Source organism: Streptomyces sp. NPDC049915 (assembly GCF_040656475.1).
In the GTDB taxonomy this organism is placed as follows: domain Bacteria; phylum Actinomycetota; class Actinomycetes; order Streptomycetales; family Streptomycetaceae; genus Streptomyces.
In genome coordinates, this window is the sequence record NZ_JBFAMH010000012.1 from 167211 (window position 1) to 223075 (window position 55865).

Genomic DNA, 55865 nt, shown 5'->3' on the forward strand with positions numbered 1-55865 from the left:
ACGCGTGTGCGGCGCGTCGGCGGCGCCTACGACGGCGGGGCCGACGTCATGGGACGCCTGCCGGACGGCCGCACCATGGTCGTCCAGTGCAAGCGGTACGCGCCCAGCCGCACCGTGGCCAGCCGCGAACTGCGCGATCTGCTCGGCGCCAAGGTGCATTTCGGCGCCAGGGTCGCCGTGTTCGTCACCACCACCCGGTTCAGCCGCCCCGCCGAGGAGTTCGCCCGGCACAACGGCATCCTCGCCGTCCACCGCGACCTGCTCGGCCTGTGGCACAACGGCACCGCCCTGCCGGCCCTCGGCGCGATGAGCGGCCACGGCCAGGGCGACGCTCGCCACCGGGCGCGCTGGAAGCAGGCGTACGGCAAGTGACGGACCACGGGCCGAACCACCCGGGTCCCAGACCCTCCACAAGGGCCGCGCGCCGCGTCAGCGCGGTGCGGGCCCCAGGCCAGGCACACTCTGCGAACGTCGGAGCGCGGTCGTGCGCGGGCCCGGACGCTGGTCCGGGCGGGGAATGCCCGGCGGTGGCACGCGGGTGAGGTGGGCCGTGCCCGAGGTGCGGCGCGGAGTCAGGCGGGCGACCTCGTCCGGCGGCAGGCCCAGCAGCCGGCCCACGTCTCCCGGACCGACGCCCAGCGTCTCGACCAGGATGCGCACGGCTGTCGTGACCGCCTCCCGTTCGGCGGCCACCGCGGCCTCCCGGCGCCTGCGCGCCCCCGCCACGGAGTCCAGCTCGGGCGCCAGCTCCGGGACCACCAGGTGCACGGCGACCTGTTCCGGTCCGGTGCCCAGCGCCCGGGCGAGCAGCTCGCGCGCCAGGTCCTCCGCCTCGTCGAGCGTGCGGCACTGGGTGTGCGCGTCCAGGCCCGGAATGTCGACGGCCCACCAGCGGCCCATACGGTGCAGACGCACCTCGTGACGGCTCGGCATGGACGCTGAGCCTGTCAGCCGAGACACACCACGAGCAGGCAGAGCTGCTGCTGTGACGGCGTCGTGTTCGACGGCGAGGTCGCCGACGGCGCCGGAGCGGGCGCGGTGTCGTTCCCGGAGCCCGCGGGCGTCGACGGCTGCTGCGCCGACGTGGACGTACCGCCGGGGTCGGTGACCGGGGCGCCGGACGGCTGCGGGGCCGAGGTGTGGCCCAGCGGCGCGGTGCGGATCACCGGCCGCACCGGGACCGCGGTCTGCGGCCGGGGGTGGGTCGTCGGTACGGCGGCGGGTGTCGCGACGCTGTCCGTGTGCTGCCGGACCGGGGGCGCGGGCTGTGTCACGTGGCTCGGCGCCGAGTGGCCGGCCGGGCGGCGCGGCTCGGGAGCCACCGGAGGCGCGTAGGTCTGCGCCGGCTCCTCGGCGACGTTCATGGTGTGGTCGTCCGGGGTCGTCGCGGCCTGCGCACGGCCCCCGGAGCCGCGGTCCATCGCGGCCACCGTCAGCCCACCGCCGACCAGCGCGACAGCGGTCGCGACCGCCGCCCGGCGCCGGTTCTTCTGCCAGCGGGCCCGCTGCCGACGCCGCGCGGCCCGCCCCGACGGCGCGGGACCACCCTCGTACGCGATGTCCTGCGCTCCCGCCTCGTCGGCGACGGAACCGGCGGCCGACGGCTCCCAGACCCCGGCGGCGCCCGACGGCTGGTCGATCGGCGCGGTGTTCACCGGCTCCCGGGCCGGGGCCGCTCCCCACGGCTCCCGGGCCGGAGCGATGCTCACCGGCTCTCCGGAAGGCGCCGAGGCGGTGGGACCGGCGTCGAGGCCCGGGTCTATGTCCGGCGCGTAGGCGCCACACCCCGGGCACACCAGGGCGCCGTTGAGGTGGCGGCGGCACGAGGAGCAGTAATCCATCGGTGTCTTCCTGACGGTGGTACGGACGGCCAGTCACGCTAACGAGACTGTTGAAAGGCTGTGTGCAGTCCGTGTGAGACTCCTGCGCGGATTCTCCGGCGACCCTGCGCGGCCCGGACACAGGGGACGTCAGCCGCCGGTCGACTCCCGCACCACGAGCGTGAACGGACCGACGAACTCCTGCGCCCCGTCCGGGGAGCCGCCCCGCTCCATCCGCCGCACCAGCAGCGCCACCGCCCGCTCGGCCATCACCTCGTGGTCCGGGTCGACGGTGGACAAGGAGGGCACGAGATACGCGCTCTCCGCCACGTTGTCGAACCCGATCACCCTGACCTGCTCCGGCACCCGCAGTCCCGCGTCGGCCAGACCGCGCAGCGCGCCCATGGCGACCGTGTCCGCGACGCAGAACAGCCCGTCGAAGTCGACCCCTGCCTCCACCAGCGCCTGCACCGCCCGCGCGCCCCCGGCCATGGTGAGCTGCGTACCGTCGCGCACCAGCGCCGGATCGACGGGCAGCCCGGCCTCGTCGAGGGCCTGCCGGTAACCGGCGTAGCGCAGGCTGGAGACGTCGGCCTCCTCGGTCACCGGCCCGCACAGCACGGCGACGCGCCGGCAGCCCCGCTGAAGAAGATGCGCGGTCGCGGCCCGCGCCGCCGCCGCGTTGGGCATGGCCACGTGGTCCACGGGACCGCCGAAGATGCGCTCGCCGAGGATGACCACCGGGTGGTCGGTGCGCAGCCGTTCGGCGTCGGCCGGGCCCATGCCGGCGGTGGCGAGGATCAGCCCGTCGTACAGCCGGTTGCGGGACAGCGCCAGCGCCTCCAGCTCGCCCTCCCGGGAGGCGCCGGTCTGCTCGATGCTCACGCGCAGGCCGTGCCGGGCGGCCGCGCCGATCAGGGAACCGGCCAGGATGCCGTAGTAGGGCTGGTTGATTCCCTGCACGGCCAGGCCGATCGTGCCGGTGCGGCCCTTGCGCAGATTGCGGGCGGCGACGTTGACGCGGTAGTCGAGCCGGTCCATCGCCGCCGGCACCTTCTCCCGCGTCGCGGGGCGCACGTGGGGACGCCCGTTGATCACGTTGGGGGCGGCACGGCAAAGGGACGGCCCCCTCGGAGACTCTCCGAGGGGGCCGTCGCTGCTGGGTTCACTTACCGCCGTGGCAGCCGAGTTGCGCGTCGATCTGCTCGGCGGTCCGGGTGCCGTCGCTGGTCCAGTACTCGCCGGTTCTCAGCGTGGCCTTCCTGATCGCGGGCAGGTCGAGGTAATCGCCGCGGCCGTCACCCGAGGGATCCGTGTAGCCGAGATCCAGGTGCTCGGGGATCGCGGCCGGCGTGCCGGCGTGATGCGCGAACCCCTCTCCCGACCACAGCGTGACGACTCCCCACTTCGCCGAGGGCGTCACCGGATCGGAGGCCCACCACACCGTCCGCGGCGTCTCGCGCTTGTCGTCGAAGTCGAAGACATCGATCCGCCGCACGGTGTCCGTGGCACAGAGGGGGATCCTGACGACGATCGTCTCCCCTTCGGGCCGGGCACCGAACACGGGTGGGTTCGGGTCCGACGGGAAGAGCCCGCACGCGGACCCGAGCAGGGCGAGCGCCCCGGTCAGGGCCGCGCGGGAGGCTGCCCGGCGGATCAGCACTTGTATCCACCCCACCTCAGGTTGGCCTGGCGCTCGTACCGGTTGTGGCAGGGGTTCCGCCCCGCGCGCATGTACCGGAACATGAACCCGAGCCCGTAGCGCCGCCACTGCCGGACGTGCCGCTTCTCGTGGCGGATCCGGTTGCGCGTGATGTACTTCCGGTTGTTCGAGGTGAAGTACGTGTTGCCGAGGGTCGTTCCGCCGCGCGCGTGCAGCAGGTAACCGCCCCGGCACACCCGCAGGCCGTACCGGTAGGAGCAGCGGTAGCCGAGGTAGTGGCTGCCGACCTTGGACAGGCCCCAGCCCAGCGCGTTGGCGGACCAGCGGTTGAACTTGCGCTTCAGCTTCTTGAACCAGCCCCACCTGCCGTCGAGGTCGTAGCGGTTGAGCGGGTCGCCGTTGCAGTACTCGTACGCGTTGGCGTTGCCGCCCTGCTCCGGGTCCACGCTGAGGAAGCGTCCGGTGGTCGGGTCGTAGAGGCGCACTCCCATGAGGGTGGCGCCGGTGACCGTCTCGCTGGAGCGCTGCTTGCCGCCGAGCCAGCCGTAGCGGGCCGCGGTGGCGTCGCCCTCGGGGTTGCCGTACTCGTCGTAGGCGAACGCCGTGGGCGCCTGGATGGTGTCCAGCGGAAGCTGGACCGTCACATCGCCGTGGATGTCGGTCAGTTCCAGCACCGTGTCACCGGTGGCGCTGGTGACGGCACCGAGGTCGCCGCCGATGCCCTGGACGTTGCGCGAGACGGCTCCGGCGCTCTCCTGGATCCAGTCGGGGCTGTCGCCGTCGGCGCCGTAGTGGTCGGTCTTGGCCCCGGTCTGGGTCCATGTGCCGTCGGTGCCCTGGGTCTCGGTGGTCCAGGTGGCGAGGCGGCCGGCCGCGTCCAGGTTCCAGGTCTGCCGGCTGGTGCCGGAGGTCTGCCGCCGGACGAGGTCGTCGGCGTAGTAGTCGATCACTGCGCCGGTGGCCTGGGTGGTGGTGCGACCGAAGGCGTCGTAGACCGTGCCGGCGGTCACCAGTCGGTCCGCGCTGTCGTAGGCGTACGACGTCGTGGCCGCGCCGGTGGAGGTGCAGGCCGCGCCGACGTCGGCGCGGGCGACGGCGAGTGCGGTGCGGTTGGTGTTGTCGTCGAAGGTGTAGTCGCGGCGGGTGCAGGCTCCGTCCGGGTCGGTGTCGTCGGCGCGGGTGAGGCGTCCGGTCGCGTCGTAGACGTAGCCGCGGCTGCGGCTGCGGCCCGCGGTGTTCGCGTCGGCCACGACCTGGCCGTGGATCGTCTCGTCGACGGTGTCGGAGGCGACGGTGGTGCCGTCGCTGTCCTTGGTGTAGGTGCGCGAGGTGGTCGCGCCGGTCTCGTCCTGGCCGATGGTCAGGGTGTATCCGCCGGGCAGGGACTGGGTGGCCAGGTCGCCGTCAGCGTCGTAGGCCGCGGCGAAGGTGCCGGCGACCGAGTCGGTGCGGGAGGTCTCCAGGCCACGCGGGTCCTTGGCGGTGTCGTAGGTGTAGGTGGTGGTGGACGGGGCGGAGTCGGTGGTCTTCACCGGTCGCCCGAGGGCGTCGTAGCCGGTGGTGGCGGTGTTGCCGGAGCCGTCGGCGTAGGAGATTTCCCGGCCGAGGGCGTCGTGGGTGTGGGTGATGGTCTGGCCGTTCGAGGTGACCGTGGCGACGTCACCGCTGGCGGGGTCGTAGGTGGTGGTGGAGTCCGGCACCGCCGTGCCCACGCCGCCGGTCACGGACGTGGTGGTGAGACGGCCGGCCGCGTCGTAGGTGTTGCTCGACGTCCGGGTGACGGAGTTCGCCGTCTCGGTGATCTTGGCGGTGTTGCCCCAGCGGTCGTACTCGACGGTCCTCGTGGGCAGCTGGGCGGGGTTGGATCCGCCATTGGCGATGGTGCCGGCGGGGCCGGTGGAGCACACCAGGTCGGCCCATTCGGGGCGGCCGTTGCAGGCGCCGGAGCCGGTGGCCGACCAGTAGGTGGTGACGGTGGCGCCCGCGTCCGTGCCGGACGACTTCGGCAGGGTCGTCTTGATGACCCGGCCCTGGGAGTCGTACGACGTCGTCGTCCTCAGCGCCAGACCCGACGGATCCGTGACGGTGGCCGTCTGCAGGCCCTTCACCCAGTCGTACTCGTTCTTGGTCGTGCGCACGTCCGCGTCCGAGGCGTAGCCGTCGACATGGGCGCCCACACTGGTGGTGGTGGCCTGGTTGGCGATGGTGGCCGTGCCGTCGGTGGGACGGCCCTCGTCGTAGGCGCTCACCGTGTGCTGGCGCGCGGCGACCTGGGTGCCGGCGGGCAGGTCGGTGCCCCCGGTGGGGGCCTTGAGCGTGCCGGCGAGGGTCACCAGATGCAGCGGCGCGAACTCCTCCGTCTGGCGCAGGCCGTCGGCGGAGTACACCGAGCGGGTGGAGAGGAGCTCGGCGCGGTCGGCAGGGGTGAGCTGGTCGATGCTCAGCGCCACCTGCTCGGCCTGGCCGGCGCCGCTGGTGGCCAGGGCCAGCTCCCGGTTGGCGGCGGTCAGTTCACGGATCGTGTTGCCGAAGCGGTCGTATTCGGTGGTGGTGAGGTGACCGCCCGGCTCGGCGGAGTCGACCTCACGGCCGGAGGCGTCGGTGTAGGTGACCGTGGCCCGCCTGTAGTCGGTCGCTGCCAGGTTGGAGCCGGTGTTGGACAGCGGGACGGAGTCGGCCGGGAACACCGCGGTGGCGTCCGAGGGGACATCGCTCTGACCCCAGGCGGCGACGTCCGACGTACCCATCGCATACGGCGCCCTGGTGCCGGTCAGCGGGACGTCGTAGACGACGCTGGTGACGGCGTTGGTGCCGTCCGTGGTGTTCTTGGTGCCCTGCGTCAGGTTCGGGCGGGATGCCTTGAGCAGCATGCCGTCACCGGCGGTGGCGGCGTTGCCGGCCTTGCCGTAGGTGAACGTCCAGGCCAGCTCGCCCGGCGGGGTCAGGGTGGCGACACGGCCGGCGGAGTCGTAGGTGTAGGCGGTCTTCAGCGCGGGGCTGATCCGAGGGTCCCACTCCTCGCGCAGACGCCCGGAGGAGTCGTAGGCGTACTGCGCCACCACGGTGGCCGTCGCGGCCGCGGCGCCGGGGTCGGTCGCCCACTGCTTGATCTGCTTGACCTGGCCGGTGTAGTCGCCGAGCGCGGTGGACGTGGCGGTGGTGGAGGCCGCGTAGACGAACTCCAGCATCCGGCAGCCCTTGGTCGCCGGTGTGGTCTGGCAGCCGGCCGCGGTCACGGCCGTGGTGGGCGCGATGACGTACTTGGGCCGGGCCAGGGTGTTCGTGCCGACGGTGACCTTCTCCGAGACCACCTTGGTGGTGGAGTTGTCGGTGGGCAGGTAGGTGCTGGAGACCTGCCAGGTCGTGGCGGCCGGGTCCACCTTGGCGAAGGTGGTCGTGGTGCCCTCGTCGTCCTTCAGGGTGAAGCTGCCGGTCAGCGACCCGGTCAGGGTCAGGTCCTCCGAGCCCGGCTCGGGCTTCCAGCCGCCGGACGAGGTCGCGGTGAACCCGGTTCCGTCGCCGTCGACGTCGACCAGCGCCACCGAGGTGGCCGAGGTCTTGCGGACGTAGGCCCAGTCGGAGTCGGTGATCTCGGCGGTGGTGCCGGAGGTCCACTGCGGACCGAAGATCGCGGCCTGGCCCTCCGCGTCCGCACCGGCGGTGGGGCGGCGTGAGGAGGCCGTGCGGGTCACGGACAGGTCGAAGCCGGAGGCGTCCGTGGCCGACAGCGTGTAGTCGCCCGTGAGGCTGTTGACCGACCCGGGACCGACCTCCTCGCTGGGTGCGGTGCCGGCGTTGCGGTCGACGGTGATGGTGTGCGGCTGCGCGTAGGCGGTGGTGGCACCGTCGGTGAACGCCGCCCGGATGTCGACCGGGCCGTCCTCCGCGAGGGACGTGGTGACGTCCCAGGTCAGCGCGGCGGGGGAGCCGTTGGTCACGGCGAGCGGCCACGCGGAGACGGCGGAGCCGTCGGCGGACCTGGTGACATGGGCGACCGGTACGTCGTGCCAGGTGTCGGTCTCGCCGCGCCGGTACTGGTAGGTGACGCCGGTGTAGGTGGGCTTGCCGGTGGCGGTCAGGCTGACGCGGCGGGCCGCGCTGTCGCCGTCGCCCGGGGTGAGCAGCCCGGCCCCGTCCCCGACGCCGAAGGCGTAGGCGGTGGCGGAGGTGGAGAGGTTGCCGCCGGAGTCGACGGTCTTGGCGTAGAGCTTGTGCCAGTCCTCGCCCGGCTTGATCGTGATCGTCAGCGGGTCGCCGCCGGTGCCGTCGGTGGTGTCGTACACCCGGTTGGGCACCGAGGAGTCGTCCAGGCCCCAGTAGTAACCCATGCCGTCCGTGGCCGAGGTGTCCAGGGTGCAGGTCGCCCCGCTGTCACTGGTCGCCGTCCACGTGTTCTCGCTGTACGGCGTGCAGGAGAGGGTCGGTGCGGCCGGCAGGGCCGTGTTCAGCACGAACGTGCTGTAGCCCGACCAGGATCCGAAGTCGGTCCCGTCGTACGCCCGGACACGGAAGCGCAGGTGCTTGCCCGCGGGGAACGCGTTCGCCGACGGGATCGTCAGCTTCGCAGTCGCCCCCGAGGCCACCGCGGGCGAGGTGCCCGTGTAGGTGTAGGTGGTGTCCGCGTACGCCGGGTCCGCGGTGATCTCGAACTGCGCCGAGGCCGTGGAACCGTCGGGGTCGGTGACCTTCGCCGCCAGCGTCGGCGTCAGCGAGGTCACGTATGTCTTGCCGTTGTAGGGGTTGGGGAAGTTCGGCGAGATCGCCGCCGAGGTGGCGGTGGCGTAGGAGTTGTAGGTCACCGACAGCTTCGGCGCGTACCCGGCGGTGGAGTAGTTCGCCGAGCGGAAGCGGCGCCAGGTGGTGGAGTCCGCCTCGTCGGCGCTGCGCAGCTGGATGCCGTAGTTCGTGGTGCCGTTGGCCCACGACTGCACCATCGCCTGGAGGTTCCAGTTCGACCACGCCGCCGGGCAGGACGACGAATAGCCCCAGTGCCCGGTGTTGGTCGCCATGTCCGTCGTGGTGGTCGGCGGCTGCGCGCCCCAGGTGACCGACGACGAGGACCAGGTGGAGGTGATCCGTCTGGCCTGGGTGGCGGCGCCGGAGGTGGAACAGGTCGCCGAGTAGTAGTTGTACAGCGACATCGTTGCCGCCGTGACCTGTTTGCCCGCCAGCTTCGACACATCGAACTTCAGATACGAGCGGGCGGTGTCGGTGCCGCCGTCGTACGTACCGGACTTCAGCTCCTCGGAGGAGACCTGTGAGTCCGGGTAGTCCGGGTTCTGCACCCAGGTGTCGGTCGTGACCGCGAGCGTCGTGGTCGGGTCGACCGTCACTGGGTAGGTGGCCTTGGCGAGGAAGCCCTTGTCCGGGGTGAGGACGAGGGTCTGCCTGCCGTCGGCGCCGGTCTCGATCCGCGTCGTCACCTGCTGCCGGTGCGCGGACTCACCCGAGGCCGGGTCCTTGGACGCGTCCCACATCATGGGCGCCGGCGCCTCGGCGACCAGCTTGCCCGAGCCGTCCTTCAGCAGCAGGTGCCCGGAAGCGGCCTGGGACAGCTTCAGCCCGGCCAGATCCAGCGGAATCCGGTAGGAGACGGTGTCACCGCTCGGCCGCTGGGTGAGCTGGATGTCCTCCGAGAAGCCCTGCGCGAGCGCGGTGACGGACAGGGTCTGCCCGCCGCCGAGCCGGTAGGCGGCCGTGTTGCCCTTCACCACCGGCGCGGGCAGGCTGCTCTGCCAGCCGAGTCCGAAGGACGCCTTGCCCCGCCGCACCGACGCCAGCCGCTGATCCCCGCCGTCGGAGACCGCGACATCCGCCGCGGCGGCCCTCGGCGTCAGATCGGCCCCGGTGTCGGCGAGGGCGGTGTCGATGGTCTTCCACACCGCACCCTGCTTCACCCGCACCGGACCGGCGTATATCTCGCTCCGCACGTGCCCGTCGGGCAGGGCGTACGTCGACGAATCCGCCGTGCGCGCCGACAGCACCTCGATCTTCCGGTGTTGCAGGCGCGCCATCAGCATCGCCGACGCCTCGTCCTGCGCCTCGGCGGGACCGAACGCCGCGGTGTGCGGCTGCTGTTCACTGGTGGCCACCGCGGTGGCCGTGTCCCGGCCGAAGGCGAGTCCCGTGTTCTGCGACAGCAGGGCCGTCTCCGCGGCGAGCAGCATGACCACGCTGATCGCTGTCCGGCGCAGCTGAGACGTCCGGAGTCTGTTTCCTCCAGGTCTGCCGTAGCCCCTGGATCTGTGACGCTTCATCAGCTTCCTCTCTGACACTCCGTTTGTGACGGAGCCAACAGAAACGGGCTGATTCTCACAGGGTGATCACCGCGTCGGCGGGCCGGTGATCATGAACATTCCAGGAACACCCAACAAAGGTTCAAGGGAGCGGAAAGTCCCGGCCCCGTCCGGCTCCTGCACACGGTCCTCTTGCGCGCATTGCACCCTTGCGTCTGGCGTGCGCGAGGCCATGGCACGGTGTGCGGGTTCCCTGCGGAGCGCCAAGACTTTCCCAAGAAATGACGGAACAACCGGACCAAGGGGAGAGATCGCGTGGACGGCCGCACGAAGGCCCCGGCGCCGGCCGGACACACCGTCAGATCTCAACCCACCGGCGCAGTTTCTCCGGATTGCGGACCACCCAGATCTGGGTGACGCGTCCGTCGGCGACGTCGAAGGCGGCCACGGTCGCGACGACGCCCGCGCGTCGGGCCACCAGTCCCGGCATGCCGTTGACCGACCGCTCCAGGAGTTCCAGATCCGGAGCCCTGTCGGCGATGGCGGCCATGTACTGGGCGATGCGCGCGCCGCCCTCGATCGGGCGCAGAACGGTACCGACCATGCCGCCGCCGTCGGCGGTCATCACGGCGCCCGGGTCGAGGAGACCGACCAGGGCCGCGATGTCCTTGCTCTGCCATGCCTCTTTGACGTGCCGCACCACGTCGGCCCGACCGGTGGTCGCCGTCACGGGAGCGCGCGCCGTGCTCACCCGCCGCCGGGCGGACGAGGCCAGCTGCTTGCAGGCCGCCGGGCTCCGGTCGAGGACGCCGGCGATCTCGGCGAACGGGTAGCGGAAGACGTCGTGCAGGACGAACGCCACCCGCTCGGCGGGCGTCATCGACTCCAGGACGACGAGGAAGGCCATGGTCACCGACTCGTCCAGGACGATCTGGTCGGCGGGGTCCGCGGGCCCGGCGGTGCCGGTGCCGCCTGCCGGGCGGTCCCGCTCGGCGCGGTCGGGCAGCGGCTCGGGCAGCCATGCGCCGACATAGCGTTCCCGGCGGGCCCGCGCCGAGCCGAGTACGTCCAGGCAGACGCGGCCGGTCACCGTCGTCAGCCAGGCGCCGGGGGACACGATCTCCTCCCGCCGGCTGCGCGGCAGCCCGTACCAGCGTGCGTAGGCCTCCTGTACGGCGTCCTCGGCCTCGGCCAGTGAACCGAGCAACCGGTAGGCGACGTTGATCAGTTGCCCTCGCTCGCCGGCTGTCTCCTCGGTGCCGGTCCCGACAGTCCCCATACGTGCGGCCGCCCCCTCGCCTTACCTTCCGCAGGCCCGCGTCGTCGGGCTGATGAGACCTTATCGATCCACCGCCCGAGGGCGGAGAAGAAGGGGGACCCCGCCATGGCCACCGAGGTGACGGCGAACGCCCGACGCACCTCCTCGTTCCTGAGGGCCGCGATCGCCGTGCAGACCCTGACGATCTTCCTTCAGGCCGTCTCCGCCGGACTGCTGCTGACCGCCTCCTACGGAGAGACGCTGCACAGTGTCGGAGCCCGGGTGATGTACGCGGCGTCGATGCTGTACGTGCTCGCCGCGGTGCTGGCGTGGAAGCCGGGCGGCAACTCGCCCCGGCCCATCTGGCACGCGTCGGGGTTCCTCGTGCTGGCCTCCGTCCAGGTCGTGCTCGGCATCGCGCACGTGCCCTCGGTCCACCTTCCGCTGGGCGTGCTGATGTTCGGCCTGAGCGTGCTGGCGCTCTCCCGCCGCTGACCGGATCATCGAGGCGGCCCGGGGTGTGAACGCGATGCACGAGGTGCGGGCACTCCCGACCACCGCCGGCTGGGGGAGTTGCGGGGAAACGACGAAGGGGCGGCAGCCCGTGAGCTGCCGCCCCTCCACCGTGAGGACCGGGAGGTGCGAGGGTGCGAAGCGCCCCGGTGTCAGGCGGCGACGGCCTCGCCCGCGTGGCCGTGCAGACGGGCGACGACCTCGGTCAGCTGCGCGGCGACCTCGGCGTCGTCCACCGGGTGGGTCTCGGCGAAGCGGGTCACCGAGCCGGGGATGGACAGCTTGATGTCCTCGATCACCTTGCCGCCCGCGATGCCGACGGCCTTACGGGTGTCGTCCTGCGCCCACACGCCGCCGTACTGGCCGAAGGCGGTGCCGATGACGGCCACCGGCTTGCCGCCGAAGGCACCGGCGCCGTACGGACGCGACAGCCAGTCGATGGCGTTCTTCAGGACGGCCGGGATGGTGCCGTTGTACTCCGGCGAGAACAGCAGGAAGGCGTCGGCGGCCTGGGCGGCCGCGCGCAGCTCGGCAGCGGGGGCGGGGACGTTGCCCTCGACGTCGATGTCCTCGTTGTAGAACGGGATCTCGGCCAGGCCCTCGAACACCACGACCTCGGCGCCCTCGGGGGCGAGCTTGACGGCGGCCTCGGCGAGCTGACGGTTGTGCGAACCGGCGCGCAGGCTGCCGACGAGAGCGAGGATACGAACGGACATGAGAACTCCAAGGGCTGCTGAAACACTGCTGTGAAGAATACGGACCGGGGTCCGTTTAGTTTTATCACCCTAACCGGACCGGGGTCCAGTTTCATTCCCATGCTTTACGCTGAGTTCATGTCCGTGCCCCTGCCACCCGTTCCGCACCCGCAGGAGACCGACGGTGCGCCCGAACTGCTCACTCTCGGTGCCGCCGACGACGAGCCGTGCCTGCGCGCCGACGCCGCCCGCAACCGAGCCAAGCTCCTCGACGCCGCCGCCCGGCTGATCGCCGAGCACGGCGTGGCCGGGGTCACGATGGAGGCCGTGGCCGCGGCGGCCAACGTCGGCAAGGGCACCGTCTTCCGGCGCTTCGGCGACCGCACCGGACTGCTGACCGCGCTCCTGGACCACTCCGAGCGCAAGTTCCAGGCCGCGTTCCTCAGTGGCCCTCCGCCGCTCGGTCCCGGCGCCCCGCCGGTGGAGCGGCTGCGCGCCTTCGGATGCGCGCTGCTGCGCAGGACCGTCGCCGAGCTGGAACTGGAGCTGGCCGCCGAGCCGAGCCCGGACCGCCGCTATGTCGTGCCGCCGCGCCGGGTGCTGCACAGCCACGTCGCCCTGCTGCTGCGCCAGGCGGCCCCGGACGCCGACACCGAGCTGCTGGCGCACGCGCTGATGGGCCAGCTCAGCCCGTCCCTGGTCCACCACCTGACCCGCCAGTGCCGGATGCCCGTCGAACGGCTGGAGGCGAGCTGGGTGGACCTCGTCGACCGCGTCACCCGCACCGAGCCGCGCGGCTGAGCCGGGTTCGGCCGGACGCCGGGCGCTGATCGGGGGTCCGGATTCGGCGTCTCGCGTGCCGTGCCGCCGGGGTCCGGGCGCCTCGCGTGCCCTGCTGCCGGAGCCCCGGCGCTTCGCGTGCCGCGCTGCAGGGGTGGTCCTGGCTCCTCGCATACCGCGCCGCCTGGGTCCCGGCTCCCCGTGCGGGGCCGAGCCCCCGGCTCCTTCGTTCGGTGCCGAGCCTCCGGCTCAGTCGTGTGCCGCGAACATCTCCACCAGCCCGCGCGGCGCGTCCGGCCGGAAGAGCAGCCGGCCGCTGCGCGCGGAGTCGGCCGCCGCGGCCTCGCTGCGCGGGAACAGCCGCTCCTCGTACGCCGCGAGCGCTGCCTCGACGTCCCCGGGGTGTGCGGCGAGCGCCAGGCCGAGTTCCGCGCCGTCGAGCAGGGCCAGGTTGGCGCCCTCGCCCGCGAACGGCGACATCAGATGCGCCGCGTCGCCGAGCAGCGTCACCCCCGCCACCCGCGGCCAGCGGTGGCCGACCGGCAGTGCGTGGATCCGGCGCGGCACCAGCGGTCCCTCCGCGTCGGCGATCAGCGCGCGCAGCGAGGGATCCCAGTCGGCGAACTCCGCCATGACGTACGCCTTGGCCGCCGCGGCGTCGGTGAAGTCCACCCCGGCCGGCCACTCCTCGCCGGCCTCGACGGCGACGTACATGTGCAGGCTGCCGTCGCTCTCGCGGTGGGCGAGGAAGCCGCGCCCGGCGCCGAGCGCGAACAGCATGCCGTCGCCGACGACCTTGGCGCTCGCCGGATGCCGTACGTCCGCCTCCGGCAGGTCGACCTCCACGAAGGACACTCCGGTGTAGGCGGGCCGGGCGTCGGACAGGAGCGACCGTATCCGCGACCAGGCCCCGTCGGCGCCCACCAGGAGGTCGGTGGTGAACGCCGTGCCGTCGGTGAGCGTCACCTCGTGCCGCCCACCGCCCAGGGCCCGCGCACCGGTGACCTTGGCGCCCCAGCGCACCGTGCCCCCGGGAAGGGAGCGCAGCAGCAGGTCGCGCAGCTCGCCGCGGTCGATCTCGGGCCGCCCGCCGGTGCCGTCGTCCGACTCCTCCCGGTGGACCACGGCGTCCTTGTCCAGGATCCGCAGGGCCTGCCCACCGGGGTGGACGAGAGCGGAGAACTCCTCGTGCAGCCCCGCGGCGCGCAGAGCGAGCTGTCCGGACTCCTCGTGGATGTCGAGCATGCCGCCTTGCGTGCGCGCGGCGGGGGAGTCGTCCAGGTCGAACAGGGCGGCCTCGATGCCGTGCACGTGCAGGACGCGGGCGAGCGCGAGCCCGCCGAGCCCCGCGCCGACGACGGCTATGGGGTGGTGGGGGAGGGGCATCTTCGGTCTCCTCTGCTGGTTCAGCCGGTCTCGTCCGGTACGGCGGTCTGCGCGATGCCGCTGATCAGCGCCTGGAACCCCCATGACAGGCGGGCCTCGGGCGCTCCCGACAGCAGGGGCCCGGCGAGGGCGGCGAGGTGCGGGTGCGTCTGCGGGGAGGCGCCGCGCAGGGCCTGGGTGAGGGCGGCCCACGCGGTGGCGGAGCCGTCGTCCCCCGCGTGCTCGGCGGCCGTCGCGGTGGCGTGCTGGAGCAGCAGGTCCACGCCCCAGGCGGCTCGCCCGGGCGGGACACCGCCCTCGTCGAGCAGCGTCAGCAGGGTCTCGATCAGGTTCAGGTAGTGCGGGCCGCTCGGCCGGGCGGTGAGCGCGCTGCGGGCCAGGCTCGGGTGCTCGAACAGCATCGCGGTGTACGCGGTCAGCACCCCCTCCAGCCGCTCCCGCCACGAGCCCTGCGAGGGCGCCGGGCCGATGGTGCCGAGGAGTTCGTCGAGGACGGCCGCGTGCAGTTCCGCGGTGTTGCGCACGTAGACGTACAGCGAGGCCGGGCCGGTGTCGAGTTCCTGGGCGAGCCGCCGCATGGTGACCTTCTGCAGGCCCCCGGCGCGCAGGATCGCCACCGCCGCGGCCACGATGCCCTCGCGGGTGAGGGCGGGCTTGGCCGGGCGCTCGCGGCGGCTCCGGGAGGTGTCGGGACGGTCGGTCATGACTCCACCCTAACGAACATGTTCGTTGCGAACAAGTTCGTTGCGAACAAGTTCGTCACGAACGCGTTCGTGAAGCCGTGTGGCGCGCTGCCCCGCCCAGGAGGGCCCCGTCCGCTTCTGCCAAGATGCGTACCGTCATGGTGCAGATACCGAACACGCCCCCGCCCGCGTCGCCCGCACCCCGCTCCGCCCCCACGAGCGCCGATGTCGCACGGCTGGCCGGCGTCTCACGCGCGACCGTCTCCTACGTGCTGAACAACACCAGCTCCGTACGGATCAGCGACGCCACCCGCCGCCGGGTGCACGAGGCCGCAAAGGAACTCGGCTACGTCCCGCACGCGGCCGCCCGCAGCCTGCGCGCCGGCCACAGCCGCATCGTCCTGATGCCCGCCCCGGCCATCCCGGCCGGCCCCCTCTACAGCCGCTTCCTCAACGAACTCCAGTGGGCGCTCGGCAGCCTCGACTACACGGTCGTGCAGTACGGCACGGTCGGCGCGCAGGGCGACGACGCCGCCCGCGCCTGGGCCGAACTGCGCCCCGTCGCCGTCCTCGTCCCCGGCACCGGCCTCGGCCCCGAGGGCGTCGCCGTCCTCAAGCGGGCCGGCGCACGCGCGGTGCTCACGCTCGGTTCCGAGGCGGTCGAGGGCGCCCACGCCCTGCTGCTCGACCAAGAGGGCGTCGGCCATGCCGCGGCCACCCATCTGTACGCCCGCGGACGGCGCCGGATCGGCGTCGTCGTCCCCGAGGAAGCGGGGCTGGAATCCTTCTCACGCCCCCGCCTGGAAGGCGCCCGCCGCGCTCTGCGGGGCACCGACGCCACGGTCACCGCACTGCCCCTCGCCTACGAGGAGGAACCCGCCGCGCGGCTCGCGGCACGCTGGCGCGGGCTCGGCCTGGACTCCGTGTTCGCCTACAACGACGAGTACGCGATGCTGCTGATGTGCGCCCTGCAGGACGAGGGCGTGCGCGTGCCCGAGGAGACGGCGCTCGTCGGCGCCGACGACCTGATGCTCGGCCGGCTGCTGCGGCCGCGGCTGAGCACCGTCCATATCGAACTGCCGTCCGGCCGCGACCTCGCCGAACTGGTCGACCGCGCGGTCCGCGAGCCGGGCGCCGCACCCGGCATCCACAACGTGGTCGGAGCCACGGTGGTGCACCGCGACTCCAGCTGAGGGGTGCACGGGCGGGGAAGCGAGGCACGGAAAAAGGAGCCTTCGGCCCGGGCGCCCCCGTCCCGGCCGAAGGCTCCTCCCACGTTGTGGACGAGCCCCGAAGCCCTACTGCTGCTCCGCCTGGCCCTGGCCCTCCTGCGCCGCGATCGACTTGCGCACCTCGTCCATGTCGAGCTTGCGGGCCTGACCGATGACGTCCGTGAGCGCGGCCTCCGGCAGGGCACCCGGCTGGGCGAAGATCGCGACCTGGTCGCGCACGATCATCAGCGTCGGAATCGACTGGATCTGGAAGGCCGCCGCCAGCTCGGGCTGCGCCTCCGTGTCCACCTTGCCGAACACCAGGTCCGGGTTCTCCTCCGCGGCCTTCTCGTACACCGGCGCGAACTGACGGCACGGGCCGCACCAGGACGCCCAGAAGTCGATCAGGACGAAATCGTTGTCCGTGACCATCTGGTCGAAGTTCTCCTTGGTGAGCTCCACGGTGCTGCTCATGGCCTGCATCCCTCATTCCTGGTGTCGGGGGGCGAGCATCGGCACAACACAGCCGACGACGTGCGTATTCCGCGCACGTACCCATGTGGCCAGGGCGCACACCTGTGTCCCGACGGCGCACACCCGCGCCCCGATCGAGCGGTTCTGTGGCCCGCACGCCCGCCACCCACCAGACTGACCCCATGACGGAAACGGAAACGATCGCGTACGACGTCGTGGTGCTCGGTGCCGGACCCGTGGGGGAGAACGTCGCGGACCGCACCCGCGCGGCCGGCCTCACCACCGCGGTCGTGGAGAGCGAACTCGTCGGCGGCGAGTGCTCCTACTGGGCGTGCATGCCCAGCAAAGCCCTGCTGCGCCCGGTCATCGCCCACGCCGACGCCCGCCGCACCCCGGGCCTGCGCCGCGCCGTGCAGGGCCCGCTGGACGCGGCGGAGGTGCTCGCCCACCGCACCTACGAGACCTCCGACTGGAACGACGAGGGCCAGGTCAGCTGGCTTGAGGGCATCGGCGCCGCCCTGTACCGCGGACACGGCCGCCTCGCCGGCCCCCGCACCGTCGAGGTGACCGCGCCCGACGGCACGCGCCGCACCCTGACCGCCCGCCACGCGGTCGCCGTGTGCACCGGCAGCAGCGCCCAACTGCCCGACCTGCCCGGCCTCGCCGACGTCAAGCCGTGGACCAGCCGGGAGGCCACCAGTGCCAAGGCGGTGCCGGGCCGGCTGATCGTGGTCGGCGGGGGAGTGGTCGCCGCCGAGATGGCCACCGCGTGGCAGGGACTCGGCACCCAGGTCACGCTCCTGGTGCGCGGCAAGGGTCTGCTCAACCGGATGGAGCCGTTCGCCGGCGAACTTGTCGCCGAGGCCCTCACCGAGGCCGGCGCCGACGTGCGCACCGGCACCTCCGTGGAGTCCGTCAGCAGGCAGAACGGCACCGTCGTGGCCGTCACCGGCTCCAGCGACCGCATCGAGGCCGACGAGATCCTCTTCGCCACCGGCCGCGCCCCCCGCACGGACGACATCGGCCTGGACACCGTCGGCCTGAAGCCCGGCACCTGGCTGGAGACCGACGACAGCCTGCGGGTCCCCGGCACCGACTGGCTGTACGCGGTCGGCGACGTCAACCACCGTGCCCTCCTCACCCACCAGGGCAAGTACCAGGCCCGGATCGCCGGCGCCGCGATCGCCGCCCGCGCCGCCGGTGACGAACTTCCCGAGGACGAGCCCTGGGGCGCGCACGCCGCCACCGCCGATCACCACGCCGTACCGCAGGTCGTCTTCACCGAGCCGGAGGCCGCCGCCGTCGGCCTGTCCCTCGCCGAGGCGGAACAGGCCGGGTACCGGGTGCGGGCCGTCGACGTCGAGATGGCGTCGGTCGCCGGGGCCGGCCTGTACCGCGACGGCTACAAGGGCCGTGCCCGCATGGTCGTCGACCTCGAGGACGAGATCCTGCGCGGGGTGACCTTCGTCGGCCCCGGCGTCGGCGAGCTGATCCACTCGGCGACCGTCGCCGTCGCCGGTCAGGTCCCCATCGGCCGGCTGTGGCACGCGGTGCCGTCCTACCCGACCATCAGCGAGGTGTGGCTGCGGCTGCTGGAGGCCTACCGGGGCTGAACACACCGCGGACGCCGGTCACTTCGGGGAAGGCCGGCGTCCGGGGACAGCACTCAGTGGGGCAGCCGGAAACCGAGCTCCCGGGCAGCGGTGTCCGGTGTCGGCTGGTTCCACCGTCCGGCCATCGCCTCGTTCGACGACAGCGACCGCGGCTCGGCCCGGTCCAGGTACAGCGTGCCGTCGAGATGATCCGTCTCGTGCTGTACGATCCGCGCCGGCCAGCCCGTGAACACCTCGTCCAGGGCCCGGCCGTGCTCGTCCTCACCGGTCAGCCGCACGCGCGCGTGCCGCGCCACGACCGCCTGCCAGCCGGGCACGCTGAGACAGCCCTCGAAGAAGGCGGCGCGTTCGGGTCCGACGGGCTCGTACGAGGGGTTCACCAGCACCCGGAACGGCTGCGGCACGCGCCCTCGCGCCACCCGTACCTCCTCCGTCACCGGCGCCGGGTCCTCGATCACCGCGATCCGCAACTCCACCCCCACCTGCGGCGCGGCCAGCCCGACCCCGGGCGCCGCGCGCATGGTGACGCGCAGCGCCTCGACGAAGCGGGCGAGCAGCGCGGGGGCGAGCTGTCCGTCGTACCGCTCGGTGCCGCGGCGCAGCACGGGATCGCCCGCCGCGACGATGGTCAACGGGCCGCCGGGGGCGAGCAGTTCCTCGATCCGCTCGGCCAGGGGTGCGTGATCACGGGGCGGGGCCATCGCGCCAGCATGCCATGGCCCGGAGAGGCGACGGGCGCCCTCCGGGCCATGGCGACGGACTCACTCCTCCTCGAAGGTTCCGGCGAGGGCGGAGGCGATCCGCAGATGGGTGTCGGCCTCCTCGCCACGGCCTTGGCGTTCGAGGGTGCGGCCCAGCATCAGCCGGGCGTAGCGCTCCACCGGGTCGCGCTCCACGATGAGCCGCAACTCGCTTTCGGCGCGCCGCAGTTGAGCGGAGTGGTAGTAGGCGCGGGCCAGCAGCAGACGCGGACCGGTCTGCTCCGGTACCTCCTCGACCAGCGGACCCAGCACCCGCGCCGCGGCGGCGTAGTCCTTGGCGTCGAAGAACATCCGGGCACGCTCCCAGCGCTCCGCGGGCGTTCCGTGGGTGTAGTACGCGGACTCCTGCGGCTGCTGCGGCTGCTGCGCCTCGTTGAACATCTTCTGCACGGCCGACCTCCTTCGGGGCCGACAACCGACGGGGTTGGTTCAATATTCCACTAGTTATGTCACTGGTTGCGTCCGATGGCGTGCAGCTCGGCGTTCGCCCGCTCGGTCACCAGGGCCAGCACCCGGCCGGCCGCGACCAGGTCCGCCTCGGGGATGCCCGCCCAGACGCGCGCCGAGGCCTGCGCGGTCTCGGCGGCCCCGGCGTCGTACAGCTCCCGCCCGTCCTCCGTCATCCGGACGGTGTCGCTCTCGTCGATGGTGAGGAGCCCCCGCCCGATCAGCTCGTCGATGGCCCGGTCCGCCTCTACGGCAGTGATCTTGACGGCGTCGACGACGCTCTGGACGAGCCGTCCCCGCGAGAGCGGCTCCTCGGCCGCGGCGACCGGCCGCAACACGGTGGTCTGCAGGAAGCTCAGGCCGTGCCGGCCCATCACCTGCTCCAGGACCGCGCGTGCGGCGTAGTGGGCCAGCCCGATGGCGCGGCTGTCGGCGAGCGGTGCGGTGGTGGTCATGACTGCTCCTTGTCGCTGTCGCCGTGGACGTTCGACGGGTCGAGCGGTGTGTCGAGCAGGGCTGTCAGCTCGCTCGTGAACTGCTGGGTGCGGGGACTGCCGAGGCCGTCGAGCGGCTGCAGCAACTGGTCGAGCAGGCGCTGGACGACCTCGATCGCCCGCTCCGTGGTCGCCCGCCCCTGCTCGGTCAGCGTGAGTTGCACCGCACGCGGGTCGCGTGGGTCGCGGGCGCGCTCCAGCAGCCCGGCGGCTTCGAGGGAGCGGGCCAGCTTCGACACGTACAGCGGTTCCAGCCCCGTGTGGTCGGCGAGTCGCCGCTGGCTGGGGCGCTCACCCGTGCGCTGCATGCCGTGCAAGGAGGCCACGAGCGAGTACTGCGCGTGGGTCAGCTCCAGCGGGGCGACGGCGCGATCGACGGCGACCCGCCACTTGGTCGACAGACGCCACACCAGATAACCGGGGGTCGGGCCGCCGGCCGCGTTGCTGCTCATGGGCGAATACAGTACATGGCGACTATGTCCATGGCTACTATATCCGGCCGACTGACGGGACAAGTCCGGCAGGACTACGTTGTTCCGTATGAGCAATCTCGATCGCCGTGCGGTGCCCGCCGTGTGCGGTGGGCGTGGATTCGTCGTGGCCGAGCCGGTCCGCGAACTCCTCAGCCCGCGCCGTGTCCCGCTCGGCGAGTCCACCGAGGTCCGCCGGCTGCTGCCCAATCTCGGTCGCCGCATGGTCGGCGCCTGGTGCTTCGTCGACCACTACGGCCCCGACGACATCGCCGACGACCCCGGCATGCAGGTGCCTCCACACCCGCACATGGGCCTGCAGACGGTGAGCTGGCTGCATGAGGGGGAGGTGCTGCACCGCGACTCCACGGGCAGCCTCCAGTTGATCCGCCCCAGGCAACTGGGACTGATGACCTCCGGCCGGGCGATCAGCCACTCGGAGGAGAGCCCGCGCTCGCACGCCCGTTTCCTGCACGGCGCGCAACTGTGGGTGGCCCTCCCCGGCCACCACCGGCACACCGACCCGCGCTTCGAGTACCACGCCGACCTGCCGACGGTCACGGCACCGGGCCTCACGGCGACCCTGATCCTCGGCGACCTGGACGGTGCGACGTCCCCCGGAACGACGTACACACCCCTCGTCGGCGCCGACCTCGCCCTCACCCGTGGCGCGGACGTCCGCCTGCCTCTGGAAGCGGACTTCGAGTACGCGGTGCTGTCCATGTCGGGCGAGGCCCATGTGGACGGCGTACCGCTCCTCCCCGGCTCGATGCTCTACCTGGGCTGCGGCCGCACGGAACTCCCCCTGCGGGCCGAGTCGGACGCGGGCCTGATGCTCCTGGGCGGCGAGCCGTTCGAGGAGGAACTGATCATGTTCTGGAACTGGATCGGGCGCTCCCAGGAGGAGATCGAGCAGGCGCGCCGGGACTGGACGGAAGGGTCACGGTTCGGGGAGGTGAAGGGGTACGACGGTGCTCCGCTGCCCGCTCCGGAGCTGCCGCCCGTGCCGTTGAAACCGCGGGGAAGGATGCGTTGACCTGCGAGAACGCGTCATTATCGATGGGCGCTGAGCGGTGGCCAGTACGGGCTCGTGCACCACGCGGCGGCCTTCCGCTTCCTGTCCGCGGTTGCGCGGCTTCGGTTGGTCAGGCGGGTGCTGGGACGTCTTGCGGTGATGTCTGGCCGGAGATCGTCCTCTCCGGTTCACCGCCATGTGCCCGCTCAGATCGCCAGCAGACGGGTCACGTCCGCCTCTCCCCGCGTCAGGAGGCAGAGTCGCCCTGCTCGGTGCCTTCCGGAAAACCCCGCTCGAGTCGGCAGGCCACCCTCTCCTCTCCGAGGGGTTCAGTGGGCGGCGCCGTTGCGGCGCGGTCTTCACGGACTGCGACCTGGTGAGCCGCTCAGATCGGCCGGGGTGAGCCCTGCGCGTCGCCGCATCCCTGAGGAGCCCACCCGAAGGGCGGAGCCCAGAGACCGGAGAAGGGGGAATGCCGAGGGCATGACTTTGCCTGAGGACATGAACGGAAGCGGTGTCACGAGGGTGGGCGCGCGGCCGTTCGTCGAGGTTGAACGTGCACTTGACGAACTGGTGGTCAACGGCGCGGAGCGCTCGTCGCAGTTCTTCATCGGGGCGACTGCGGCGTACGAGTGGGCGCTCGGGCGTATCGAGAATCCCCCGGTGACCGGCCGAGGCGGTCGTGGGGCCCTTGATCTGCCTCGGCTGATGTCTGAGTTGGACGCGGCTGCTGTCCTGCTCGAAATCCCTGATGATCAGCCCGGCAGCCTTGACTTCGTGCGCGGGGTTCGCACGGCTCTTGCTTGGGTGTGTGGTGATGACCAGGTCTCTGTGGCCGGCAGGGCCCAAAGCCGTGATCTCACGTGACCTCGCTGATTGCGGATCAAGCGGCCGAAGGTCTGGGTGTCCAGCCGGGAGAGCCAGGCGATAGGCGGTGCTGGTCTGCCGGCTGTCAGTGCAGGGCGGCGGCAGGCGTCCTGATGGTGGCGGCTCCCTGTCACGGCGTTTGAACGTGATGCAGAGCTCGAAACAACGCCCCCGACCTGCACATCTGCAACCGGCGCGGCGCTCCGCGTGGGTAGACGTTTGTGTGGTTCTCCCATGGCCTCCCCATCCCATGTGGCGGTCAGGACGCGACGGTGTCAAGGTGCCGAGAGGCCGTCTCGCCGAGTGTTTGCACTGACTATGAGGAGGGTCCACAGTCGGGAGTGGAGACAGGAGAACGCCGTGATCGTCCTCGCTACCCTTCTTCTCGTCCTCGGGACGATCTTGCTTATCCTCGGGACGATTTTGATCGCTCTCGGAGCTTTTTTGATTGCTGCCGGGATGCTCTTGATCCTCATGGGGATGGCCTTGATCGCAGCAGGGGCGTATTTGCTCATTCGTAGGGCGCTGGGGCGGCACTGACCCTAGGGGCAGGCGTCGTCGGCTCAGGGCACAGGGAGTCGCGCGGGCGCATGCAGTGACGGCCGACTGTGGAGTGTTCGATGTTGGGCTGTCTCGTCTGGCTGTGACAGCCGTGGCGCAGTAGTAGCGGCCGTGATCGAGTACGCGTACTGACCCGTGAGGTTGGGACGCGGCTGGCGGGTGGTTGCCCTTCCAGTGCGATGTGTCTGCGGTGGTGTTTGTAGGTGTGCAGCCGCTGCGGGAAAGCTGCCCGGTGCTCTGCTTCTCAGCGGTAGGGACGGGCGTAGGCCCACTCCTCCAGGAGGATGCGGTTGAAGCGTCAGACCTTGCCCAACCGGAAGAGCACGTCCAGATCCTCGCAGTTGCTCTGCGGCCAGTAGGGCCGAGTGCGCCTGTACGTGATTTTGCAGGCTCGGTCGCGGCCTCACGATTGCCGGCTTGGCGGGCAAGGGCCACGTGTAAGGGGGACAGCTGGGACGGCCGGCCTCAGCAAGGGCGCTTTGTGCTGCAGGCGTCGAACCCGCAGGCGGTGGGGAAAGCGGCAGCCGGTCGCAGGAGCGGCGCAGGTCGGTCTCTGCGATCGGCGGGCCACAGTCCGGGACGGTCAGCCGGTCTCCGCGTGGGCCTCGACGTCTTCGATACCGGTGGGGCGGCCGGCCCGGTTCCAGCGCAGGTACAGGCCACCGGCAATGAGCAACGTCGCCGCCATCGACAGCACCGGCCAGCCGCGCAGCAGATTGACCACGAGGGTGAAGGCGACGGCCGCGGCGGCGAGGCCGTTGACCCAGGCCAGGGCCGGCTTGCGCTCACGGCCGGCGAAGCGGGCCATGGCGATCAGGCCCACCAGGAAGCTGACGAAGACGGCGACGGCGTAGAACAGGACCAGTTCCTGTTCCTGCCCTGCCGCGGCGACGATGATCACCGCGGCGGCGGCCAGGTACACCACGACCGACCAGTACGGCGTGTGGTGGCCGTTGGTCCGGCCCAGGACGGGCGGGAGCACACCAGGGCGCCCGGTCGTTCCGGACAGGGCCTTCAGCAGACCCGGTCCGGCCTGGAAGGACGAGCTGGCCGCGGCGAGCAGCAGCAGGGAGCTGGTGAGCTGGAAAGCGCCGTAGAGCCGGCCCGGCCCGGCCGCCGCGTGGGCGATGTCGGCGATCTGGGTGGAGTCGGTGCCGGGGATGCCGATGCTCAGGCGTACGGCGAGCGCGGTCAGTGCCAGGGTGAGGCCGCCGACGATGACGACGAGCAGGGCGAGTGTGCCGCGGCCGAAGCGGCGCCGGTGGGTGTCGTCGAGCTGGCCGAGCTGCGCGATCGCGGTCGAGGGGGCCTCGATCCCGGTGGCCAGGGCCATGGCGACTGGGAAGGCCAGGACCACCGCGAGCGTGGCGGAGTGGCCCGGGTCCGCACTCGCCGCCGCGTGACCGGTGGCGTGCGGGGCGGTGAAACCGAGCACCACCACGGCGACGGAGATCACCACGAAGGCCACGGTCATGACGGCGAAGAGCAACCGGCCACCGTGTCCGAACCAGGTCAGACCGGCCACGACGAGCAGGAGCAGCAGGGCCAGCGGGATACGGACCGGTGCCAGGCCGGGGAACAGGGCGATCACCGCGCTGGCCGCGGCGGAGATGGAGATGCCGATGGTCAGGACGAAGTCGACGACCAGCGCGCCGATCGGCAGGAACGTCCATCGGGAGCCGAAGGCCCGTGCCGCGGCGGCAGCCGCGCCGCCGCCCTTGGGAAAGCGGCGCACGAGCTGCCAGTAGTTGGCTGTCACCACGACGACGAGCCCGATGACGAGACTCATGGTGGGCAGCAGAAGTGCCAGGTCCCCGTGCAGGGCGCGCAGCGCCGCCTCGATGGCGTAGGCCACGGAGGAGACCGGGTCGGCGATCACCGCGAAGGCGAAGGCGAAGAACAGGACCGAACGCCGTGGCGTACGGCCTCGGGTGCTGGGTGCGGCAGCCGCGGGGGCGGCCTTTCCGGGGGGAGCCACGCGAAGACCTTTCGAAGCAGTGGATGAAGGACCTTCGCCGACCAGACTTCCCGGCACACCGTCGTCAAGACTACGTCAGGACCGATCAGCGTCCCGTCAAAGAGGTGTCAAGACGGCCGGGAGGGCCGAACCTTGATGCTCTCCGGCATCAAAGGGGCGTCAAGATTGCCGGAACCAGGCAATGTCCGGTGTGGCGTGGCCGTGTCACGATGCGGCCGTCGACGGGGGAGCGGCACGGGGGAAGCGCGGGGAGAGGCGGTGTGGGCGGTGACCTGGTCTCCGGGTCCCGGCACAGCGGGGGCCGCCCTCCTCGCGCTCGCGGTCGTCTTCGACGGGTTGCCGGAAGGGGGTGCCGGTATTCACGCCGCCGGAGAACGGCCCCGCGTCGGTGAACCGGCGAGGCGGGAAACGCATGGGCTGCCTGGGGCGAAGAGGCGCTGATGCGGACGGTGTGCCCTGGTGCGGTTCCGCTGTGGGGGATGGCCGCGGCCGCAAGACAACGTGAGCTGCGCTGGTCGGGAAGCGACCCGAGCGAATCGCGGATCAGTGACGCGCGCTGCCCATTTCCGAACTGAAGGTCCCCGGGTCGCTGTCGAAGCCCTGAATCATCCGGCGAAACTGCCACGCTCCGCCGGCGTCCCTGCAGAACTCCGCGACGGTAGCCGCCGTCGCGTCGGCGACCTCCGCGAAGTCGTCCGTCATCAGTTGCCGGTATTTCTCGACCACGAGGACGCCGACGTTAGAGATGTCGCCGAACGTCCGCGGCCCGCCGGTCTGGTGGATGGCCACGCCGACCACCACCCGGCCGTAGGCTTCCGAGAGGCGCTCGAACTCCAGGACCATCACCTCGACGAAGCCGAAACCCATACCGGTCTGGCTGTGCCGGGTCATGTTGATGGTGCCGTCCGGTGAGCGGCTGTCGTAGTGCACCGTGTACGCCGGCCGGCCGTAGGGGGCGTCGGCCGGGTAGACGGCCGCGATGATGTCGAGGTGCCGGGGAGCCTCTCCGAACGGACTCGGGTCCCACTTGAGCCGCACCTCGACCTTGCCCAGTCCTTCGCCCGCACCACTCATCCTGCCGTTCCCCCTCAGGGTCACCGCGAGACCTTCCCGCATGATGAAGTATGCGGTCCTGGCAGCTGGTTGATGCATTCCGTGCAGAGCCCCGGCGCTGCGGCGTCGTTCACGCCGACATCCGGGAGGCGGCGGTCAGGCCGGCGGCAGCGGCAAAACCAGGTCGACGTGGATCAGCGGAGTACCCGATCATGCGTTCATGCCTCTGAGAGAGACCCTTGCCCGAGCCGACGCAGACCTGGCTGCCGGTCGGGTTCCCGTCGCGCGCCAGCGCCTGCGCGGTCTCGTGTCGTCCTTTCCGCACGACCTGACGCTCCGCCGTCGTCTGGCAGAGGTGTACCGGCTCTACGGCGACGCCGCCGAGGCCGGACGCTGGATGTACCTCGAGGAGGACCGGGACGCCGACGAGACGGCAGCCTTCGAGGCGCGGTACGGGTCTCCCGGGTGGCGGATGAAGGCTCTCGCCTGGCGCGGTCCGGAGGCGAAGGCCGCCACCGCCTTCGCGCAGGGGCGGCTGATCGCGGTGCGGACCGCTCGCGCCGAGGAGGTGGGGCACCCCGTCGACTGGGATGACCCCGCCTCCTCCCGGGACGGCCTGGAAGGGGAGCGCGAGGCGCCGACCGAGCCGCGGACGGTCGCCGGTGTGCTGGCGGGCGCCGGCTGTCTGGTGGCGGCCCTTGTGTTCCTCGCGATCTGGGTGAACGGACTCCTTGCCCTCTTCGACTGACACACGTCACCGGGCCGGTGAGGAGCGCCGCTCATGGTGCGACAACTACGCTTCCTGCCGCGCGGCGTACGCCATCTCTTTCGGGGCCCAGGAAACGCCGCCGGCGCGCGAACGGCAGGGCACGGGCACGGGTACAACCGATCGGGACGGCCGGTCGTCTGACGCACGGATCCGCTGTCAAGGGGCAGAAGAGGATGCGGGCTCGTAGAACCGCCCTGGGCGTCGCCGCGGCGCTGCGCCTGACCACCCTCGCCGCCGCGGGCCCGGTGCGGCTGGCGGAGCAGTCGAGCTGCCGCAGCAGCAAACGGGAAGACATCTGCACATCAGGTACGACGACAGCGCTTTCCGGGCCGGCAAGGCGTTCGTGGCGCTCGCCGAGTTCCTCCTCCAGCTCTCGGGCAGCGCCCTGCATCCACTGCCGACGTCGACCCCAGTGCAGGGCCGCCCTCGCGTGGCCTGGCGGAAACGCCGAACTCAACTCGCTTGCGGGGGCGGGCATCCGGCGGCGCTCAAGTGCGCCCGACTACCGTTGCGGTCACCCCCCGTTTCACAAGTCAGTCGACCGGTTTTTCGTTGACAAGTCGTTCGACCGGTTTCTATCCTGTGCCGCAGTCGGGAGAGCCGCTCCCGTCTGTCGAGTACCGCGAGGCCGGGGACGGGCCGGCGGTGCAGGCGGTGGGCCTATGGGGATAGGTCCTGCCGCTTCGATGTATGGGGGGCCAACTGATGGCGAAGCAAGAGCGATCGGAACGCACGCTGGAGAAGCTGACCGTCGCGGCGGCCGAGCAGTTCGCACTCCACGGCTTCGTCAAGTCGACGCTCGGCGGCGTGAGCCGGGCCGCCGGCGTCACCAAGGGGGCGCTGTTCTTCCACTTCCCGACCAAGGACGACCTCGCCGACGCCGTGCAGAAACGGGGCCAGGACATCCTGGAGGCGATGCTCACGGACTTGACCTACGCGGAGAAGTCCTGTCTCCAGGTCCTCGTGGACGCCCTGCACGCGCTGAGTGGAATGCTGCGCTCGGATCCCTTCGTCAAGGCCGGCGTGCGGATCGCGCGGGAGCGGACGGCCGGGAGCCCGGCTCCCATGGACTTCTACCCGCTGTGGCTGGGCCGGCTCGGGCAGTTGCTCGAAACGGCGCGCAAGGATGGCGAGTTGGCCGCCGACGTTCCCGACCTGTCCGCGCGCACCCTCGTCACCGCGGCGGTCTGCGGAGTCGAGACGCTGGCGTGGATGGGCGTGTCCGAGGACGAGAGTCACAAGTGGCTCGGGTGCCTGTGGGAACTGGTGCTTCCCGTCGTCGCCTCCCCGGACGCCCTCGCGCGGGTGAGGACCACGGCGCCCACGGGCGGCGCGCCCTGGGCCCGCGGGCGCGCCGCAAGTCACTGACCGCTGCTACAACCTGCCACGGCTGCGACCCGGGCAGGTCTCAAGGGGGGTTGGACATGCGCGCGTTGGCGGGCAAGACGGCACTGGTGACGGGTGCGAGCAGGGGGATAGGGCGGGGCATCGCGCAGCGGCTGGCGCAGGACGGCGCCTTGGTGGCGGTGCACTTCCGCGAGGACGAGAGCGCGGCCGCCACGACCGTCGGGGCGATCCGGGACGGTGGCGGACGAGCGTTCGCGGTACGGGCGGACCTGGGTGCGCCGGGGGGAGTGGAGAGCCTGTACGCCCAGTTCGACGCCGGAGCCGCACGCCACGGCACGGGTCCCGGACTGGACGTCCTCGTCAACAACGCAGGGGTCAGCGGATCCGCCCGCATCCACGAGGTGACGCCCGAGCTGTTCGACCGCATCTTCGCGGTGAACGCCAAGTCCCTGGTGTTCACGGCCCAGCAGGCGCTCGAGCGGATGCCGGACGGGGGCCGCATCGTCAACATCTCCTCTGCGGCCGCCCGCATCGCCTACCCGGAGTCCCTGGTCTACTCCATGAGCAAGGGGGCGGTCGACACCTTCACCCTGGCGCTGGCCAAGGAGGTGGGGGCGCGCCACATCACGGTCAACTCCGTCCGGCCCGGATTCATCGAGACCGACATGAACGCGCAGAAGCGCCGTACGAGTCGAGCGGCGGCGGAGCTGGCCGCGTGGTCCGTGTTCGAGCGGCTGGGACAGCCGGCCGACGTGGCCGACATCGTCGCCTTCCTGGCATCCGACGCGTCGCGGTGGATCACGGGTCAGTGCATCGACGCCTCGGGCGGTTCCCGGCTCTGACGGCTCCCGCGGGCGTGACACGCGGTGCCGTCACCGGGCCGGCCGGTGCCGGGCAGCCTGGCCGGCGCCTCAGTCCGCCCTCGCGCCCTCGCCGATCGCGGCCCGCAGTTCGCCGGACCCCGCCGGTGCGAACCGGGCCAGGCGGCGGGCCGGGACGACCCCGGGCAGCAGCCACGTCCACATGTCCGTGACCCGGTCGTGCAGGTCCTGCCGGGCGGTGCGCACCTGTGACGTGATCTGCACTCCGGCGAACGCCCCCACGATGTAGGTCGACAGGTCGCCAATGTTCACCTCGGGCTTGACGTCGCCGGCGCCCTGGGCGTTCGCCAACAGGTCGCGGACGGAGTCGATCCACTGGTTGTAGGGCGTCGGGTCGGGCGCCGCGAACGAGCCGAGCTCTATGACGAGCCGGATGCCCGCCCGCAACCGGGTGCTGGAGCGCAGGCCGTGGGCCATGCTGTGCGTCAGGTCGATGGCTCGCTGCAGCGCGCGGAGGTCGGGATCGACGCCCTCGGGGAGCAGTTCGAACTGTTCCGCCACCAGTTCCCTGGCCAGGGCCTCCTTCGACTGGAAGTGGAAGTACATCGCCCCCTTGGTGACACCGGAATGCCTGGCGATGTCGCTGAGGCTGGTGCTGCCGAACCCGGCCGCGTCGAACGCGGCCGCCGCGCCGTCCAGGATCGCCTGCCGTGTCGCCTCCGCACGATCCTGCCGAGTTCTCGTTCCCGTCGCCACAGTCGGTTCTCCTCCCCGCGCGGTGCGGATGACGGCATTCCGCCTCTCCGGTGATCACCGCGATCCCTCACGCGCCCGAACTTCCACTTCGCTATAGCCGAAGAATACCATTCGGCTAGTATTCTCGGCGCGGAGCCTCGGATGCTCGCGGAGCCTTCGAGGCTGTATCGGTACTGGTCAGACGGTGTTTCCACATCAGTTTCCAGAACTGGGGGGCTCAATGAATTCCCTTTTGCAAGCCGACCGTCCGCATTTCGGGGAGAGGCGCGACCCCGAGCTGTTCGAGCAGACGGTCCCGCGGAGTCTCGTCCACCGTGCCGCCGTGTCCGAGGTGCTGCTGACCGGGTGGGAGACCGTTCACGACGATCACCGCCTCGGTGCGCAGTGGTCCCGCACCCACAGCTACTACGGAGCGGTCGACGGCCGCTGGCACGACCCGATGCTGTTTGCGGAAACGATCCGACAGGCCTGCCTGCTGTTAGCCCACGAAGCGCTCGACGTGCCCATGGGCTCGGGCTTCCTCACCGAGTCCACCGGCTTCGAGGTCGACGAGGAGCAGGTGCGCCTCTCCCGTCCGGCCCGTCCCGCCCACGTGGTGCTCGACATGCGCCTGAGCCACATACAGCGGCGCGCCGGTGTGGTCAGCCGCTACGGCTACGACGTCGTCGCCCACCGCGACGGTGAGCGGCTCGGCAGCGGCCGGCTGAAGGGCAAGTGCACCTCGCAGGCCGTCTACCGGCGGCTGCGCGGCGACCGGATCGACGCCCGCCCGCCGCACACCACGACGGCCCCGGTCGACCCGCGGCTCGTGGGCCGCGACTGCGAGTCCGACGTCGTGCTCGGTGCCTGCGCCGACGCCGGCGCCCACCCGCTGCGGATCGTCGCCGAGCATCCGGTGCTCTTCGACCACCCGGTGGACCACGTGCCCGGCATGGTTCTCATGGAGGCGGCCCGGCAGGCGGGCCTGCTCGCCCTGGGCGCGCCCCGTGGTCTCCTGGTCGCGTGCGAGGCGCAGTTCCGGCGCTACGTCGAGTTCGACCTGCCGTGCCTGGTGTCCGCCGACGAGCCGGAGCACGACGGCAGGGGACGCCGCACCCTCACCGTCCGCTTCCTCCAGGACGGCTTCGAGGCCGGCACCTGCCGGGTCGCGATCCTCACCGCGGCCGGGGAGTGAGCGGCACATGGCCGAACCCACGACACACGCCGCGCACGGGACGGGCACCGTCCTGGTGGCCGGAGGCACCGGTTTCATCGGGAGCGCCGTGGTGCGTGCGCTGCTGTCGGGCGCCGATTCCGGCGCCCCTGACCTGAGGGTCCTGTCGTCCCGCGGCGCTTCGGTCGTTCCCCACGCCGACGGGGTGCGGCACCTCGGCGCCGATCTCACGCGTCCGGAGACGCTGCGCGGGGTGTGCGAGGACGTGACGACGCTGGTGCACGCCGCCTCCTACGTGGGGCGCGATCCCGACCGTTGCGAGGCGGTCAACCACCTCGGTGTGCGCGCCCTGCTCGACGAGGCCCGGCGCGCCAGGGTCGCGCGCGTCATCTACCTGAGCACCGCCTCCGTGTACGGGACCGGCCCGCACCGCGGAGCCGGCGAAGAGGAGATCACGCCCCGCCCCCTGTCCCCGGCGAGCGCGTCGCGGCTGCGCGGGGAGTCCGCCGTCCTTGACGCCGGCGGCATAGTGCTGCGGCCGCATCTGATCTACGGGGAGGGCGATCGCTGGGTGGTCCCGGCCCTGGCCCGGATGCTGACGGCCGTGCCGGACTGGCCGGCGCACACCAGGCCGCTCACCTCGGTGATCTCGCTCCGGGACCTGGCGCGCTGCGTCGCGGCGCTCGTCCGTGACCACGAGGCGGCACGGGGCCCCGCGATCTACCACGCGGCCGATCCGCGTCCGCTGCCGTTCGGCAGACTGCTGCTCGCCCTGCACCGGGTCCTCGGGCTGCCGCTGCCGCCCGGCGACATCTCCCCGGCCGAACACCGAGCCGGCATCCAACAGGCGATGCCCGGGTTCTCCGACCATCAGTACGCCCTGGTCACCCAGGACCACTGGTACGACGCGCGCAGGCTGTGGGAGCGGTCCGGGCAGCGGCCCGGGCCCTTGTTCGAAGAGCAGTTCGCCGCGTGCCGGGACTGGTACGCGCGGCAGCCGGCATGACGCCGTGACGCCGTGGCCGGTGCCCCCCGGCACCGGCCACGGCGCCGACGTCACGGCGCGTCGTGGAAGATCACACCAAGGACGTGCCGCCGGCCGTCGTGCACCGCGCTCACCCCGTGGCGCAGCATGTAGCGGCTCCAGCCCCGCGCCGACCGTACGGGACGGTCGTGCACCGTGAAGATCAGTCCCTGCCCCTGGCCCGGCCGTTTCACCACGGGACGGGACTGGGCGCGCGGACGCTGCTCGACGAAGACGCTCTCCCCACCGGTGAAGTCGACATCGGGACGGTCCAGCATCACCGCCACCTGCAGCGGGAACGTCAGCTCGCCGTAGACGTCCTGGTGGAGGCAGTTGTAGTCGCCCGGGCCGTAGCGCAGCAGCAGGGGTGTGGGCCGGAGCTGTCCGGCCGCGGCGCACGCCGCCGTCATTTCGGCGTGGGTCTGCGGGAAGCGGGGCCGGTCCAGGCGTTCCGCCCACTGGTTGGCGATCCGCGCCAGCGGCGGGTACAGCCGCGTGCGCAGCGCGGTCACCACCGGAGGCAGCGGCGCGGCGAAGTAGCGGTAGCGGCCGCTTCCGAAGCGGTGGCGGCCCATGTCGACGGTGCTGCGGAACACGTCGTCCCGGTCGAAGAGCGCGCGGATCTCGCCGCAGGCCTCCGGCGACAGCAGGGGCGGGGTGACGGCGACGCCCTCGGCGTCCAGCTCCGCGCTCAGCGCCGTCCAGTCCAGCGCGTCCACGGCGGGCAGGTCGAGGGTGTCGTCGGCGCCGGCGTCGGGCGCGGTGGGGATGCGGCCGTGTTCCAGGCCGGGCAGGTGAGGGGTGTCGTAGCTGGTCAGGGTGTGCTCCGCGGTCGTCGATGAAGACGGGCGCCGGAGGCGGGGGATGTGCTCCGGCGCCCGCCCGTTCAGAGGGAGGGCGCGGCCGTGCGGCCGGACTCCAGGTCGAGCAGGAACCGCTTGGCCGCGACACCGCCCGCGTAGCCGGTCAACCGGCCGCCCGAACCGACCACCCGGTGACAGGGCAGCACCACGCACAGCGGGTTCGCGCCGAGCGCGGTGCCCACGGCCCGCGCGGCCCGCGGCCGTCCGAGCGCGGCGGCCAACTCGGCGTAGGTGCCCGTCGCCCCGTACGGGAGGATGCCGTCCAGCCGCTCCACGGTGGTCCGGCTGAACGGTGTGGCCAGGCGGAGGTCCATCCGTACGGTGAACGCGCGGCTGCGGCCTTCGAGGTAGGCGTCGAGCTCGCGGCCCGCCTCTTCGAGAATGCGGAGCTGGGCCGGGGTGGCTGCGTCGGCGTCCACGGCGGTGAGGCCACCGCGGGTGATCCGGTTCACCGCCTGCTCACGGTCGTCGAAGGCGCACAGCACCAGTGCGTCGTCGGTGGCCGCGAGGGTCAGCGGACCCAGCGGGGTACGGTGCGAGGCGAGTGCGGCGGTGGGTGGGGTGGGCATGGGGACCTCTCTGTGGTGCTCCGTGGTGCGCCGGGTCAGACGGTGATGGGCCGGCAGCTCTTGCAGGCCCGGTAACCCGCCTCGCGGGCGTCCTGCGCGGTGCGGAAGTGCACCCGGTGCCCGGGGGTGATGCGGCGTGCGTGGGCGCAGGTGGGGTGGCAGTAGATGAAGGTGGTGTCGCTGCCGAGGAACACCGCGCCGGCCCGGGACAGCTCCGCCACCCGGCGCATGTCGATGTGTTCGGCCCGGCGCAGGGCCTCACCCGCCTTCGGCAGGTACGCGGCGTCGCACGGCGATCCGTTGTCGTGCGTGACCCGGTGGCACGGTATGAGCACGGCGACGGGATTGGCCGCCAGCGCGCGCAGGATCTCGGAGACCGAGGGCGGGTCCTCGGCGCCGGCCTCACGGGCGATCCAGCTCAGCGGCCGAAGCTGCCCGGTGGGGATGTTCCGCACCGCCTCCAGGACCGCGCGCTGCTGTGCGGGCAGCCCGGACAGGTCGATCGCCAGCCGGCGGGCCCGGCCGGTGCGCAGCGCGGGGATGAGCCCGGGGAGCGGTCGGCCGCCCGGGATCGCCGAGCGTCCGGTGCGCGCGCGGTGCAGTTCCTCGAAGCCGGTCGAGGTCAGGCCCGCCGAGTCCAGGCAGGCGCCGGTCACGGCTCGTGGACCGGCGGCCACGAACAGACCGCCCGCGGCCGTGTCGAGGCGCACGTACGTGTCGTAGCGCTCCTCGGAGATGCCCGCACGGCGCAGCACGCGCAGCGCGAAGTCCTCCGGTGCCCCGGTTGCGAGATCCGGCAGACGCCGCGTCACCGCGTCGCCGTTGCTTTCGTTCACATCGTCACCTCCTTCAGGGCCGTCGGCTCCGGTTCCAGCAGTCGCCGCAGGCCGGCCAGCCCGCGGGAGACCTGCGCCTTCGCGGTGCCCACCGCGCAGCCCTGTACCTCGGCCACCTCTGCGTAGCTCATCCCGATCACATGGTGAAGCACGACCGGTATGCGATGGTGCTCGGGTAAGGCGGACAGCGCCGTGACCAGGCGGGAGCGGTCCTCCGCAGTCGCCGCGCGTTCCTCCGGACCCGGGCTGTGGTCAGGCCAGACGTCCATGGTCTCCTCCACGGGCAGTCCGGCCGTGGCCGGACGCCGTGTCCGAGTACGGACGTAGTTGCGCCACACGTTCGCTGCGATGGTCATCAGCCACGCACGGGGACGCAGCTCACGGCGCCGTGCGGGGCTGTATTCCTGCAGAGCCGTGTAGGCGCGCAGAAACGTGTCCTGGCCCAGGTCGTCCGCTTCGGCGAACGAGCCGGAGACCCGGTACAGGAACGCGTGCACCGCCCCGGCGTGCACCCGGACCAGCTCGGTGAAGCCGGATTCGAGGTGCGCCGCCAGGAGATCGGTCAGCTGCTCGGCCTTGTCGTCCATCACTGAGAGAAACACCGTCCAGGGCCAGGTGGTTGCAGACGTCGGGAAGCGGTCGTCCGCCGACGTCGGGAACGGGTCATCGGTGGACGACCGGAGCGTCCAGCGCCGAGCTGCCGGCCAGGACCGCCTGGTACAGGCGCCGCATCCGGGGGACGGGCTCGATCCCCAGGGTGTCGCCGAGCGCCCGGCGCAGGCCGTGGAAGACGTCCCCGGCGCGTTTGCGGTCGCCGGAGCGGTACAGCGCCACCATCAGCTGGGCGTGCACGTTCTCGTGGGTGGGGTGGCGCGCGGTCAGATCACTCAGCTCGTCGACCAGCTCACGGTGCTTGCCGAGGGCCAGATCGGCCTCTATGCGCTGTTCCAGCACCCCTTGCCGGGTCTCCGCCAGCTCCGCCAGGTGCGGTGAGCTGAGGGGGCCGGTGCGGACGTCCGACAGGGCGGTCCCGCGCCACTGGGCGAGGGCCAGGGTGAACATCTCCGACGCGGTGCGGTGGTCCCCGGCGGCGGCGGACAGGCGCCCGCGCCGCGTCAGGTCCGTGAACCGGAACCGGTCGAAGTCGGTCGTCTCCAGGGCGAGCTGGTAGCCCTGGTTCCTGGTCAGCAGCAGACGGCTGTGGTCGCCGCGGGGGCCGCGCAGAGCCTGCCGTATGTGGAGCACGTAGGTCTGGAGTGTGGACATCGCGCTCTTCGGGGGAGTCGACCCCCACAGCTCGGTGATGCAGTCGCCGGCGCGCACCATCCGCGGTGCGTTCAGCATCAGGAATGCGAGGAGCTGGCGCGGCTTCGGTGCGCTCGGCACCAGATTCGCGTCGGAACCGGACAGTAAGAGGGGGCCGAGAACGCCCGACTTCATAAGGAATTCCTATCCCCGTGGTGTCGTAACACTTCGAACAGGCATCCTGTTTTGCGACTCGAGGATAGGCATGTAACGTTTTCGACGTCAAACGGAATGATGACTGATAATTAATTCGGTCAGCCAGCCGGTTCTTTTGTTCGGCTGGTATTCAGGACGGTAATCTGGCGGCTATTTGATCCGCGGCGTCCGGGCCGTAGGCGCACCGGAGGCGGGCCGCCAGCCGGTCCCGGACCAGCGGGTAGCCCTGGGCGTCGGGCGACTCGAGAGCGGCCGCCGCCAGGGCGCACCCGAGCTGCGCCGCGCGCTCGGCGCACCAGCCCCAGACGGCACCCGCCAGAAAACCGGCGCGGAACGCCTCGGCGGTCCCCGACGGATCGCCCTCCCGCGCCGCGCGCACCGCCTCGACACCGGCCGTGGGGCGCCCGCGCCGCGCGATGGCCACCCCGCGCAGCCCACGTGTGACGCCCAGGTGCCCACCCGGCCGAGCAGTTCCGCCTCCCCCCACCCGGTGAGTTCACGCAGCAGCGGCACGTCGAACTCGTCCGTGAACGCGTAGCGGGCCCCGTCGACGAGTTGGCGTGCCTGCCGGCCGGTGAGGCGGGACAGCCGGTCGCCGGGGTCGGCAGCGAAGGGGATGCCGAGCCGTCTGCACTCCTCGGTGTGCCGCACCATGGCCTCGACGTCCCCTGCCGTCACCACCACCAGACCCAGCCCGCCGATGCGGCGTGCGGCCGGCAGCAGGGTGATGTGCCGGGACTCCGTCTGCGCGCCGTCGTACGACAGCCTGAGCCGGCCGTCCCCCGCGTCCCTGATCTCCACCGCCCGCGCCGTGTCCAGGGCCTCGCTGACGCGCACGAGTTCGAGATCGACGCCGTACGACAGCAGGGAGCGGCCGTAGTCGGCGAAGTCCTTGCCGACCGCCCCGGCCAGCAGCGGGCGCAGGGCGAGACGGCCCAGTCCCACGGCGATGTGGCGCCTGCCCCGCCCCGGCGCACCCGCAGGGTCTCGGCCCGCACCGCGGCGGCGCCGCGGCCCAGCGCCGTGCCGTCGGTGAGCCGGCCCGCGACGGTCAGTACCTGGTCGGTCGCGATGGCACCGGTCACGGCTATACGCATGGTGATCAACTCCTAGGGAGCCAGGCCCGTCAGGAGGCGACGACGCGGCCCCGGACCACGGGGGTCCGGGGCCGGGTTCGGGCGGACGGTTACCGCCGGGCGGCCCGGCGCAGCGCATCGACGCGGTCGGTGCGCTCCCACGTGAAGTCGGGAAGTTCGCGGCCGAAGTGCCCGTAGGCGGAGGTGCGGGCGTAGATGGGGCGCAGCAGGTCCAGGTCGCGGATGATCGCGGCCGGGCGCAGGTCGAAGACCTCCGTCACGGCCTTCTCGATGGCCGCCTGCGGGACGGTGGCGGTACCGAAGGTCTCGACGAAGAGACCGACGGGTTCGGCCTTGCCGATGGCGTAGGCGACCTGCACCTCGCACCGGGCTGCGAGGCCGGCGGCGACGACGTTCTTGGCGACCCAGCGCATCGCGTAGGCGGCGGAACGGTCCACCTTGGAGGGGTCCTTGCCGGAGAAGGCGCCGCCGCCGTGGCGGGCCATGCCGCCGTAGGTGTCGATGATGATCTTGCGGCCGGTGAGGCCGGCGTCGCCCATCGGGCCGCCGATCTCGAAGCGGCCGGTGGGGTTGACCAGCAGCCGGTAGTCCTCGGTCTCCAGCTTGAGGCCGTCCTGGGCCAGTTCGTTCAGCACGTGCTCGACGACGTGTTCGCGCACGTCGGGGGTGAGCAGGGAGTCCAGGTCGATGTCACTGGCGTGCTGCGAGGAGACGACGACGGTGTCCAGGCGTTTGGGCTTGCTGCCCAGGTACTCGATGGTGACCTGGGTTTTGCCGTCCGGGCGCAGGTAGGGCACGGTCCCGTCGCGCCGCACCTCCGACAGGCGCCGCGACAGGCGGTGAGCCAGGTGGATGGGCAGCGGCATGAGGCTGGGCGTCTCGTCGCAGGCGTAACCGAACATCAGCCCCTGGTCGCCGGCGCCCTGGAGGGCCAGCCGGTCCTCCTCCGGCGAGGAGCCGTCCACCCGCCGCTCGTAGGCGGTGTCGACGCCCTGGGCGATGTCGGGGGACTGGGCCCCGATGGAGACGGACACGCCGCAGGAGGCGCCGTCGAAGCCCTTGGCGGAGGAGTCGTAGCCGATCTCCAGGACGGCTTCGCGCACGAGGGCGGGGATGTCGGCGTACGCGCTGGTGGTGACCTCGCCCGCGACATGGACCTGACCGGTGGTGATCAGGGTCTCCACCGCGACGCGGGCCGTGGGGTCCTGGGCGAGGAGGGCGTCGAGGATCGTGTCGCTGATACGGTCGGCGATCTTGTCGGGATGGCCTTCGGTGACTGATTCCGAGGTGAAGAGCCGGGCAGACATGAGAACTCCTGGGGGTCGGGACGACGGGGCGTGGATCAGGGGTTGCGGTGACGTTCCAGGGCGTGGTCCACCAGGGAGGCGGCCGCGCCCGTGTACGTGGCGGGATCGAGCAGATCCGCCAGTTCCACGGGGCCCAATGCGGGCCCGACAAGCGGGTGTTCGGCAAGGACGTCGGCCAGGGGCCGTCCAGTGCGCGCGGCGGTCTCCGCCGACTCGGACAGCAGCCGCTTCGCCGTGGCCTTGCCGAACTCGGGCGCCAGGACCGCGACGATCCGCTCGGACGCCATCAGGGCGCCGGTCGCGGCCGCGTTGGCCCGCATCCGCTCCCCGTGGACGACGAGCCCCTCGCACAGCTCGACGGCGGTGTGCGAGGCGCCGCCCGCCAGCCGCAGACACTCACGCAGCAGCAGCCATTCGGCGTGCCAGACACCGCCCGAGCGTTCGTCCTCGGTCACCAGGCACTGCGTCAGCGCGCCGGACAGCGCGGGAACCTGGAGCGCGGCCGAGCGGATCAGGGTGGTCAGCACCGGATTGCGTTTGTGCGGCATGGCCGAGGAGGCACCGCGCCCGGCCACCGGCGGCTCGGCGACCTCACCGACCTCGGTACGGCCCATCGACTGCACGTCCACGGCGATCTTTCCCAGCGCTCCGGTCACGAAGGCCAGGGCCGCGGCCGCGTCGGCGACGGGGGAGCGCAACGCGTGCCAGGGCAGCGGGGCGCTGGCCAGCCCGGTCTCGGCCGCGAACGCCTTCGACAGCGCCGCCGCGTCCGCAGCCGGCGCGCCGTCCACCGCCGAGTACTCCAGATAGCCGGCCAGGGTGCCCGCCGCACCGCCGAGCGAGACGGGCAGCCGGCCGTCGAGCAGCCTGGCCACGCGGTCGGCCGCCTCGCGCACCAGCAGCCCCCAGCCGGCCGCCTTCAGCCCGAAGGTGATCGGCACGGCGTGCAGGGTCAGCGTCCGCCCGGCCATCAGGGTGTCCCGATGCCGCGCCGCCAGCCGGTCCAGCGCCGCCGCGGTGCGCAGCAGGTCGGCGTGCACCAGGCGCAGCGCCCGGTCGCAGACCAGCATGGCGCCGGTGTCGAAGATGTCCTGACTGGTCGAACCGCGGTGCACGTAGTCGGCAGCCTCCGGGTTCTCCTCGGCGACGACCGCGGTCAAGGCGCGGACCAGGCCCACCACCGGGTTGGCGCTCTCCCGGGCGGCGACGGCGAGCCGGCGCAGGTCGATCCGCTCGGCGCGGGCGGCCCGGGTGATCGCCGCGGCGGCCCACGCCGGCAGTGTGCCGAGCCCGGCCTGGGCGCGCGCCAGCGCCGCCTCCGCGTCCAGCATCGCCTGCAGCCAGGCCTCGTCACCGACCGCCCGCTCCACCGGGGTGCCCGCCCGCACCGGGGAGAGCAGCCCGGAGTCCAGTCCCGCCGGGTGTGCGCTCACGCGGGTGCCTCCGTCAGCGTCTTGCCCGGACGCCCTGGAGAGGCGTCCGCGGCGGCGGGGGCGAGGGCCAGCACCGCCCGCGCGATGGCGTCGGAGTCGCCCAGGGTCACCGAGTTCACTCCGGGCCTGATGCCGGCCGCGGTCACCCAGTGCACCGCCTCCGTCGGCACCCCGTACGCGAAGCGCCGTGGATGCCTGCGGCCGTACGCGTCGACCAGGTGGTACGGGCGCTCGGTGACCTCGAGCCCGCCCGTCTCGTAACTCGTCCCGCACGCACCGGGAATACGGAACGGACGGCACTGCCCGGTGGTCAGCAGCCCGCGCAGCAGCGGATCGGAGGTCCGGCGCACGTCAGGCTCCGGCAGGCGCGCCTCCACCAGCACCCGGGCGCGCACCGGGGCGCCCCCCACGCCGTCCGACTCGGCGACGAACGCTCCCGCCGTACCGTCGATGCGCACCCGCATGCCCGGACCGATCAGATCCAGGACACCCGCCTCGAGCAGCGCGATCAGCTCCTCGACGCGTGAGGAGGGCGGCCCGATCGACAGGAAGGCGTTGAGCGGGGTGTACCAGCCCTCCACCTCGTCCCGGTAGGAGGTGCCGTCCAGGCCGCCGTGGTCGAGGGCGAGCCGCACCTCGTTGCGCAGGTCGCGCAGCACGTCCAGCGCCGCCTTGAGAGGGCCGCTCACGTTGCCCGCCCGGGCCTCGCGCACGTCCTGGCGCAGATGCTCCAGCATCCAGCGGCGGAACTCCGCCCGGTCGGCGAACTCCCCGTCACCGTGCGGCCGGAAGATCCGGTCCCAGTCCCACCGCTCGTCGCGTGGGATGCGGTACGCGTCGAGCAACTCGTCGATGTGGGCGGAGCCCTCGGGCAGCGAGACGAACCGCTCCACGAACTCCTCGCGTTCGCCCTCCCGGCCCCGGGCGCTCAGCAGCGTCCCGTAGAAGACGCTCTCCACCTCCCGGGCGATCAGCGGCCACAGGTCGGTGCCGAAGTACACCCGCTCACCGTCCACCGCGCGCTCCCGCAGCGCCGCGACCGCCTCCTCGGTCAGCACGCGCGGCTCGTGACGGCCGTGCGCGCCCTTCTCGTTGGCGCCGCGGGCGTGGTAGGGGATGCCGCGCCGGGAGCCCGCGACGATGCGGGGCTCGCGGCCGGAGGGGCGGTAGACGAGACGTTCGCCGACGCGGTCGAAGCGGCCGCCGCGCCCCACGGTGAGCAGGGCCATGTGGTCGAAGAAGTTCAGGCCGAGTCCGCGCAGCAGCACGGTCTCACCGGAGCGCACGTCCGACAGGTCCAGGTCCGCCGGGTTGGCCGGCAGGACGTGCAGCAGCCCGTGGGCCCGCGCGCGCTGCGAGAGCAGGCGCTGGGCGGAGGAGACGGAGCTCGGCACGTGTCCCTGGGAGAGAACGACCGCGTCGAGGCCGTCGAGGACCGCCCCGTCGGACAGCACGACCTGCTGCGCGCCGTCCTTGGGCCGTTCCCGCAGGGCGACGGCGCGGGCCTGGTGCACCCGCACCCGTACGTGCGGCGGGGCGTGGGACACCACCCGGGCGAAGACGTCCTCCAGGTAACGGCCGTAGAAGGCGCGGGTCGGGTAGTCGTCCGGGCCGAGCCGGCGGGCCTCGGCCAGCACGGCCTCGTCGTACAGCGGCGCCTCGCAGGGCCCGTCACGGAGCGTGCGCGCCCACTCGTACAGGCTGGGGCCCGGCTCGACGGGGCCGTCCATCTCCACGCTGGCGTCGGTGAACACGGTCACCTGTGAGGCGACGGTGTTCATCAGCAGCACACGTGCCTGTTCGGTGCGCCACACGCGTCCGGCGCCGGGTCGGTAGGGGTCGACGACGTGCACGGTGACCGCCCGGTGAGCGGGCGCGGAGCGTTCGTTGGCGCACAGCCGCTCCAGGACCGACAGACCGCGCGGTCCCGCACCGACGAGGCACAGGTCGAGGTCACCGCTGGGCATAGGGATACTCCATGGGTGTCAGGGGAGGGCCGGGACGCGGGGACTGCTTCATACCGGTGCGGCGATCAGCAGACTCGTCTCGAGGGCGAGGGAGTGCACGCTCTCCAGTCGCAGGCCCGCGGCGCCCAGGACGGAGCGGTATCCGTCGAGGGTGCGCTCGCGGCCGCCCGCGGCCATCAGCAGGTGCAGGTCCCACAGCAGCGGCAGCACGGGCGCCGTGCCGTCGGTGGCGACGATCCTCTCCAGCACCAGCAGCCGCCCCGTGTCCGCCATGGCCTCGCGGATGTTGGCGAGGAGCGTCACGCATCGTTCGTCGTCCCAGTCCTGGAGCACCCGGGACAACAGGTACACGTCGTGGCCCGCGGGGACCTTGTCGAAGACGTCGCCCGCGACCGTCTCGTAGCGGTGGGCGTCGACGGCGGCGCTCAGGTGCCGCTCGGCAACCGGCAGCATGTGCGGCAGGTCGAAGACGGTCCCCGTCAGGTGCGGGTGGGCCTGGAGCACGGCCGACAGCAGCAGGCCGCTGCCGCCCGCCACGTCGACCACGGTGTGCGCCTGCGTGAAGTCGAAGGCCGCCGCTGCCTCGGGGAAGAACACGTTGCCGGCGTTCATGGCGCGCAGGAACCGCGGCCCCGCGTCGGGCTCGTCGCGCAGATGGGCATGCAGCGAGGTGCCGAAGGCGTGCTGGAAGCCGGAGGTCCCGGTGCGGATCGCGGGTACCACCGCACCCCAGGCGCGGTGGAACTCCTCCCCGTACAGCAGCACCATGTCGCGCATGGACTGTTCGCCGTCGGCGACGAGGAGCGCGCCCACGTCGGTGAGCCCGTAGCCACCCTCCTCGTCGCCGCTGAAGACGCCGAGTGCCGCGAGCAGCCGCAGCAGCCGCGCGAGGCCGTCCTCGCTGGCGCCCGTGCGCTCGGCCAGCGCCGGGACGGTGCGGTGTCCGGCGGCGATGTGGTCGGGCAGGGACAGCGCGGCCGCCGCGTGCAGGGCCTGGGCCCGCCAGGTGCCGGTGATCAGATCGACCACCTGACGTGCCGCCGTCGTCTCGGTACCGGGCATGATCAGACCTTCCGTACGGGGGAGGACACGGCGAGCGCGGGGTCGCCGGTGCGGGACAGGACGGTGCGCAGACGTTCGCGCAGCAGGCGCTTGAGGACCTTGCCCGTCACCCCCACGGGGAGTTCGGAGCGGTCGGCGGCCAGCAGCAGCCCGCCGAGCGGTGCCAGGCCCTCGCGGGCCAGGGCCGCGTTGCACGATGCGAGCAGCCGGCCCGCGTCGCGCTCCTCACCGTCGGCGAACAGGACGACCGCCAGGGGACGGGAATGCCCCGGTGAGTCGGGATCGTCGACCGCCACCACCGCCGTGTCCAGCGCCTGCGTCGCGAGCAGGACGACCTCCTCCGCGGGGAGGCTGTACACCGGACCGCCGGCGGTGTGGATCACGTCGGGGGTGCGGTCGAGGTGGTACCAGGTGCCGTCGCTGTCGCGGCGCATGATGTCACCGGTGAGGAAGTACCCGTTGACCGTCGATTCCTCGGTCAGGTCGGGATCGTCCAGGTAGCCGGCGGTGATGCTGGGTGTCCGCACACCGAGCCGGCCGGCCTGCCCGTCGGGCAGTTCACGGCCCTGCTCGTCGAGTACGGCCGCCTTGCGCACCACCTTGGCGGGCAGGCCGATGTGGCGTGCGTACCGGGTCGTCTCGGGCGTGTAGGCCTGCTTGAACAGCACCATGCCCATCTCCGACGAGCCGAGTCCGTCGAGGTAGCGCGAGCCGTTCAGCACCTTGCCGTTCTCGGTGCGCCGGCCCAGCGCGATCAGCGGTCGGATGTGCCGCTCGTGGGAGGCGTCACCCATGCCGTGCCAGGTGTGGAGGTGCCGGGCGGCCTCGGGGCTGATCTTCTCGGTGGGTATCTCGGCCAGGGTGAGCGGGAAGGCCAGCACGGTGGTCGGGTGGAACAGGTTGACCGCCCGTGCCACGGCCTCGCCGCTCGCGTCGTCCAGGATCAGGGTCGGGATGCCGAGCAGGATCGCCAGACTGAGGTAGCTGATGCCCGCCGAGTGGCTGTGCGGCAGGGCCGTCAGCAGCCGGTCGGAGCGCAGGGAGGGGAAGGACCACAGCCGTTCCCGCTTGCCCGCGAAGAATGAACCGTGGTGGAACACCGGGGCCTTGGGCCGGCCGGTGGTGCCCGACGAGTGCGAGATCATGACCAGGTCTTCGGCGGTGTGCCGGTGCGGGAAACCGGGCATCGGCCGGGGCGGCAGCGGGGCGGTGACGGCGAGCGAGGCGATGTCCGCGACCTCGGGCGTGGCCTTCCCCGGCGCGTCCGCCTCCCAGGCGTCCGCGAGGCCCTTGAGCAGGTCGCCGTCACCCACCAGCACCGTGGTCCGGGTGCGCAGGAAGTACTCGGCGGCCGTCGCCGGGGCCATCCGGGGGTTGCAGTGCACGGCGGCGGCACCGAGCGACGTGATGGCGATGTGGTGGATCAGGCCGAGCAGCCCGTCGCGGGTGTGCAGGCCCACGTGCGCCCCGGGCCGCACCCCGCGCCGCCGGTACCAGTGGGCGTAACGGATCGCGGCGACGCGCACGTCGTCCAGGGACATCGCCCTCGGCGCGCCCGTCGCCCACTGGGGGGAGGACACGTCGGGGTGGAACAGCAGCGGACGGTCCCGGTCGCGGGCGATGCGCCACGCGTGCCAGAAGAAATTCCCCGCCCCCAGATCCCGGTCAGCATGGAGACGCAGGCGTTGCGATACGGACCTGTGGGTGCCGAACAGGAACATAGGAATACCTCACACTCCGCAGTGATGCGCCGAATTCTTCGGTCACCGGTGAGACATCGCGGCCCGTGATACCCCAGCGGTTCGGTAAAGGTTCGTGGCGGAGTCTCCAACCGGCTGCTAAAGGGCCGATGGAAAGCCGTCCCGGCCGCCGATCTTGCTTCGTTCTTCAGAGCGGGTTGCAACGATCGCACCAGTTCGATCGAGAGAAGGCTGGAGGCCGCGTCGGATGGACGACCCGCTGACAACTCCGGTCGCCGTGGTCGGCGGCGGTCCGGTCGGATTGATGCTCGCGCTGTTGCTGGACCGGCAGGGAGTTCCCTGCGTGGTCCTCAACACCCAAGCGGGCGTGCCCGATCAGCCGCGTGGCAGCACCCACAACGCGCGGACGATGGAGCACTACCGCACACTGGGACTGGCCGAGCGGATCCGCGGGCTCGGTCTTCCCGCCGGTCATTCGGCCGGAATTTCCTTCTTCACCCGCTACAACGCGCACGAACTGGCCCTGCTGCCCTGGCCGGGCAGCGGCGAGGTGCTGCGCCGGCGGATGGCCGCCGACCGCGCGGACCCGTCCCCGGAACCGATGCACCGGGCCAACCAGATGTACGTGGAGCGGCTGCTGCTCGACCACGCCCGCACCCGGCCGCGCATCACCCTGTGCTACGGCTGGACGGTCACCGCCCTGCACGAAAGCGCGGAACACGTCGACCTCGTGGCCGAACGCGACGGTGCCCGGCGCCTGTTCCGGGCGGCGTTCGTCGCGGGCTGCGACGGCGGCCACAGCCTGGTCCGACGCCACCTCGGCATCCGCTACGAGGGAGAGGGCACCCTCGACCAGGACATACTCGGACGCCGCTCCACCGCCGCCCACCTGCGGGTGCCCACGCTGTACCGGGACTTCCTGCGGGATCGCGGCGCATGGAGCAACTGGGTCGTCAACGCGGATCTCGCGCTGAACCTGATCGCGCTCAACGGCGTGGACGAGTTCTTCCTGCTCACCAGCTCCGTCGACCCGGACACGGCGACCGACGCCGAGCTGGTGCGGCTGGTGCAGCGGGCGGCGGGCGAGCCCCTGCCGGTCGAGGTGCTCAGCCACCGGCCCTGGACCGCGGGCGCGGCGCTGGTCGCCGAGTCGTTCGGCACGGGCCGCATCCGCCTCGCCGGTGACGCCGCGCACCTGTTCACACCCAACGGTGGCTTCGGCATGAACACCGGTGTCGACGACGCCGCCAACCTCGCCTGGAAACTCGCGGCGGCCGTGCAGGGCTGGGCGGGCCCGGACCTCCTGGACACCTACGGCGTCGAGCGCCGGCCCATCGCCCTGCGCAACACCTCGGCGGCCCGGACCCTCGGCCAGGGACTCGGCGCCGTCGACCGGCCCGCCTGGCTGGAAGCGGACTCCGCGGTCGGCGAGGCGGCCCGGGCCAAGACCGGAGCGGAACTGGCCGAGTACGGGATGCGCACCCTGGACACCCTCGGGGTGCAGCTGGGCGCCCGCTACGACGGCTCCCCGATCGTCGCCGGGGACGGCTCCGGGCCGGTGCCCGACTCCTTCGCCGCGTACACGCCCTCCGCCGTACCGGGCGGCCGTGCACCCCATCTGTGGCTCGACGACCGCCGCACGGACGGCAGTTCGCTGTTCGACCGGTTCGGCCCCGGGTTCACGTTGCTACGGCTCGGCCCGCGTCCGCCGCGGACGGAACGGATCGAGGCCGCGGCGGTTGCCCGAGGCGTGCCGCTGCGGACCCTGACGCTCGACGATCCGCTCGCGCGGGAAGTGTACGGACGTGATCTGGTGCTGATCCGCCCCGACCAGCACGTCGCCTGGCGGGCCGACCGGGAGCCCGGTGACCCCGGGGCGCTCCTGGCGCAGGTCACCGGGTGGCCGTGCGGGACGGCGGCGAGACCCTCACCGGCCACGGCCCCCGGGCGGTGGTGATCGAGCGAACAACAGGTCCCGTGACGGGACCGGAAGAGCCTGAGCGACGATAGAATCCGCGCGGATCGCGACGTTTGACCGGGTATTCCAGCGGAACGATCTTCCGCCGGCCCGCCCGGGCGACGATGGGGGAGTCACATGGAGTTTCGCGTTCTCGGCCCTTTGAATGTGTGCGACGACGAAGGCCGCCACAGAACCCCGACCGCGCCGAAACAACGGCAACTGCTGTCGCTCCTCGCACTCAACGCGAACCACGTCGTGTCGGTGGCACAGATAGTCGAGGAGATATGGGAGTACCGCCCGCCGTCGAGCGCGGTCGCGGCGGTGCACACGTACGTCATGCAGTTGCGCCGCTTCCTGGACGGCGCCCGGCGCGGCCCGGGACGCACCCCCGGCCGGCTGCAGACCCGCGACCAGGGGTACCTGCTGAAGCTGAACGCCGGTGAACTGGATCTGGATCGCTACGAGCAGCAGGTGCGGGCCGCGCGCGCCACACTGGACGCCGGCGAGTACGCCGAGGCCGCCGAGCAGTTACGCGCCGCCGAGATGATGTGGACGGGGCCGATGCTCGTCGACGTGCCCACCGGTCCGCTGCTCAGGGCCGCCATCGAGGTCGTCGAGCGTGACCGGCTCGACGCCGTTCCGCAGCGGCTGGGCGCCGAACTGCGCCTCGGGAGGCACCATGAGATCCTCGGCGAACTGACCGCGCTGGTGCATCAGTACGGCACGCACGAGGACCTCGTCGCGCACCTCATGCTCGCCCTGTACCGGTCGGGCCGGCAGGCCGACGCGTTGATGGCCTACCACCGGCTGCGAGCCCGGCTGCGGGAGGAACACGGCACCAAGCCGTCGGCGCGGCTGCAACGCCTGCACACACGCATGCTCTCCGGGGACCAGGGGCTGGAGCCTCCCTCGAACTCGCGCTCCCGGCAGTCGCTCAACCTGCTGGCCGAGCGCACCGTTTCCGCCCCCCGTGGCCCGGTGGGCGACGACGGGCTGGTCCGGGTCTGACGGCCCTGCGGGGGAACCGGCGGCGCGGGACGCGCTTGCCGGCCCGCCCGTGGCTCCCCGCGGCACGCCCTCCGCACGAGGTGTTCTCGGCAGGGTGATCCCCACGCGGTCCGCGAGCCGGTCAACGGGTGTCAAGGTGACCGGGCCCCCGCCGTGGCCGGATGTTGCACGACACGAGTGCGGGCAGCTGCCGCGCTAGTCCGCCGTCGACGATGTCGAGGGCGTCTCGTGGCCCGCCCACGGGCGCAGGGGGTGAACCGGTCGGCGGGAACCGTGCAGTACGAGGACGTCTACGGCTCTGTCACTTCCGCGGCCCCGAGGGCATCGCCGTCGGACCGGTCGAGGCGGCCTGCTGACGGCTGCCGCGGAACCGTTCAGCCACCGGTTCGCACACGCCAGGGCTGGGGCCGGACGGGTTCGCGCGCCGGCCGCGTCGTCCAAGTGGACGGCGCGAGACCGGCCGGGGCCTGTGCGCGGCGGCCCGGGCCGTGCGGGCGTCGGTCCGGGCGGTGCGGGCGTCGGTCCCGGCTCCGCGCGCGGCGGCCCGGGCCGGTCGGACGGCGGCCGGGCAGGCAGATCAGGGCGCCCACCAGCGCCGGCCCCATCAGCAGGGCTGCCGCCCCGAACGCTTGCCCCGCCCCGGCGGCCACGCCGGTGCCACGGCCGCACACCGCCACCGCGAGCACCGTGCCCAGCGCGGTCCCGAACTGTCCCGCGCACTGCACCAGGCCCGCAGCCAGCCCCGCGCCGCTGCCCCGGAACCGGGCCAGCGCCACGACCTCGCACGACATCCAGATCAACGGAAGTCCCGCACCGGCCAGGACCAGCCCCGGCAGCATGCCCGAGACGTACCCCGGGGCGTGCGAGCGGGCGGCCAGCGTCCACAGGCCCGCCCCCAGGAGCAGACAGCCGAGCGCGCACGGCAGGCGGGCACCGTACCGGGTGAGCAGCGCGCTGCAGGCCCGGCCCACGACGAAGATGCCCCCGACCATCGGGAGCAGGGCGACTCCGGCGGCCAGCGCACCGAACCCGTAGGTGTCACGCAGCCGCATGCCGCCGAGGAAGGCGACGGGCGCGGCGGCCGTCGACACGAGCAGGACGCCGGCCGCACCGCACACCAGGTTCCGGTCGCGGAGCAGGGACGGGGGCAGCAGCGGGTGGGGACATCTGCGCTGCCGGTGCGCGAAGAGGGCTGCCAGCGCGGACGCGGCGAGCGCGGCGTACGCCGTGTACCGGTCCACGCCGTGAGCAGCCGACCGGACCAGGGCGTACACGGCCGCCAGCAGAGCGCCGGTCAGCGCGGCGGCCCCGGCCAGGTCGAGGCGGGCCCCGCGGGTGCGGGGCGGATCGGGCAGCGGGGTGCGGCGGGACACCATGAGCGCGACGACGATCACGGGCACGTTGAGCCAGAAGGCCCAGCGCCAGTCGAGGCCGCTGACCACGAGGCCGCCGCACACCACACCGGCCACCGAGCCGACGCCGCCCGCGCCCGCCCACAGCGCCAGGGCCCGGGCGCGCTGCTGCGGAGCGGCCGCCGTCACCAGGAGCGACATCGCGGCGGGCACGAGCACGGCCGCCGCCAGCGCCTGCCCGGCGCGGGCGGCGACGAGGAGCGGCCCGCTGGGGGCGGCGCCGCACAGGGCCGAGGCGACGGCGAAGGCGCCCATGCCGTGCAGGAAGAGACGCCGGGCCCCGGCCAGGTCCGCCAGCCGGCCGCCCAGCAGCTGGAGCCCGCCCACCAGCAGCACGTATATGTTGGTCACCCATTGCACGGCGTCGAGCGACATCGACAGGTCGCGCCGGATGTCGCTCAGGGCGAGCGTCACGATGCCGGAGTCGGCGTTGGCGAGCAGCGGAGCGAGGACGGCCAGGGCGAGCAGCCGGCGGTCCAGCGGGGGCGCTGCGCGGTCGCGTGTGCGAGCAGGGGCGGCCAAGGCCATGACGACTCCAGGGAGTTGACATCGATGCCGCCGCGCCGGCCCCGGAGCGGGGTGGACGGGACGAGGCGGCCCGCGGCCTGCCGTTCGGATCGGCGCGGATCAGGCGGCGGGTCCTGGTGCGGGCGGGCACGGAGAAAGGCCACGCGCAGTGGTGGCGGCCGGCGGCGACGCGGCAGGCGGCCGGGGCGTGCGAGCCCGGCGATCCGAACGAGTGGCGGCCCTGGGGCCGCGAGACGTCACGGCGGGCAGGACAGGGAAAAGCGGAGAAGCGGGCGGGGCCCGCGGCAGGGCGCCCGCGACGGCTGGGCGCTGCGGCGGCACTCGGGAACGAGCGGGACGCGGCGAAGGCGCGCGGGAGCAGGCGGGGCGCCGCGGAGGTCCGCCGGAGGGCGGCCGGGCCGCCGCGGACGGCCCGGCCGCCCTCCGGCGGTGTCGTCGCGGCGCCGGGTCCGGGAGCGGACGGAGCTCCTGCGGTCCTCCGGGGGCGCCGGCGGGTCAGCGGCAGGTCGCTCCAGGAGGCGACAGCAGCGGACAGCACTGCCGGCGGCGCCGGCGGCCCGCGCGGATCAGGTCACCGCACGCCGCCGGCGGCCGTGGTGCGTCGTACGCCCGGCCGCAGTGCGGCGGCCGGGCACGGGCGGAGGGGCCGGGCTCGCCGGCCCTCCCGCACGGTGGTGCTCAGAGCTCCTTGAGGAGCCCGCCGTCCACGACGAACTCCGCACCCGTGGTGCTGCCGGAGCGCGGCGACGCCAGCAGCACGACGGCGTCGGCCACCTCCTGCGGCTCGACGAAGCGGCCCGTGGCCAGGTTCAGCATCTCCGGGACGACGCTGTTGATGACGTTGTCCTTGTCGGTGCCGGCCTGGGAGGCGATCATGTCGGCGACGCCGCCCTCGTCGGTCCACCACGGCGTGCGCACCACACCGGGGGAGACGGTGTTCACGCGGATGCCCTGGGGCGCGAACTCGCCCGAGAGCACCTTGGTGATGTTGCTCAGGGCGGCCTTCGCGGCACCGTAGTCGACGTTGATCGGCGAGGGCTGCCGGGCGTTGCCGGAGGAGATGTTCACGATCGCGCCGCCGCCGCGCTCCAGCAGGTGCGGGATGGCGGCACGGATGGCGCGCACGGCCGAGAACAGGTTGAACTCGAACATGGCACGCCACTCCTCGTCGGAGGCGTGCAGGAACGAGCCGCGCGGCAGGGTCACGCCGGGCGGCGGGCCGCCCGCGTTGTTCACCAGGATGTCGAGCCCGCCGAACTGCTCCACGGCGCGGGCGACGACCTGCGCCGGCGCGTCCTCGTCCATGAAGTCGGCCGAGACGTGCACGAGGTTCGGGCCGGCCAGCGCATCCAGCTCCGGGGTGCTCTTGCGGGACGTGGCCACGACCTTGGCGCCCTCTTCGAGGAGCGTGCGGACGATGGCCAGGCCGATGCCCTTGGAGGCGCCGGTGACGACGGCGACCCGGCCGGAAAGCTGCAGATCCATAAGGTTCCTTCTCGATGGTCGGCCCCGCCCTGAGGTGGGGGAGGAGCGCGGTGCGATGTGCTCTCGTCATGGGAAACACCGCCGCGCCCGAAGGTGTTGCAGGCGATGTTCACCGGGCCGGCGGGATCAGCGGTGCCAGCGCATGACCTCCTCCGGAAGTTCCTCCAGCTCCGCGATCTCGGACGGCTTGCGGTCCATGTACCGCGGGTCGCAGCCCTGGTGCCCCAGCAGCCGGGCGATCGGGGCCAGCACGGTGAACAGGGCGCGCTGCAGCGCCCAGGGTGGCGAGGTGAACCGCACCACGTCACCGAACTCCAGCGTGGTCACCGCCTGCTGCAGCAGCCGGGGCATGCCCTCCGGCGTGGTCTTGCCGTCCTGCGCGAGCCCGAAGAGCTGGCGCAGCACCAACTGCTCGAAGCGGTCGCTGTTCTTGCGCACCTCGCAGATGTGGAAGGCCTGCTCACCGCTGCAGTTCCACCAGCGGTGCCTGATGCCGGGCTGGATGAGCACGCTCTGCCCGGGCTTGTCGAGGGTCACCTGGCGCCCGCCGATCAGGAAGGCGACCTTGCCCCGCACCAGCGTGAAGCGTTCCTCGCTCACGGGGTGCAGGTGCTCTCCCGACACGGCGCCGCCGGGCTCGGAGTACACGTCCATCACGGTGCGCTCCCCGCCCGTGTGCGAGGACGGCGTTCTGATCACGACCCGCTCCCTGCACCGCGGGTTCTCGTACACCTCACCGACGCTGACCGTCACCGGCCCGCCTCCTTCCACCATGGCGAATTCAGCCTGGACTCCGATGGTGGCGACCGGTGGGCCGTCCGACACTCCCCATCTTGCGGTCGTATCCCGGAATCCCCCGTTCAGGGATTCGACCGCAAGATCCGGAGTGTTTTCCGCGATGGCTGATTCGTACTGTCGCGGCGCAGGTGAACGCGTGAAGCGGTGCGCCGAAAATGGCGAGAACGGGAGACGTAGAGTGCGCGACAACAGTGGGATAGGCCGCAGGCGGTTCTTCACGACCGCCGCGGCGCTGGGCGGCACGGCCGCGGTGGGTGGAGCCTTCGCCGGGCGGGCGGCGGCAGCGGAGCAGGAGGCCGCGACCGTCACGTTCGCCCCGGTGACGGTGACGCCGGCGGACGCCCAGTACGGCGAGCTCGTGCACGGCATGAACAACCGTTACGTCGGCAACCCCGAGGCCGTCCAGATCGTGGACGATGTCTCCCAGGTGGCGGGCGTGGTGCAGGCCGCCGTCACCGCCGGCAAACGTCTGACCGTGCGCTCCGGCGGCCACTGCCTGGAGGACTTCGTCTTCAACCCCGAGGTCCAGGTGGTGCTCGATCTGTCACAGCTCAACAAGGTGTACTACGACGCCGGGCGGCGCGCGTTCGCCGTCGAGACGGGCGCCCAGCTCCTGGACGTCTACACCCTGCTCTACCAGGTGTACGGCGTCACCGTGCCCGGCGGCATCTGCTACTCCGTGGCGGCCGGCGGCCACGTCAGCGGCGGCGGCTGGGGCCTGCTGTGCCGCCAGCTCGGCCTGATCATCGACTACCTGTGCGCCGTCGAGGTGGTCGTGGTCGGCGCCGACGGCAAGGTGCGCACCATCGTGGCGACCAACGACCCGGGCGATCCCAACCGCGAGCTGTGGTGGGCCCACGCGGGCGGCGGCGGCGGCAACTTCGGCGTCGTCACGCGCTATTGGTTCCGCACGCCCGGCGCCACCGGCACCGACCCGAAGAAGCTGCTGCCCAAGCCGCCCCGCGAGGTGTACCTGGTGGCGCAGGCCTGGCCGTGGGAGACCATGACGGAGGCGAAGTTCTCCCGGCTGGCACAGAACTACGCGCGCTGGTTCACCGCGCACAGCGCCCCGGGCGCCCCCGAACTGGCCCTGGCCAGCTTCCTCGTGCTGACCCACAAGTCCGCCGGCCAGATCGCCATGGTCACCCAGGTCGACGCGACCGCTCCCAACGCCCGCCGGCTCCTCGACGATTACCTCGCCGCGATCGGCGACGGCGTCGACGTGCCGACGGTGGCCGTCACCCGCCAGTTCGCCGAGTTCGGCCCGATGGCGAGCTACGCCGAGCCCCGCAAGCTGCCGTGGCTGGAGGCCACCCGTTACCTCGGCACCACCAACACCAACCTCACCGACCCGACCTACCGGCAGGAGTACAAGTCCGCGTACATGCGCGCGGCCTTCCCCGACCGCCAGCTCGCGGTGCTGTACAAGCACCTGACGCGCACGGACGTCACCCTGCCCGGCGCCTCCATCACCCTCAGCTCCTACGGCGGCGAGGTCAACCGGCTCGCCCCGTCGGCCACCGGCTATCCGCACCGCGAGTCGTTCTTCAAGATGATGTGGATGTCCCTGTGGAACGACCCCGCCGAGGACGCCGCCTACATCGCCTGGAACCGGCAGTGCTACGCGGAGGTCTACGCGGACACCGGCGGTGTTCCCGTGCCCAACGACGTCACCGACGGCTGCTACGTCAACTACCCGGACAACGACCTGAACGACCCGAAGTACAACACGTCGTCGACGCCATGGCACGCCCTCTACTACAAGGGCAACTACCCGCGGCTGCAGCAGGTGAAGAAGAAGTACGACCCGACGGACTTCTTCCGCCACGCCCAGTCCGTCCGCCTGCCCTGACCCACGCGTGAAGGCCGCCCCGGTCCTCCCGGGGCGGCCTCCACGCGTGCGCGGCGGGAACTCAGCGCTTGACGGCGAACGTCAGCCCGTCCGCGTAGGGGATCACGCTCAGCTCCACCCGCTCGTCGTGCAGCAACCGCGGGTTGAAGGCGCGCAGCGCCTGCGTCTCGGAGTCCTGGACGGACTCGTCGAGCAGGGCGCCGTGCCACAGCACGTTGTCGACGACGACGAGACCGCCGGGGCGCAGCAGCTCGAGCGCGAACTCGTAGTACGCCGTGTAGTTCTCCTTGTCCGCGTCGATGAAGACGAAGTCGAACGTGCCGGCGGCGTTCTCCTCCTTCAGCAGCCGCTCGAGGGAGGCCCGGGCGTCGCCGATGCGCAGGTCGACCTTGTCCGCGACGCCGGCCCGCTTGCAGTAGTCGAGCGCCATGGCGCCCCACTCCTCGTTGATGTCCAGCCCCACGACGCGGCCGTCGGCGGGCAGCGCGAGCGCCGTCGACAGCAGGCTGTAGCCGGTGAACACGCCGACCTCGAGAGTCCGCCGGGCCCCGGTCGCCTTCAGCAGGGTCCGCATGAACTGACCCTGCTCCGGCGAGATCTGCATCAGGTGCAGGGGAAGCTGCGAGGTCTCCTCGCGCAGCTTCCGCAACAGGTCGGGCTCGCGCAGCGAGACATCGGCGACGTAGTCCTGGAGTGCGTCGGTCAACTCGACCTGGAGTCTCATGATTGGCCACCTCGTGTCGGTTACTCGAATCCGAGAAGGAATTACAGGCGCCCGCACGCACCGGTGTCAATCATTTCCGGCCTCCTGGATATTGCGCAGAAATACCTGCCGTTCCCCTCGATCGATCCTTCAGTGGCCACCGGCACAATGCCCCTCAGAGAGCGCCGAATTCGAGGGCTCATTTCCTTTTCGAGGAGTGTCGATGGGCGACAGTCAACGCCGCTTTCGTGACTGCCTCGGCCGGTTCGCCACGGGCGTCACCGTGGTCACCGTCGAACACGGCGGCGGCGTGCACGGCGCCACGGTGGGCTCGTTCACCTCCGTCTCCCTCGACCCCCCGCTGGTGATGGTGTCCCTGGACCGGCGCAGCCGGATGTGCGACCTGCTCACGGGCGCGTCGTCGTTCGGCGTGAACATCCTCGCCGCACACCAGCAGGACCTGGCCCTGCACTTCGCGGGCCGGCCACTTCCCGCGGACACTCCCGTGGCCTGGGACCCTGACGCGGCGGGGCCGCGCCTGGCCGGCTGCGCCGCCCACCTCGACTGCGTGCCCTGGGCCGCGTACGACGGCGGCGACCACGTGCTGCACATCGGGCAGGTGCGGACCTTCACGACGTGGGAGGCGGAGCCGCTGGTCTTCCACGGCGGGGCCTTCCGCCTCCTGGACGCCGCGCCCGGCCACCACGCGTGGGCGGGCACCCTCGACGGACCGGCGGACGGCGCATGGTCGTCGGGAACCGCGGCGCTCCACATCCCCCTGGGTCACTGACCGCCACGACCGGACAAGGACACACCATGACGCTGCAGCAGGGCGAGGCCACCGCCTCCGCACCGGCTCCCCGCACCACCCGCCCCCTGACCGGCGACGAGTACCTGGAGAGCCTGCGCGACGACCGCGAGGTCTACATCTACGGCGAACGCGTCGAGGACGTCACCAAGCACCCGGCGTTCGCCAACCCCGCCCGGATGACGGCCCGTCTGTACGACGCGCTGCACGATCCGGCCCGCCGCGACGTGCTGACCACCCGCACCGACACCGGGAGCGACGGATACACCCACAAGTTCTTCCGCACCCCGCGCAGCGTCCAGGACGTCGTGGAGGACCGTGAGGCGATCGCCGAGTGGGCCCGCCTCACCTACGGCTGGATGGGCCGCAGCCCGGACTACAAGGCGGCCTTCCTCGGCACCCTCGGCGCCAACTCCGACTACTACGCGCCGTTCCAGGACAACGCACGGCGCTGGTACCGCGAGTCCCAGGAGAAGGTGCTGTTCTGGAACCACGCGATCATCCACCCGCCGGTCGACCGCCACCGCCCGTCCGAAGAGGTCAAGGACGTCTTCGTGCACGTGGAGAAGGAGACCGACGCCGGGCTCGTCGTCAGCGGCGCCAAGGTCGTCGCCACCGGCTCGGCCATCACGCACTACAACTTCATCTCGCACTACGGACTGCCGCTCAAGGAGAAGGAGTTCGCGCTCGTCGCGACCATCCCGATGGGCGCGCCCGGCCTGAAGCTGATCTGCCGCCCCTCCTACGCGGCGACGGCCGCCGTCATGGGCAGCCCCTTCGACTACCCGCTCTCCTCGCGCCTGGACGAGAACGACACCATCTTCGTCCTCGACAAGGTCCTCATCCCCTGGGAGAACGTCTTCCTCTACGGCGACGTCGACCAGGTCAACGGCTTCGCCCCGAAGTCCGGCTTCATCCCGCGCCTGACCTTCCACGGCTGCATCCGCCTCGCCGTGAAGATCGACTTCATCGCCGGGCTGCTGGCCAAGGCCGTGGAGATGACCGGCACCAAGGACTTCCGCGGCATCCAGGCCCGGATCGGCGAGGTGCTCGCCTGGCGCAACATGTTCTGGGCCCTGACCGACGCCGCCGCCCGCAACCCCGAGGAGTGGAAGGACGGGGCCCTGCTGCCGCGCCTGGAGTACGGCATGGCCTACCGCTGGTTCAT

At 72.1% G+C, this 55865-nt stretch carries 51 protein-coding genes and 1 pseudogene (2 of these 52 cut by a window edge); 19 read left to right on the plus strand and 33 right to left on the minus strand.

Annotated features, from left to right (window positions below; translation table 11 throughout):
• A protein-coding gene (locus AB0J12_RS22325; protein ID WP_363266083.1) for a restriction endonuclease crosses the window boundary here: on the plus strand, positions 1-372 show its 3' portion. The gene continues 318 nt to the left of window position 1, outside the view; 372 of the gene's 690 nt are visible here — the last part of the coding sequence; its start codon lies beyond the left edge, outside the window; the stop codon is at positions 370-372.
• Positions 373-429: 57 nt separating this feature from the next.
• On the opposite strand, the gene AB0J12_RS22330 is transcribed toward AB0J12_RS22325, so the two are convergent.
• The 6 genes from AB0J12_RS22330 to sigJ form a co-directional block, all read right to left on the minus strand.
• Positions 430-933: a hypothetical protein gene (locus AB0J12_RS22330; RefSeq protein WP_363266084.1), complete on the minus strand. Its 504-nt coding sequence runs from the start codon at positions 931-933 to the stop codon at positions 430-432.
• A gap of 14 nt (positions 934-947) precedes the next feature.
• Positions 948-1841 carry a hypothetical protein gene (locus AB0J12_RS22335; protein WP_363266085.1) on the minus strand — a complete coding sequence of 298 codons (894 nt, stop codon included), beginning with the start codon at positions 1839-1841 and terminating at the stop codon, positions 948-950.
• A 129-nt stretch (positions 1842-1970) separates the two neighbouring features.
• Complete coding sequence (locus tag AB0J12_RS22340) at positions 1971-2861, minus strand: LacI family DNA-binding transcriptional regulator (RefSeq protein WP_363266086.1); 891 nt, start codon at positions 2859-2861, stop codon at positions 1971-1973.
• Between the two features lie 124 nt (positions 2862-2985).
• A complete protein-coding gene (locus AB0J12_RS22345) occupies positions 2986-3483 on the minus strand; it encodes a hypothetical protein (RefSeq protein WP_363266087.1) in 498 nt (165 codons plus the stop codon).
• Complete coding sequence (locus AB0J12_RS22350; protein WP_363266153.1) at positions 3477-9650, minus strand: DNRLRE domain-containing protein; 6174 nt, start codon at positions 9648-9650, stop codon at positions 3477-3479. Before AB0J12_RS22350 ends, AB0J12_RS22345 begins: the two co-directional genes overlap by 7 nt.
• A 427-nt stretch (positions 9651-10077) precedes the next feature.
• Positions 10078-10998: an RNA polymerase sigma factor SigJ gene (gene sigJ / locus AB0J12_RS22355; RefSeq protein WP_363266088.1), complete on the minus strand. Its 921-nt coding sequence runs from the start codon at positions 10996-10998 to the stop codon at positions 10078-10080.
• Between the two features lie 105 nt (positions 10999-11103).
• Between sigJ and AB0J12_RS22360 the strand changes: the two genes are divergently transcribed.
• A complete protein-coding gene (locus AB0J12_RS22360) occupies positions 11104-11472 on the plus strand; it encodes a hypothetical protein (RefSeq protein ID WP_363266089.1) in 369 nt (122 codons plus the stop codon).
• Positions 11473-11642: 170 nt separating this feature from the next.
• On the opposite strand, the gene AB0J12_RS22365 is transcribed toward AB0J12_RS22360, so the two are convergent.
• Positions 11643-12206, minus strand: a complete 564-nt coding sequence (locus tag AB0J12_RS22365) for an NAD(P)H-dependent oxidoreductase (protein WP_363266090.1) — start codon at positions 12204-12206, stop codon at positions 11643-11645.
• Between the two features lie 117 nt (positions 12207-12323).
• On the opposite strand from AB0J12_RS22365, the gene AB0J12_RS22370 reads away from it, so the two are divergent.
• Positions 12324-12986, plus strand: a complete 663-nt coding sequence (locus tag AB0J12_RS22370) for a helix-turn-helix domain-containing protein (protein ID WP_363266091.1) — start codon at positions 12324-12326, stop codon at positions 12984-12986.
• A gap of 228 nt (positions 12987-13214) precedes the next feature.
• On the opposite strand, the gene AB0J12_RS22375 is transcribed toward AB0J12_RS22370, so the two are convergent.
• Both AB0J12_RS22375 and AB0J12_RS22380 read right to left on the minus strand, forming a co-directional pair.
• Positions 13215-14351: an NAD(P)/FAD-dependent oxidoreductase gene (locus AB0J12_RS22375; protein ID WP_363266092.1), complete on the minus strand. Its 1137-nt coding sequence runs from the start codon at positions 14349-14351 to the stop codon at positions 13215-13217.
• Positions 14352-14371: 20 nt separating this feature from the next.
• The gene (locus AB0J12_RS22380; RefSeq protein ID WP_363266093.1) at positions 14372-15055 is read right to left on the minus strand and encodes a TetR/AcrR family transcriptional regulator; all 684 of its coding nucleotides are present in this window, start codon (positions 15053-15055) and stop codon (positions 14372-14374) included.
• Positions 15056-15192: 137 nt separating this feature from the next.
• Here AB0J12_RS22380 and AB0J12_RS22385 point away from each other — a divergent pair, with 137 nt between their 5' ends.
• On the plus strand, positions 15193-16227 hold the full coding sequence (locus AB0J12_RS22385) for a LacI family DNA-binding transcriptional regulator (RefSeq protein ID WP_363266094.1): 1035 nt from the start codon (positions 15193-15195) through the stop codon (positions 16225-16227).
• Positions 16228-16332: 105 nt separating this feature from the next.
• Here the strand turns inward: AB0J12_RS22385 and trxA are convergent, their stop codons facing one another.
• Positions 16333-16719, minus strand: coding sequence for a thioredoxin (gene trxA, locus AB0J12_RS22390; protein WP_363266095.1), 387 nt, complete (start codon positions 16717-16719; stop codon positions 16333-16335).
• A gap of 182 nt (positions 16720-16901) precedes the next feature.
• Here trxA and AB0J12_RS22395 point away from each other — a divergent pair, with 182 nt between their 5' ends.
• Positions 16902-18332 carry an NAD(P)/FAD-dependent oxidoreductase gene (locus AB0J12_RS22395; RefSeq protein WP_363266096.1) on the plus strand — a complete coding sequence of 477 codons (1431 nt, stop codon included), beginning with the start codon at positions 16902-16904 and terminating at the stop codon, positions 18330-18332.
• 53 nt (positions 18333-18385) lie between these two features.
• Here the strand turns inward: AB0J12_RS22395 and AB0J12_RS22400 are convergent, their stop codons facing one another.
• The 4 genes from AB0J12_RS22400 to AB0J12_RS22415 all read right to left on the minus strand — a co-directional run bounded on the left by AB0J12_RS22400 (position 18386) and on the right by AB0J12_RS22415 (position 20486).
• Positions 18386-19033, minus strand: a complete 648-nt coding sequence (locus AB0J12_RS22400; RefSeq protein ID WP_363266097.1) for a peptide deformylase — start codon at positions 19031-19033, stop codon at positions 18386-18388.
• Between the two features lie 60 nt (positions 19034-19093).
• On the minus strand, positions 19094-19474 hold the full coding sequence (locus tag AB0J12_RS22405) for a tetratricopeptide repeat protein (RefSeq protein WP_363266154.1): 381 nt from the start codon (positions 19472-19474) through the stop codon (positions 19094-19096).
• Between the two features lie 68 nt (positions 19475-19542).
• Entirely contained in the window at positions 19543-19995 is a 453-nt protein-coding gene (locus tag AB0J12_RS22410; RefSeq protein ID WP_363266098.1) for a MarR family transcriptional regulator, read from the minus strand.
• Positions 19992-20486, minus strand: coding sequence for a MarR family transcriptional regulator (locus AB0J12_RS22415; protein ID WP_363266099.1), 495 nt, complete (start codon positions 20484-20486; stop codon positions 19992-19994). The genes AB0J12_RS22410 and AB0J12_RS22415 overlap by 4 nt, the downstream gene beginning before the upstream one ends.
• Positions 20487-20574: 88 nt before the next feature.
• On the opposite strand from AB0J12_RS22415, the gene AB0J12_RS22420 reads away from it, so the two are divergent.
• The 3 genes from AB0J12_RS22420 to AB0J12_RS22430 all read left to right on the plus strand — a co-directional run bounded on the left by AB0J12_RS22420 (position 20575) and on the right by AB0J12_RS22430 (position 22926).
• On the plus strand, positions 20575-21540 hold the full coding sequence (locus AB0J12_RS22420; RefSeq protein WP_363266100.1) for a pirin family protein: 966 nt from the start codon (positions 20575-20577) through the stop codon (positions 21538-21540).
• Between the two features lie 462 nt (positions 21541-22002).
• Complete coding sequence (locus AB0J12_RS22425) at positions 22003-22386, plus strand: hypothetical protein (RefSeq protein WP_363266101.1); 384 nt, start codon at positions 22003-22005, stop codon at positions 22384-22386.
• A gap of 360 nt (positions 22387-22746) precedes the next feature.
• Entirely contained in the window at positions 22747-22926 is a 180-nt protein-coding gene (locus tag AB0J12_RS22430; RefSeq protein ID WP_363266102.1) for a hypothetical protein, read from the plus strand.
• Between the two features lie 146 nt (positions 22927-23072).
• Here the strand turns inward: AB0J12_RS22430 and AB0J12_RS22435 are convergent.
• From AB0J12_RS22435 to AB0J12_RS22445, 3 genes and pseudogenes are all read right to left on the minus strand, one after another.
• Positions 23073-23329, minus strand: a pseudogene (locus AB0J12_RS22435) (hypothetical protein); the annotation flags it as partial.
• 201 nt (positions 23330-23530) lie between these two features.
• Entirely contained in the window at positions 23531-24925 is a 1395-nt protein-coding gene (locus AB0J12_RS22440) for an amino acid permease (RefSeq protein WP_363266104.1), read from the minus strand.
• Between the two features lie 543 nt (positions 24926-25468).
• Positions 25469-25999, minus strand: a complete 531-nt coding sequence (locus AB0J12_RS22445; protein ID WP_363266105.1) for a TerD family protein — start codon at positions 25997-25999, stop codon at positions 25469-25471.
• A 199-nt stretch (positions 26000-26198) separates the two neighbouring features.
• Between AB0J12_RS22445 and AB0J12_RS22450 the strand changes: the two genes are divergently transcribed.
• From AB0J12_RS22450 to AB0J12_RS22460, 3 genes are all read left to right on the plus strand, one after another.
• A complete protein-coding gene (locus AB0J12_RS22450; protein WP_363266106.1) occupies positions 26199-26726 on the plus strand; it encodes a DUF6584 family protein in 528 nt (175 codons plus the stop codon).
• A 726-nt stretch (positions 26727-27452) separates the two neighbouring features.
• On the plus strand, positions 27453-28115 hold the full coding sequence (locus tag AB0J12_RS22455; RefSeq protein ID WP_363266107.1) for a ScbR family autoregulator-binding transcription factor: 663 nt from the start codon (positions 27453-27455) through the stop codon (positions 28113-28115).
• Positions 28116-28171: 56 nt separating this feature from the next.
• A complete protein-coding gene (locus AB0J12_RS22460) occupies positions 28172-28936 on the plus strand; it encodes an SDR family oxidoreductase (protein ID WP_363266108.1) in 765 nt (254 codons plus the stop codon).
• A gap of 69 nt (positions 28937-29005) precedes the next feature.
• Here AB0J12_RS22460 and AB0J12_RS22465 read toward each other — a convergent pair whose 3' ends face one another.
• Entirely contained in the window at positions 29006-29671 is a 666-nt protein-coding gene (locus AB0J12_RS22465) for a ScbR family autoregulator-binding transcription factor (RefSeq protein WP_363266109.1), read from the minus strand.
• A 220-nt stretch (positions 29672-29891) separates the two neighbouring features.
• On the opposite strand from AB0J12_RS22465, the gene AB0J12_RS22470 reads away from it, so the two are divergent.
• Positions 29892-30845 carry a ScbA/BarX family gamma-butyrolactone biosynthesis protein gene (locus tag AB0J12_RS22470; RefSeq protein WP_363266110.1) on the plus strand — a complete coding sequence of 318 codons (954 nt, stop codon included), beginning with the start codon at positions 29892-29894 and terminating at the stop codon, positions 30843-30845.
• Positions 30846-30852: 7 nt separating this feature from the next.
• Positions 30853-31830, plus strand: a complete 978-nt coding sequence (locus AB0J12_RS22475) for an NAD(P)-dependent oxidoreductase (RefSeq protein WP_363266111.1) — start codon at positions 30853-30855, stop codon at positions 31828-31830.
• A 50-nt stretch (positions 31831-31880) separates the two neighbouring features.
• Here AB0J12_RS22475 and AB0J12_RS22480 read toward each other — a convergent pair whose 3' ends face one another.
• From AB0J12_RS22480 to AB0J12_RS22505, 6 genes are all read right to left on the minus strand, one after another.
• Positions 31881-32567, minus strand: a complete 687-nt coding sequence (locus AB0J12_RS22480; protein WP_363266112.1) for a 2OG-Fe(II) oxygenase — start codon at positions 32565-32567, stop codon at positions 31881-31883.
• A gap of 167 nt (positions 32568-32734) precedes the next feature.
• A complete protein-coding gene (locus tag AB0J12_RS22485; RefSeq protein ID WP_363266113.1) occupies positions 32735-33280 on the minus strand; it encodes a methylated-DNA--[protein]-cysteine S-methyltransferase in 546 nt (181 codons plus the stop codon).
• 35 nt (positions 33281-33315) lie between these two features.
• Positions 33316-34116, minus strand: a complete 801-nt coding sequence (locus AB0J12_RS22490; RefSeq protein WP_363266114.1) for an MGMT family protein — start codon at positions 34114-34116, stop codon at positions 33316-33318.
• Complete coding sequence (locus tag AB0J12_RS22495; RefSeq protein ID WP_363266115.1) at positions 34113-34703, minus strand: RNA polymerase sigma factor; 591 nt, start codon at positions 34701-34703, stop codon at positions 34113-34115. Before AB0J12_RS22495 ends, AB0J12_RS22490 begins: the two co-directional genes overlap by 4 nt.
• 76 nt (positions 34704-34779) lie before the next feature.
• Positions 34780-35556 carry an AfsR/SARP family transcriptional regulator gene (locus tag AB0J12_RS22500; RefSeq protein ID WP_363266116.1) on the minus strand — a complete coding sequence of 259 codons (777 nt, stop codon included), beginning with the start codon at positions 35554-35556 and terminating at the stop codon, positions 34780-34782.
• A 151-nt stretch (positions 35557-35707) separates the two neighbouring features.
• Positions 35708-36064, minus strand: coding sequence for a PfkB family carbohydrate kinase (locus AB0J12_RS22505; protein ID WP_363266117.1), 357 nt, complete (start codon positions 36062-36064; stop codon positions 35708-35710).
• 155 nt (positions 36065-36219) lie between these two features.
• On the opposite strand from AB0J12_RS22505, the gene AB0J12_RS22510 reads away from it, so the two are divergent.
• The gene (locus tag AB0J12_RS22510) at positions 36220-36690 is read left to right on the plus strand and encodes a hypothetical protein (protein WP_363266118.1); all 471 of its coding nucleotides are present in this window, start codon (positions 36220-36222) and stop codon (positions 36688-36690) included.
• A gap of 73 nt (positions 36691-36763) precedes the next feature.
• Here the strand turns inward: AB0J12_RS22510 and metK are convergent, their stop codons facing one another.
• From metK to AB0J12_RS22535, 5 genes are read right to left on the minus strand one after another with little or no spacing between them, the layout of a single operon-like run.
• Complete coding sequence (gene metK / locus AB0J12_RS22515; protein WP_363266119.1) at positions 36764-37981, minus strand: methionine adenosyltransferase; 1218 nt, start codon at positions 37979-37981, stop codon at positions 36764-36766.
• Between the two features lie 35 nt (positions 37982-38016).
• The gene (locus AB0J12_RS22520; RefSeq protein WP_363266120.1) at positions 38017-39414 is read right to left on the minus strand and encodes a lyase family protein; all 1398 of its coding nucleotides are present in this window, start codon (positions 39412-39414) and stop codon (positions 38017-38019) included.
• Entirely contained in the window at positions 39411-41381 is a 1971-nt protein-coding gene (locus AB0J12_RS22525) for an FAD/NAD(P)-binding protein (RefSeq protein ID WP_363266121.1), read from the minus strand. Before AB0J12_RS22525 ends, AB0J12_RS22520 begins: the two co-directional genes overlap by 4 nt.
• Before the next feature lie 48 nt (positions 41382-41429).
• Positions 41430-42443 carry a methyltransferase gene (locus AB0J12_RS22530; RefSeq protein ID WP_363266122.1) on the minus strand — a complete coding sequence of 338 codons (1014 nt, stop codon included), beginning with the start codon at positions 42441-42443 and terminating at the stop codon, positions 41430-41432.
• A gap of 2 nt (positions 42444-42445) precedes the next feature.
• Entirely contained in the window at positions 42446-44023 is a 1578-nt protein-coding gene (locus AB0J12_RS22535; RefSeq protein ID WP_363266123.1) for a class I adenylate-forming enzyme family protein, read from the minus strand.
• A 367-nt stretch (positions 44024-44390) separates the two neighbouring features.
• Between AB0J12_RS22535 and AB0J12_RS22540 the strand changes: the two genes are divergently transcribed.
• Positions 44391-46100 (plus strand): FAD-dependent monooxygenase, encoded by a 1710-nt coding sequence (locus AB0J12_RS22540; protein ID WP_363266124.1) that lies wholly within the window; start codon positions 44391-44393, stop codon positions 46098-46100.
• 138 nt (positions 46101-46238) lie between these two features.
• Entirely contained in the window at positions 46239-47111 is an 873-nt protein-coding gene (locus AB0J12_RS22545; RefSeq protein WP_363266125.1) for an AfsR/SARP family transcriptional regulator, read from the plus strand.
• A 374-nt stretch (positions 47112-47485) separates the two neighbouring features.
• Here the strand turns inward: AB0J12_RS22545 and AB0J12_RS22550 are convergent, their stop codons facing one another.
• From AB0J12_RS22550 to AB0J12_RS22560, 3 genes are all read right to left on the minus strand, one after another.
• Entirely contained in the window at positions 47486-49051 is a 1566-nt protein-coding gene (locus AB0J12_RS22550; protein ID WP_363266126.1) for an MFS transporter, read from the minus strand.
• Between the two features lie 678 nt (positions 49052-49729).
• Complete coding sequence (locus tag AB0J12_RS22555; protein ID WP_363266127.1) at positions 49730-50536, minus strand: SDR family oxidoreductase; 807 nt, start codon at positions 50534-50536, stop codon at positions 49730-49732.
• A 126-nt stretch (positions 50537-50662) separates the two neighbouring features.
• Positions 50663-51289, minus strand: a complete 627-nt coding sequence (locus AB0J12_RS22560; RefSeq protein ID WP_363266128.1) for a cupin domain-containing protein — start codon at positions 51287-51289, stop codon at positions 50663-50665.
• A gap of 223 nt (positions 51290-51512) precedes the next feature.
• Here AB0J12_RS22560 and AB0J12_RS22565 point away from each other — a divergent pair, with 223 nt between their 5' ends.
• A complete protein-coding gene (locus AB0J12_RS22565; RefSeq protein WP_363266129.1) occupies positions 51513-53186 on the plus strand; it encodes an FAD-binding oxidoreductase in 1674 nt (557 codons plus the stop codon).
• 61 nt (positions 53187-53247) lie between these two features.
• Here AB0J12_RS22565 and AB0J12_RS22570 read toward each other — a convergent pair whose 3' ends face one another.
• Entirely contained in the window at positions 53248-53910 is a 663-nt protein-coding gene (locus AB0J12_RS22570; protein ID WP_363266130.1) for a class I SAM-dependent methyltransferase, read from the minus strand.
• Positions 53911-54112: 202 nt separating this feature from the next.
• On the opposite strand from AB0J12_RS22570, the gene AB0J12_RS22575 reads away from it, so the two are divergent.
• Both AB0J12_RS22575 and AB0J12_RS22580 read left to right on the plus strand, forming a co-directional pair.
• On the plus strand, positions 54113-54679 hold the full coding sequence (locus AB0J12_RS22575; RefSeq protein ID WP_363266131.1) for a flavin reductase family protein: 567 nt from the start codon (positions 54113-54115) through the stop codon (positions 54677-54679).
• A 26-nt stretch (positions 54680-54705) separates the two neighbouring features.
• Positions 54706-55865: the 5' portion of a 4-hydroxyphenylacetate 3-hydroxylase N-terminal domain-containing protein gene (locus AB0J12_RS22580; RefSeq protein WP_363266132.1), read on the plus strand. Its footprint extends 421 nt past the window's final position; only the first 1160 of its 1581 coding nucleotides appear in the window; its start codon is at positions 54706-54708; the stop codon falls past the right edge of the window.

Coding starts and splice junctions, on each gene's coding strand:
- AB0J12_RS22330 (WP_363266084.1), bottom strand. CDS start 933: ATGCCGAGCCGTCACGAGGTGCGTCTGCACCGTATGGGCCGCTGGTGG.
- AB0J12_RS22335 (WP_363266085.1), bottom strand. CDS start 1,841: ATGGATTACTGCTCCTCGTGCCGCCGCCACCTCAACGGCGCCCTGGTG.
- AB0J12_RS22340 (WP_363266086.1), bottom strand. CDS start 2,861: ATGGACCGGCTCGACTACCGCGTCAACGTCGCCGCCCGCAATCTGCGC.
- AB0J12_RS22350 (WP_363266153.1), bottom strand. CDS start 9,650: ATGCTGCTCGCCGCGGAGACGGCCCTGCTGTCGCAGAACACGGGACTC.
- sigJ (WP_363266088.1), bottom strand. CDS start 10,998: ATGGGGACTGTCGGGACCGGCACCGAGGAGACAGCCGGCGAGCGAGGG.
- AB0J12_RS22360 (WP_363266089.1), top strand. CDS start 11,104: ATGGCCACCGAGGTGACGGCGAACGCCCGACGCACCTCCTCGTTCCTG.
- AB0J12_RS22365 (WP_363266090.1), bottom strand. CDS start 12,206: ATGTCCGTTCGTATCCTCGCTCTCGTCGGCAGCCTGCGCGCCGGTTCG.
- AB0J12_RS22370 (WP_363266091.1), top strand. CDS start 12,324: ATGTCCGTGCCCCTGCCACCCGTTCCGCACCCGCAGGAGACCGACGGT.
- AB0J12_RS22375 (WP_363266092.1), bottom strand. CDS start 14,351: ATGCCCCTCCCCCACCACCCCATAGCCGTCGTCGGCGCGGGGCTCGGC.
- AB0J12_RS22380 (WP_363266093.1), bottom strand. CDS start 15,055: ATGACCGACCGTCCCGACACCTCCCGGAGCCGCCGCGAGCGCCCGGCC.
- AB0J12_RS22385 (WP_363266094.1), top strand. CDS start 15,193: ATGGTGCAGATACCGAACACGCCCCCGCCCGCGTCGCCCGCACCCCGC.
- trxA (WP_363266095.1), bottom strand. CDS start 16,719: ATGAGCAGCACCGTGGAGCTCACCAAGGAGAACTTCGACCAGATGGTC.
- AB0J12_RS22395 (WP_363266096.1), top strand. CDS start 16,902: ATGACGGAAACGGAAACGATCGCGTACGACGTCGTGGTGCTCGGTGCC.
- AB0J12_RS22400 (WP_363266097.1), bottom strand. CDS start 19,033: ATGGCCCCGCCCCGTGATCACGCACCCCTGGCCGAGCGGATCGAGGAA.
- AB0J12_RS22405 (WP_363266154.1), bottom strand. CDS start 19,474: ATGTTCAACGAGGCGCAGCAGCCGCAGCAGCCGCAGGAGTCCGCGTAC.
- AB0J12_RS22410 (WP_363266098.1), bottom strand. CDS start 19,995: ATGACCACCACCGCACCGCTCGCCGACAGCCGCGCCATCGGGCTGGCC.
- AB0J12_RS22415 (WP_363266099.1), bottom strand. CDS start 20,486: ATGAGCAGCAACGCGGCCGGCGGCCCGACCCCCGGTTATCTGGTGTGG.
- AB0J12_RS22420 (WP_363266100.1), top strand. CDS start 20,575: ATGAGCAATCTCGATCGCCGTGCGGTGCCCGCCGTGTGCGGTGGGCGT.
- AB0J12_RS22425 (WP_363266101.1), top strand. CDS start 22,003: ATGACTTTGCCTGAGGACATGAACGGAAGCGGTGTCACGAGGGTGGGC.
- AB0J12_RS22445 (WP_363266105.1), bottom strand. CDS start 25,999: ATGAGTGGTGCGGGCGAAGGACTGGGCAAGGTCGAGGTGCGGCTCAAG.
- AB0J12_RS22450 (WP_363266106.1), top strand. CDS start 26,199: ATGCCTCTGAGAGAGACCCTTGCCCGAGCCGACGCAGACCTGGCTGCC.
- AB0J12_RS22455 (WP_363266107.1), top strand. CDS start 27,453: ATGGCGAAGCAAGAGCGATCGGAACGCACGCTGGAGAAGCTGACCGTC.
- AB0J12_RS22460 (WP_363266108.1), top strand. CDS start 28,172: ATGCGCGCGTTGGCGGGCAAGACGGCACTGGTGACGGGTGCGAGCAGG.
- AB0J12_RS22470 (WP_363266110.1), top strand. CDS start 29,892: ATGAATTCCCTTTTGCAAGCCGACCGTCCGCATTTCGGGGAGAGGCGC.
- AB0J12_RS22475 (WP_363266111.1), top strand. CDS start 30,853: ATGGCCGAACCCACGACACACGCCGCGCACGGGACGGGCACCGTCCTG.
- AB0J12_RS22485 (WP_363266113.1), bottom strand. CDS start 33,280: ATGCCCACCCCACCCACCGCCGCACTCGCCTCGCACCGTACCCCGCTG.
- AB0J12_RS22495 (WP_363266115.1), bottom strand. CDS start 34,703: ATGGACGACAAGGCCGAGCAGCTGACCGATCTCCTGGCGGCGCACCTC.
- AB0J12_RS22500 (WP_363266116.1), bottom strand. CDS start 35,556: ATGAAGTCGGGCGTTCTCGGCCCCCTCTTACTGTCCGGTTCCGACGCG.
- metK (WP_363266119.1), bottom strand. CDS start 37,981: ATGTCTGCCCGGCTCTTCACCTCGGAATCAGTCACCGAAGGCCATCCC.
- AB0J12_RS22525 (WP_363266121.1), bottom strand. CDS start 41,381: ATGCCCAGCGGTGACCTCGACCTGTGCCTCGTCGGTGCGGGACCGCGC.
- AB0J12_RS22530 (WP_363266122.1), bottom strand. CDS start 42,443: ATGCCCGGTACCGAGACGACGGCGGCACGTCAGGTGGTCGATCTGATC.
- AB0J12_RS22540 (WP_363266124.1), top strand. CDS start 44,391: ATGGACGACCCGCTGACAACTCCGGTCGCCGTGGTCGGCGGCGGTCCG.
- AB0J12_RS22545 (WP_363266125.1), top strand. CDS start 46,239: ATGGAGTTTCGCGTTCTCGGCCCTTTGAATGTGTGCGACGACGAAGGC.
- AB0J12_RS22550 (WP_363266126.1), bottom strand. CDS start 49,051: ATGGCCTTGGCCGCCCCTGCTCGCACACGCGACCGCGCAGCGCCCCCG.
- AB0J12_RS22555 (WP_363266127.1), bottom strand. CDS start 50,536: ATGGATCTGCAGCTTTCCGGCCGGGTCGCCGTCGTCACCGGCGCCTCC.
- AB0J12_RS22570 (WP_363266130.1), bottom strand. CDS start 53,910: ATGAGACTCCAGGTCGAGTTGACCGACGCACTCCAGGACTACGTCGCC.
- AB0J12_RS22575 (WP_363266131.1), top strand. CDS start 54,113: ATGGGCGACAGTCAACGCCGCTTTCGTGACTGCCTCGGCCGGTTCGCC.